56 protein-coding genes (1 of these 56 only partly in view) are annotated in these 55,620 nt (G+C 64.9%); 22 read left to right on the plus strand and 34 right to left on the minus strand.

The window, feature by feature from the left end; all coding sequences use genetic code 11:
* Nucleotides 1-110 precede the first annotated feature (110 nt).
* Nucleotides 111-368, plus strand: a complete 258-nt coding sequence (locus tag I6F28_RS12025; RefSeq protein WP_036012649.1) for a hypothetical protein — start codon at nt 111-113, stop codon at nt 366-368.
* A gap of 179 nt (nt 369-547) precedes the next feature.
* Here the strand turns inward: I6F28_RS12025 and gyrA are convergent, their stop codons facing one another.
* A complete protein-coding gene (gyrA, locus tag I6F28_RS12030; RefSeq protein WP_225112462.1) occupies nt 548-3,280 on the minus strand; it encodes a DNA gyrase subunit A in 2,733 nt (910 codons plus the stop codon).
* A 359-nt stretch (nt 3,281-3,639) separates the two neighbouring features.
* Complete coding sequence (locus tag I6F28_RS12035) at nt 3,640-4,134, minus strand: single-stranded DNA-binding protein (RefSeq protein WP_025036423.1); 495 nt, start codon at nt 4,132-4,134, stop codon at nt 3,640-3,642.
* A 448-nt stretch (nt 4,135-4,582) separates the two neighbouring features.
* Here I6F28_RS12035 and I6F28_RS12040 point away from each other — a divergent pair, with 448 nt between their 5' ends.
* The 5 genes from I6F28_RS12040 to I6F28_RS12060 all read left to right on the plus strand — a co-directional run bounded on the left by I6F28_RS12040 (nt 4,583) and on the right by I6F28_RS12060 (nt 11,194).
* Nucleotides 4,583-5,365 (plus strand): outer membrane protein, encoded by a 783-nt coding sequence (locus tag I6F28_RS12040; protein ID WP_225125298.1) that lies wholly within the window; start codon nt 4,583-4,585, stop codon nt 5,363-5,365.
* Between the two features lie 239 nt (nt 5,366-5,604).
* Complete coding sequence (locus I6F28_RS12045) at nt 5,605-6,303, plus strand: outer membrane protein (RefSeq protein WP_157286061.1); 699 nt, start codon at nt 5,605-5,607, stop codon at nt 6,301-6,303.
* 224 nt (nt 6,304-6,527) lie between these two features.
* Nucleotides 6,528-7,283 (plus strand): outer membrane protein, encoded by a 756-nt coding sequence (locus I6F28_RS12050; RefSeq protein ID WP_036028173.1) that lies wholly within the window; start codon nt 6,528-6,530, stop codon nt 7,281-7,283.
* Between the two features lie 277 nt (nt 7,284-7,560).
* Nucleotides 7,561-10,542, plus strand: coding sequence for an excinuclease ABC subunit UvrA (uvrA, locus tag I6F28_RS12055; RefSeq protein WP_225139974.1), 2,982 nt, complete (start codon nt 7,561-7,563; stop codon nt 10,540-10,542).
* A gap of 82 nt (nt 10,543-10,624) precedes the next feature.
* Entirely contained in the window at nt 10,625-11,194 is a 570-nt protein-coding gene (locus I6F28_RS12060; RefSeq protein WP_225125297.1) for a DinB family protein, read from the plus strand.
* 1 nt (nt 11,195) lies between these two features.
* Here I6F28_RS12060 and I6F28_RS12065 read toward each other — a convergent pair whose 3' ends face one another.
* Nucleotides 11,196-11,732, minus strand: a complete 537-nt coding sequence (locus I6F28_RS12065) for an RNA 2'-phosphotransferase (protein WP_036028168.1) — start codon at nt 11,730-11,732, stop codon at nt 11,196-11,198.
* Between the two features lie 558 nt (nt 11,733-12,290).
* Here I6F28_RS12065 and I6F28_RS12070 point away from each other — a divergent pair.
* Nucleotides 12,291-12,938, plus strand: a complete 648-nt coding sequence (locus I6F28_RS12070; RefSeq protein ID WP_036012680.1) for an HAD-IA family hydrolase — start codon at nt 12,291-12,293, stop codon at nt 12,936-12,938.
* A gap of 53 nt (nt 12,939-12,991) precedes the next feature.
* Here I6F28_RS12070 and I6F28_RS12075 read toward each other — a convergent pair whose 3' ends face one another.
* Nucleotides 12,992-13,636 carry a TetR/AcrR family transcriptional regulator gene (locus tag I6F28_RS12075; protein WP_036028176.1) on the minus strand — a complete coding sequence of 215 codons (645 nt, stop codon included), beginning with the start codon at nt 13,634-13,636 and terminating at the stop codon, nt 12,992-12,994.
* A gap of 105 nt (nt 13,637-13,741) precedes the next feature.
* Here I6F28_RS12075 and I6F28_RS12080 point away from each other — a divergent pair, with 105 nt between their 5' ends.
* Entirely contained in the window at nt 13,742-14,848 is a 1,107-nt protein-coding gene (locus I6F28_RS12080) for an alpha/beta hydrolase family protein (RefSeq protein WP_225139975.1), read from the plus strand.
* Between the two features lie 29 nt (nt 14,849-14,877).
* Nucleotides 14,878-15,693, plus strand: a complete 816-nt coding sequence (locus I6F28_RS12085; RefSeq protein WP_346656739.1) for a DUF3313 domain-containing protein — start codon at nt 14,878-14,880, stop codon at nt 15,691-15,693.
* A 63-nt stretch (nt 15,694-15,756) separates the two neighbouring features.
* Here the strand turns inward: I6F28_RS12085 and I6F28_RS12090 are convergent, their stop codons facing one another.
* From I6F28_RS12090 to I6F28_RS12115, 6 genes are all read right to left on the minus strand, one after another.
* On the minus strand, nt 15,757-16,710 hold the full coding sequence (locus I6F28_RS12090; protein WP_225139977.1) for a YVTN family beta-propeller repeat protein: 954 nt from the start codon (nt 16,708-16,710) through the stop codon (nt 15,757-15,759).
* Between the two features lie 2 nt (nt 16,711-16,712).
* Nucleotides 16,713-17,276, minus strand: a complete 564-nt coding sequence (locus tag I6F28_RS12095; RefSeq protein WP_036044199.1) for an SRPBCC family protein — start codon at nt 17,274-17,276, stop codon at nt 16,713-16,715.
* A 1,026-nt stretch (nt 17,277-18,302) separates the two neighbouring features.
* Complete coding sequence (locus I6F28_RS12100) at nt 18,303-19,070, minus strand: AAA family ATPase (RefSeq protein WP_225139978.1); 768 nt, start codon at nt 19,068-19,070, stop codon at nt 18,303-18,305.
* A 95-nt stretch (nt 19,071-19,165) separates the two neighbouring features.
* Nucleotides 19,166-20,026 carry a PCC domain-containing protein gene (locus I6F28_RS12105; RefSeq protein WP_225139979.1) on the minus strand — a complete coding sequence of 287 codons (861 nt, stop codon included), beginning with the start codon at nt 20,024-20,026 and terminating at the stop codon, nt 19,166-19,168.
* Between the two features lie 9 nt (nt 20,027-20,035).
* A complete protein-coding gene (locus I6F28_RS12110; RefSeq protein WP_225139980.1) occupies nt 20,036-21,637 on the minus strand; it encodes an acyl-CoA synthetase in 1,602 nt (533 codons plus the stop codon).
* Between the two features lie 105 nt (nt 21,638-21,742).
* Entirely contained in the window at nt 21,743-22,237 is a 495-nt protein-coding gene (locus I6F28_RS12115; protein WP_225139981.1) for a hypothetical protein, read from the minus strand.
* Between the two features lie 94 nt (nt 22,238-22,331).
* Here I6F28_RS12115 and I6F28_RS12120 point away from each other — a divergent pair, with 94 nt between their 5' ends.
* Together I6F28_RS12120 and I6F28_RS12125 are read left to right on the plus strand one after the other, a co-directional pair.
* Nucleotides 22,332-22,691, plus strand: coding sequence for a hypothetical protein (locus I6F28_RS12120; RefSeq protein WP_036012720.1), 360 nt, complete (start codon nt 22,332-22,334; stop codon nt 22,689-22,691).
* An 83-nt stretch (nt 22,692-22,774) separates the two neighbouring features.
* Nucleotides 22,775-23,050, plus strand: a complete 276-nt coding sequence (locus I6F28_RS12125) for a GNAT family N-acetyltransferase (protein ID WP_225133681.1) — start codon at nt 22,775-22,777, stop codon at nt 23,048-23,050.
* A gap of 49 nt (nt 23,051-23,099) precedes the next feature.
* On the opposite strand, the gene I6F28_RS12130 is transcribed toward I6F28_RS12125, so the two are convergent.
* On the minus strand, nt 23,100-23,540 hold the full coding sequence (locus I6F28_RS12130) for an SPW repeat protein (RefSeq protein ID WP_346656599.1): 441 nt from the start codon (nt 23,538-23,540) through the stop codon (nt 23,100-23,102).
* Nucleotides 23,541-23,816: 276 nt separating this feature from the next.
* Here I6F28_RS12130 and I6F28_RS12135 point away from each other — a divergent pair, with 276 nt between their 5' ends.
* On the plus strand, nt 23,817-24,092 hold the full coding sequence (locus I6F28_RS12135) for a GNAT family N-acetyltransferase (protein ID WP_225139982.1): 276 nt from the start codon (nt 23,817-23,819) through the stop codon (nt 24,090-24,092).
* Nucleotides 24,093-24,146: 54 nt separating this feature from the next.
* Here I6F28_RS12135 and I6F28_RS12140 read toward each other — a convergent pair whose 3' ends face one another.
* On the minus strand, nt 24,147-24,545 hold the full coding sequence (locus I6F28_RS12140; protein WP_225133683.1) for a DUF3597 domain-containing protein: 399 nt from the start codon (nt 24,543-24,545) through the stop codon (nt 24,147-24,149).
* Between the two features lie 339 nt (nt 24,546-24,884).
* Here I6F28_RS12140 and I6F28_RS12145 point away from each other — a divergent pair, with 339 nt between their 5' ends.
* From I6F28_RS12145 to I6F28_RS12170, 6 genes are all read left to right on the plus strand, one after another.
* Nucleotides 24,885-25,793 (plus strand): DUF2189 domain-containing protein, encoded by a 909-nt coding sequence (locus I6F28_RS12145; protein ID WP_225139983.1) that lies wholly within the window; start codon nt 24,885-24,887, stop codon nt 25,791-25,793.
* 119 nt (nt 25,794-25,912) lie between these two features.
* Nucleotides 25,913-26,737: a lytic murein transglycosylase gene (locus tag I6F28_RS12150; protein ID WP_225139984.1), complete on the plus strand. Its 825-nt coding sequence runs from the start codon at nt 25,913-25,915 to the stop codon at nt 26,735-26,737.
* A 479-nt stretch (nt 26,738-27,216) separates the two neighbouring features.
* Nucleotides 27,217-27,369: a DUF1127 domain-containing protein gene (locus tag I6F28_RS12155; RefSeq protein ID WP_007590701.1), complete on the plus strand. Its 153-nt coding sequence runs from the start codon at nt 27,217-27,219 to the stop codon at nt 27,367-27,369.
* 127 nt (nt 27,370-27,496) lie between these two features.
* Entirely contained in the window at nt 27,497-28,924 is a 1,428-nt protein-coding gene (gene trmFO / locus I6F28_RS12160; protein ID WP_225139985.1) for a methylenetetrahydrofolate--tRNA-(uracil(54)-C(5))-methyltransferase (FADH(2)-oxidizing) TrmFO, read from the plus strand.
* A gap of 7 nt (nt 28,925-28,931) precedes the next feature.
* On the plus strand, nt 28,932-30,026 hold the full coding sequence (locus I6F28_RS12165; protein ID WP_109145786.1) for an AMP-binding enzyme: 1,095 nt from the start codon (nt 28,932-28,934) through the stop codon (nt 30,024-30,026).
* 95 nt (nt 30,027-30,121) lie between these two features.
* Nucleotides 30,122-30,673, plus strand: a complete 552-nt coding sequence (locus I6F28_RS12170) for a CAP domain-containing protein (protein ID WP_036028219.1) — start codon at nt 30,122-30,124, stop codon at nt 30,671-30,673.
* 12 nt (nt 30,674-30,685) lie between these two features.
* Here the strand turns inward: I6F28_RS12170 and I6F28_RS12175 are convergent, their stop codons facing one another.
* Nucleotides 30,686-31,159, minus strand: coding sequence for a VOC family protein (locus I6F28_RS12175; RefSeq protein WP_008547150.1), 474 nt, complete (start codon nt 31,157-31,159; stop codon nt 30,686-30,688).
* A 148-nt stretch (nt 31,160-31,307) separates the two neighbouring features.
* Between I6F28_RS12175 and I6F28_RS12180 the strand changes: the two genes are divergently transcribed.
* On the plus strand, nt 31,308-32,486 hold the full coding sequence (locus tag I6F28_RS12180) for an aminotransferase class V-fold PLP-dependent enzyme (protein WP_036028214.1): 1,179 nt from the start codon (nt 31,308-31,310) through the stop codon (nt 32,484-32,486).
* 7 nt (nt 32,487-32,493) lie between these two features.
* On the opposite strand, the gene I6F28_RS12185 is transcribed toward I6F28_RS12180, so the two are convergent.
* Genes I6F28_RS12185 through yajC form a run of 6 tightly spaced genes read right to left on the minus strand, consistent with a single transcriptional unit; the run spans nt 32,494 to nt 38,135 of the window.
* Nucleotides 32,494-33,735 carry a threonine ammonia-lyase gene (locus I6F28_RS12185; RefSeq protein WP_225139986.1) on the minus strand — a complete coding sequence of 414 codons (1,242 nt, stop codon included), beginning with the start codon at nt 33,733-33,735 and terminating at the stop codon, nt 32,494-32,496.
* Nucleotides 33,736-33,780: 45 nt separating this feature from the next.
* Nucleotides 33,781-34,644 carry a phytoene/squalene synthase family protein gene (locus tag I6F28_RS12190; protein WP_225139987.1) on the minus strand — a complete coding sequence of 288 codons (864 nt, stop codon included), beginning with the start codon at nt 34,642-34,644 and terminating at the stop codon, nt 33,781-33,783.
* Entirely contained in the window at nt 34,641-35,024 is a 384-nt protein-coding gene (locus I6F28_RS12195; protein ID WP_225139988.1) for an Mth938-like domain-containing protein, read from the minus strand. The genes I6F28_RS12190 and I6F28_RS12195 overlap by 4 nt, the downstream gene beginning before the upstream one ends.
* 60 nt (nt 35,025-35,084) lie before the next feature.
* Nucleotides 35,085-36,104: a protein translocase subunit SecF gene (gene secF / locus I6F28_RS12200; protein ID WP_036012746.1), complete on the minus strand. Its 1,020-nt coding sequence runs from the start codon at nt 36,102-36,104 to the stop codon at nt 35,085-35,087.
* 10 nt (nt 36,105-36,114) lie between these two features.
* Complete coding sequence (gene secD, locus I6F28_RS12205; protein WP_036012748.1) at nt 36,115-37,719, minus strand: protein translocase subunit SecD; 1,605 nt, start codon at nt 37,717-37,719, stop codon at nt 36,115-36,117.
* A gap of 47 nt (nt 37,720-37,766) precedes the next feature.
* Nucleotides 37,767-38,135 (minus strand): preprotein translocase subunit YajC, encoded by a 369-nt coding sequence (gene yajC, locus I6F28_RS12210; RefSeq protein WP_036012751.1) that lies wholly within the window; start codon nt 38,133-38,135, stop codon nt 37,767-37,769.
* Nucleotides 38,136-38,317: 182 nt separating this feature from the next.
* Here yajC and I6F28_RS12215 point away from each other — a divergent pair, with 182 nt between their 5' ends.
* Nucleotides 38,318-39,298, plus strand: a complete 981-nt coding sequence (locus I6F28_RS12215) for an ATP-binding protein (protein ID WP_036028226.1) — start codon at nt 38,318-38,320, stop codon at nt 39,296-39,298.
* 176 nt (nt 39,299-39,474) lie between these two features.
* Here the strand turns inward: I6F28_RS12215 and I6F28_RS12220 are convergent, their stop codons facing one another.
* Together I6F28_RS12220 and I6F28_RS12225 are read right to left on the minus strand one after the other, a co-directional pair.
* Nucleotides 39,475-40,863: a LysM peptidoglycan-binding domain-containing M23 family metallopeptidase gene (locus I6F28_RS12220; protein ID WP_225139989.1), complete on the minus strand. Its 1,389-nt coding sequence runs from the start codon at nt 40,861-40,863 to the stop codon at nt 39,475-39,477.
* Nucleotides 40,864-40,972: 109 nt separating this feature from the next.
* Nucleotides 40,973-41,623: a protein-L-isoaspartate(D-aspartate) O-methyltransferase gene (locus I6F28_RS12225; protein ID WP_085969151.1), complete on the minus strand. Its 651-nt coding sequence runs from the start codon at nt 41,621-41,623 to the stop codon at nt 40,973-40,975.
* 229 nt (nt 41,624-41,852) lie between these two features.
* Between I6F28_RS12225 and I6F28_RS12230 the strand changes: the two genes are divergently transcribed.
* Nucleotides 41,853-42,224, plus strand: coding sequence for a response regulator (locus tag I6F28_RS12230; RefSeq protein ID WP_036012769.1), 372 nt, complete (start codon nt 41,853-41,855; stop codon nt 42,222-42,224).
* 3 nt (nt 42,225-42,227) lie between these two features.
* On the opposite strand, the gene surE is transcribed toward I6F28_RS12230, so the two are convergent.
* The 12 genes from surE to I6F28_RS12290 form a co-directional block, all read right to left on the minus strand.
* Nucleotides 42,228-42,995: a 5'/3'-nucleotidase SurE gene (surE, locus tag I6F28_RS12235; protein ID WP_036012754.1), complete on the minus strand. Its 768-nt coding sequence runs from the start codon at nt 42,993-42,995 to the stop codon at nt 42,228-42,230.
* Between the two features lie 108 nt (nt 42,996-43,103).
* Nucleotides 43,104-43,466, minus strand: coding sequence for a hypothetical protein (locus tag I6F28_RS12240; RefSeq protein ID WP_036012756.1), 363 nt, complete (start codon nt 43,464-43,466; stop codon nt 43,104-43,106).
* 119 nt (nt 43,467-43,585) lie between these two features.
* Complete coding sequence (serS, locus tag I6F28_RS12245) at nt 43,586-44,917, minus strand: serine--tRNA ligase (RefSeq protein WP_036028231.1); 1,332 nt, start codon at nt 44,915-44,917, stop codon at nt 43,586-43,588.
* 218 nt (nt 44,918-45,135) lie between these two features.
* On the minus strand, nt 45,136-45,948 hold the full coding sequence (tatC, locus tag I6F28_RS12250; RefSeq protein ID WP_036012758.1) for a twin-arginine translocase subunit TatC: 813 nt from the start codon (nt 45,946-45,948) through the stop codon (nt 45,136-45,138).
* Nucleotides 45,945-46,439 (minus strand): Sec-independent protein translocase protein TatB, encoded by a 495-nt coding sequence (gene tatB / locus I6F28_RS12255; protein ID WP_225125278.1) that lies wholly within the window; start codon nt 46,437-46,439, stop codon nt 45,945-45,947. Before tatB ends, tatC begins: the two co-directional genes overlap by 4 nt.
* A 90-nt stretch (nt 46,440-46,529) precedes the next feature.
* Entirely contained in the window at nt 46,530-46,763 is a 234-nt protein-coding gene (locus I6F28_RS12260; RefSeq protein ID WP_036012762.1) for a twin-arginine translocase TatA/TatE family subunit, read from the minus strand.
* A gap of 165 nt (nt 46,764-46,928) precedes the next feature.
* Complete coding sequence (gene scpB, locus I6F28_RS12265) at nt 46,929-47,684, minus strand: SMC-Scp complex subunit ScpB (protein WP_036012763.1); 756 nt, start codon at nt 47,682-47,684, stop codon at nt 46,929-46,931.
* Nucleotides 47,685-47,705: 21 nt separating this feature from the next.
* Nucleotides 47,706-48,545: a segregation and condensation protein A gene (locus tag I6F28_RS12270; protein WP_036012765.1), complete on the minus strand. Its 840-nt coding sequence runs from the start codon at nt 48,543-48,545 to the stop codon at nt 47,706-47,708.
* Nucleotides 48,542-49,570 (minus strand): beta-N-acetylhexosaminidase, encoded by a 1,029-nt coding sequence (nagZ, locus tag I6F28_RS12275; protein WP_225139990.1) that lies wholly within the window; start codon nt 49,568-49,570, stop codon nt 48,542-48,544. Before nagZ ends, I6F28_RS12270 begins: the two co-directional genes overlap by 4 nt.
* A gap of 46 nt (nt 49,571-49,616) precedes the next feature.
* Nucleotides 49,617-51,161 carry an SPOR domain-containing protein gene (locus I6F28_RS12280; protein ID WP_225139991.1) on the minus strand — a complete coding sequence of 515 codons (1,545 nt, stop codon included), beginning with the start codon at nt 51,159-51,161 and terminating at the stop codon, nt 49,617-49,619.
* A 140-nt stretch (nt 51,162-51,301) separates the two neighbouring features.
* Nucleotides 51,302-53,092, minus strand: a complete 1,791-nt coding sequence (argS, locus tag I6F28_RS12285; protein ID WP_225139992.1) for an arginine--tRNA ligase — start codon at nt 53,090-53,092, stop codon at nt 51,302-51,304.
* Nucleotides 53,093-53,101: 9 nt separating this feature from the next.
* Nucleotides 53,102-54,310 carry a deoxyguanosinetriphosphate triphosphohydrolase gene (locus I6F28_RS12290; RefSeq protein WP_225139993.1) on the minus strand — a complete coding sequence of 403 codons (1,209 nt, stop codon included), beginning with the start codon at nt 54,308-54,310 and terminating at the stop codon, nt 53,102-53,104.
* A gap of 110 nt (nt 54,311-54,420) precedes the next feature.
* Here I6F28_RS12290 and erpA point away from each other — a divergent pair, with 110 nt between their 5' ends.
* Entirely contained in the window at nt 54,421-54,750 is a 330-nt protein-coding gene (gene erpA / locus I6F28_RS12295; RefSeq protein ID WP_024342679.1) for an iron-sulfur cluster insertion protein ErpA, read from the plus strand.
* A gap of 5 nt (nt 54,751-54,755) precedes the next feature.
* Here the strand turns inward: erpA and I6F28_RS12300 are convergent, their stop codons facing one another.
* Nucleotides 54,756-55,620, minus strand: the end of a protein-coding gene (locus I6F28_RS12300) for a hybrid sensor histidine kinase/response regulator (RefSeq protein ID WP_225139994.1). The gene runs 1,445 nt beyond the window's last position; 865 of the gene's 2,310 nt are visible here — the last part of the coding sequence; the start codon falls outside the window, past its right edge; the stop codon is at nt 54,756-54,758.

Here is a 55,620-nt window from a genome sequence, read left to right on the forward strand (position 1 = left end):
CCATTTCCCACATCGGCGAAGACGTCCGGAAACTGGCCATGGTTACTAATCCGGCCAACGAATGACGGGCCGCGTACTGGGCGTAGGCGGCCGCATCACAGGGGACTGTCATGATCAAGACCATTTCAGCGATCGCTCTGTCTGCGTGTGTTGCCGCGGCCCTCACCCTCCTGCCCGGCTTTGCCCCGAAGGTCGAAGCCAGCGTGCCGCAGCCGCTGGCCAAGAGCGACCGGCTCGACATCCGCAGCATCGGCCGTGACTGCTCGCAGCAGGCCTGGCCGAACTTCGAAGCGTCCTGCCTGCGTAGCGCCGGCACCAAGGCCAACGTCCGCGAGGCCCGCCTCGTGACCGCCAACCGCACGCCGTAATCGGATCTGTCAGGTTCGTGTCGGGCGGGTCCCTCAAGACCCCAGGAATTTCTGTGACGTCTCGTCGCAGACTACGCGACGCTCGCGCCCGTCGGAATGGCCCGACGGGCGCGATCTCGTTCAGGGGGCACTATCGGCTGCGAGGAACGGCGGGTGGATGAGTCCCGATTCGCCAGCCTCTATTCCCCGTTCGCTCCATTCCCGTTCTCGGCCTCTTCCGTGATGTGCTCGACTGACACCACGTGCTCGTCCTCGGCGGTGTCGAACACGATCACGCCTTGCGTCGAGCGGCCGGCGATGCGGATGCCTTCGACCGGGCAGCGGATCAGCTGGCCCTTGTCGGTGACCAGCATGATTTGATCCGCCTCCTCCACGGGGAACGAGGCGACGAGATTGCCGTTGCGGTGGTTGACGCTCATAGCGACGATGCCTTTGCCGCCGCGGCCGGTGGTGCGGTACTCGTAGGACGAGGTCCGCTTGCCGTAGCCGTTGACGGAGACGGTCAGCACGACCTGCTCCTGCGCCGACATCTCGACATAGCGCTCCTGCGGGAGCTGGAAGCTGCCCGAGGTCTCCTCGGCCTCGGCATCGGCCGGCGCCTCGTCTGCGGCGGCTTCGCCCGCGACCGCGCGGCGCATCTTCAAATAGGCCGAGCGCTCGTCCGAGGTGGTGTCGACGTGGCGCAGGATCGCCAGCGAAATCACCTTGTCGCCTTCGCCGAGCGCAATGCCGCGCACGCCCATCGAGGTGCGCCCGGTGAATACGCGCACATCGGTGACGGGGAAGCGGATGCACTGGCCGCCCGCAGCGGTCAGCAGCACGTCGTCGCGCTCGGTGCAGATCTGCACGTCGACGATCGCCTCGTTGTCGTCGAGCTTCATGGCGATGATGCCGGAGCGGCGGACGTCAACGAAGTCGGACAGCTTGTTGCGCCGGACGTTGCCGCCCGTGGTCGCGAACATCACGTCGAGCTGGCCCCAGGTCGATTCATCCTCCGGCAGCGGCATGATGGTGGTGATGCGCTCGCCCTGCTCCAGCGGCAGGATGTTGATCATGGCCTTGCCGCGCGCGTTCGGCGCGGCCATCGGCAGCCGCCAGACCTTTTCCTTGTAGACCTGGCCGCGCGAGGAGAAGAACAGCACCGGAGTATGGGTCGAGGCGACAAAGAGCCGGCTGACGAAGTCCTCGTCGCGGGTCTGCATGCCGGAGCGGCCCTTGCCGCCGCGGCGCTGCGCCCGGTAGGCCGACAGCGGCACGCGCTTGACGTAGCCGGCGTGCGAGACCGTGACGACCATGTCCTCGCGCTGGATCAGGTCCTCGTCCTCGACCTCGCCCTCCTGCTCCATGATCACGGTGCGGCGGGGCGTTGCGAACTCGGCCTTCACCTCGGCAAGCTCGGTCTTGATGATGTCCAGGATGCGCGCGCGTGAGCGCAGGATCGCGAGATAGTCGCCGATCTCCCCGGCGAGCTTCGACAGCTCGCCGCCAATCTCGTCGCGGCCGAGCGCGGTGAGACGTGCGAGACGCAATTCGAGGATCGCCCTCGCCTGCTCCAGCGAGAGGCGGATCGTGCCGTCCTCGTTGATCCGGTGACGCGGGTCATCGATCAGCGTGATGATGTCCTCGACGTCGCGCGCAGGCCAATCGCGCGTCATCAGGGTGTCACGGGCCGCCGCCGGTGTCGGCGAGGTGCGGATCACCTTGATGATCTCGTCGATGTTGGCGACCGCGATGGCGAGGCCGACCTGCTCATGGGCGCGCTCACGCGCCTTGCGCAGCTTGTACTTGGTGCGCCGGGTAACGACCTGCTCGCGGAAGCCGACGAAGATCGTCAACATATCCTTCAAGTTCATCGTCTGCGGACGCCCGGAATCGAGCGCAACCGCGTTGACGCCGAAGCTCGTCTGCAGCGGGGTGAACTTGTAGAGCTGGTTCAGTACCACGTCGGGCACGGCGTCGCGCTTGAGCTCGACGACGACGCGATAGCCCTCGCGGTCGGACTCGTCGCGCAGATCGGAGATGCCCTCGATCTTCTTTTCCTTGTAGAGCTCGGCGATGCGCTCGACCATCGTCGCCTTGTTCACCTGATACGGAATCTCGGTGATGACGATCGCCTCTCGATCCTTGCGAATGGTCTCGAACGTGACCTTGCCGCGCATCACGATGGAGCCGCGGCCGAGATGGTAGGCGCTGCGGATGCCCTGGCGTCCGAGGATGATGCCGCCGGTCGGGAAATCCGGGCCGGGAATGATGTTGATGAGCTCGTCGATGGTCAGCGAGGGATTGTCGATCAGCGCAATACAGGCGTCGATCACCTCGCCGAGATTGTGCGGCGGGATGTTGGTCGCCATGCCGACGGCAATGCCGCCCGCGCCGTTGACCAGCAGGTTCGGGAACCGCGCCGGCAGGACCACCGGCTCCTTCTCGGAACCGTCGTAATTGTCCTGGAAGTCGACGGTGTCGCTGTCGATGTCCTCGAGCAGCTTCAGCGCGATCTTGGTCAGGCGGGACTCGGTGTAGCGCATGGCCGCCGCCGGGTCGCCGTCGACCGAGCCGAAATTGCCCTGCCCGTCCACCAGCAACTCGCGCATCGAGAAGTCCTGCGCCATGCGCACCAGCGCGTCGTAGATCGCCTGGTCGCCATGAGGGTGGTATTTACCCATGACGTCACCGACGATACCGGCGGACTTCTTGTGCTTCTTGTCGGGCGTGAAGCCCTGCTCGTTCATCGAGAACAGGATGCGCCGATGCACCGGCTTCAGGCCGTCGCGCGCATCGGGCAGCGCGCGCGACACGATCACGCTCATGGCGTAATCGAGGTAGGACTTCTTCATCTCGTCGAGGATGGAGACGGGGCGAATGTCCGAGGGTTGCGCCGGCTGGTCGCCGGGCTTGTTATCGTCGTCAGCCAAGGGGAAATCCGGTGAGGGTTTGTCTGGGAATCATATAGCGCATCCGGGGTCGGATAACCACCCTGACCGCCCTCGGAAAGTCCTTTTTCCGCTTATTCTTCCAATAACTTACGGCTTCGGAACAGCGCCCTGCACGCCCCCGGAATCGGTCCTTCATGAACGCCCGCAACGCCGGCCTGAACACGCGTCAAGGGGCCTCCGGTCAACCCGTTTTGCCCGGCTTGATACGAACCTCACCCCACACATGAAGCGCGCCCGGAAAATCCGAGCCCGTTCAGTCAATTAGGAATGTCTCCTGACGGGGAGGCGCAAGCGGCGCCGAGGTTGCCGCCGCATCTCCGTCGAGTAATCCCGCCCTCTCAGAACGGGATATCGTCGTCCATGTCGCTGTTGCGGCCGCCGCCGGCGGCAACGGGACGGCGCGGCGCGCTGCTGACGGGTCCGGAGGAGCCGAAGTCGCCGCCCGGCTCGTCGCCGAAGCTGCCACCTCCGCCGCCGCCACCGCGGCCGTCCAGCATCGTCAGCGTTGAGTTGAAGCCCTGCAGCACGACCTCGGTCGAGTATTTCTCGACGCCGCTCTGGTCGGTGTACTTGCGGGTCTGGAGCGCGCCTTCGATGTAAACCTTTGCGCCCTTCTTCAGATACTGTTCGACGATCTTGCAAAGCGGCTCAGAGAAGATCACGACGCGATGCCACTCGGTCTTCTCCTTGCGCTCGCCGGTGTTCTTGTCGCGCCAGGTCTCCGAGGTCGCGATGCTCAAATTCGCGATCGGCCGCCCGTCCTGGGTGCGGCGGATTTCGGGATCCTTGCCGAGATTTCCAACCAGAATGACCTTGTTGACGCTTCCCGCCATCGCCGCTCTCCACTCCGAATGCCACTGAATTTCAAAAGGGCGAATCCGCTGCCCGCGTTCCTCTGCGCCCGCTAGGGCGACCCTATACGCTTGCGGGCACCGATCAGCCTGCCACCCCCAAGGTTATCCCCACATATAGCATCGCGCGCACGTTTGTTCCAGATTTGTTCTTCGGCACGAGCGAGCGGAAATTTCCCGCATGTCCTCTCATGCCACAAAAAAGGACAGCCCTCGAATGGAACCTTTTTGGGTTCCCGAGTATGGCAAAAACCATTTAACATTCATCAAGTTGGAACCCATTCAATCAATCCGCAAGTGTGGCATTCCGGAGACGGACTCTGCCCTTTCCTTAGGCTACCTTTGCCTTGGAATTGATTCATATGGGTGTCGCGTCTGATCAGCCGCTTCGGGGACTTTCATGAAGCGGACGAAACTTGGGGAGACTGCAATGAATAAGATTCTTTTCGGCGTAATCAGTGCAATGGCAATGGGGCTGTCGGCTCCGGCAAGCGCGGCGGATATGGCTGCGCGTCCCTACACCAAGGCTCCGGCCCCGGCGGTCGCCGCGGTTTACGACTGGAGCGGCTTCTACATCGGCGTCAACGGCGGCGGCGGCACGAGCCGCAAGTGCTGGGACTTCGTGACCCCGGTCACGGGCGTTCTGGTGGCTGAAGGCTGTCACGATGCGACCGGCGGCACGGTCGGTGGTCAGATCGGCTACCGCTGGCAGTCGACCAATTGGGTGTTCGGCCTCGAGGGCCAGGGCAACTGGGCTGACTTCTCGGGGGACAACGTCAGCCTCCTCTTCCCTGGAAGCGCTTTGGTCACCGGTGATCGTAACCGCTCTCACATCGATGCTTTTGGCCTGATCACGGGCCAGGTCGGTTATGCCTGGAACAACGTGCTGCTCTATGTGAAGGGCGGCGCCGCCGTAGTCGGGGACAAGTACGACGTCTATGCCGCGCCTGGCACGCCTGGCGCCGGCACGCTGCTGGCGTCGGCTCGCGAGACCCGCTGGGGCGGCACCGTTGGCGCCGGCCTGGAATTCGGATTTGCTCCGAACTGGACGCTCGGCGTCGAGTACAACCACATCTTCCTCGGCGACCGTACGATCGCCTTCACGACGCCTGCGGGCGTTGCCTTCGGGAGCGATCGCATCAGTCAGGACGTCGACATGGGTCTAGTCCGCCTGAATTATCGCTTCGGCGGCCCGTTGGTCGCGAGGTACTGATATCCCTCTCATTTCGCGAGCAAATGGAAGGGCCGGCCCTGCGCCGGCCCTTCTTTTTTTCGGCACATGCCTGGACGTAAATAAGTCAGTAACCATCACCTTTTGGACTGTTGTGGCTTTTCGGAGACACAACTTGCGGCTTTGGTGGTGTAAAGACGGCGTCAGTTGGGCCGTTTGAGTCCGCTGCCCTTCCGCCACGGAAGGCAACAACAGAAACTGGGACTGGGATTAAGTTGAAAATGAAGAAGGTTTTGTTGGCTTCGGCCTGTTTGTTCGCTCTCGCGGCCCCCGCTTCGGCTGCTGATCTGGCAGCCCGCCCCTACACCAAGGCGCCTGCGCCTGTTGCCTCGGTCTACAACTGGACCGGCTTTTACCTGGGTATCGTCGGTGGCGGCGCCTGGGAAAACAGCTCCGATGATCCGCGCATGCAGGGCGGTTTCGTCGGCGGCACCGTTGGCTACAACTGGCAGACCTCCAACGTCGTGTTCGGCATCGAAGCTGATGGCGCGTGGGCTGACGTAAACGCCTCGGCGACCGGTCTTGTTGATTTTGGTGGCGCCCTCGTTCCCACGACGGTCAGTTCGCGTATCGACGCGCTCGGCACCGTGCGTGGTCGCATCGGCTGGCTCGCTTCCCCGAGCGTCCTGCTGTACGCCACGGGTGGTTACGCCTGGATCAACAACAAGATCAGCGTCAGCGCGCCCCCTGTTCTGAGCCTCTCGGAGAGCCAGTTCCATTCGGGCTGGACGGTCGGCGCGGGCGTCGAGGCGATGTTTGCTCCGAACTGGTCGGTCAAGGGCGAGTACCTCTATCGCAGCCTGGGCGGCGAGACCTACTTCTCGGGCGTCTTCCCGGTCAACACCGGCACTCTCGACCTCCACACCGTGCAGGTCGGCGTGAACTACCACTTCGGCGGCCCGGTCGTCGCCAAGTACTGAGCTTCGTCTCTGACGCATCATCGTCACGAAAGGCCGGCCTCGCGCCGGCCTTTTTGTTTGTTGCGGCCGCCCGTTCGCTCGCGCTTTTCGAAGGGGTGTGGCCGCTGGGTGACACAACCTTTGGCTTCAATGGTGTAAAAGCAATGACGTTGCTTGAGTCATAAGGTCCGCTGCTCTTCCGCTCTCCGGAAGACCGGAATGAGAAATGGAAGTGGGGAATGGATATGAAGAAGCTTTTGCTGGCTTCGGCCAGCTTGTTCGCACTCAGCGCGTTGGCACCGGCCTCGGCGGCCGATTTGGCAGCCCGCCCCTACACCAAGGCTCCGGTGGCACCGATCGCGGTGTACAACTGGAGCGGTTTCTACCTCGGCGCCAACGCCGGCGGTGGCTGGAGCCGCAACTGTTGGGATCTCACCAGTGTCGGCCCCTTCGTGGTCGCTCCGGCGGTGGCCGAAGGTTGTCACAATGCGACCGGCGCACTCGTCGGCGGCCAGATCGGTTATCGCTGGCAGTCCGCCAACTGGGTATTCGGTCTCGAAGCCCAGGGGGACTGGGCTGACCTGAAGGGTTCGAACATCAGCTCGCCTGCCGCGCTCGCGCCGCTGGTGAACGAGACCAGGATCGACGCCATTGGCCTCTTCACTGGCCAGGTCGGTTATGCCTGGAACAACGTGCTTTGGTACGTGAAGGGCGGCGCTGCCGTCACTCACAACAAGTACACTGGCAGTTTTGGCGGCGTTACGCTCGACACCGCGAACGAAACGCGCTGGGGCGGTACCGTCGGCACCGGCATAGAATTCGGCTTCGCCCCGAACTGGTCGGTCGCTGTCGAATACAACCACCTGTTCATGGGCAGGCACAACGAGACCTTCACCTTCCTCGGCGTGACCACTCGCACCGACAGCATCAAGCAGGACGTGGACATGGCTACCGTTCGACTCAACTACACCTTCGGTGGCCCGGTGGTCGCGAAGTACTGAACTTCCCTGCCGAGGTCACATCGTCACGAAAGGCCGGCCTCGCGCCGGCCTTTTTGTTTTGGCTGGGTGCTCCGCGAGCGGTTCCGCGCGTTCCTGCTGCCAGATCCCGCCAGCACGCCAACAATCCGTTGACGATTCGCAAGTCCCACTGGAAATCCGCCGCCGTTCTTCCTACGTTCGCTGCCATACCCATCGGCGCCGATCCCGGTTCCGGGCGCAGCGCGCCTTTTTTGTTGGCGCGATCGCGCACCTTTGGGCTTCCTTGAGGGCAACTCGGATGGATGAAGTGATCAAGGCGAAGCGCCAACAACAGAACGCGGGCTCCAGCCTGCGCGCAATTACGATCCGCGGCGCGCGCGAGCACAACCTCAAGAATATCGACGTCGAGATTCCCCGCGACAAGCTGGTGGTGTTCACCGGGCTATCCGGCTCCGGCAAATCCTCGCTCGCCTTCGACACCATCTATGCCGAGGGCCAGCGCCGCTACGTCGAATCGCTGTCGGCCTATGCCCGCCAGTTCCTGGAGATGATGCAGAAGCCCGACGTCGACCAGATCGACGGCCTGTCGCCGGCGATCTCGATCGAGCAGAAGACGACGTCGAAGAACCCGCGCTCCACCGTCGGCACCGTCACCGAGATCTACGACTACATGCGCCTGCTCTGGGCCCGCGTCGGCGTGCCCTATTCGCCGGCCACGGGCCTGCCGATCGAGAGCCAGACCGTCTCGCAGATGGTCGACCGCGTGCTGGCGCTGCCCGAGGGCACCCGCCTCTATCTGCTCGCCCCCGTCGTGCGAGGCCGCAAGGGCGAGTACAGGAAGGAGCTCGCCGAATGGCTCAAGAAGGGCTTTCAGCGCGTCAAGATCGACGGCACCTTCCATGAGCTGGCGGAAGCCCCTAGCCTCGACAAGAAATTCCCGCACGACATCGACGTGGTGGTCGATCGCATCGTGGTGCGTGCCGATATCGGCCAGCGCCTCGCCGAGAGCTTTGAGACCGCGCTGAAGCTCGCCGAAGGCCTTGCCGTCGTCGAGTTCGCCGATGCGCCCGCGGCGGCTGCGCCTGCGGAGGAAAAGAAGAAGACCGCGAAAATCCACGACAAGAGCGGGCCCGAGCGCATCCTGTTCTCGGAAAAGTTCGCCTGCCCGGTCTCCGGCTTCACCATCCCCGAGATCGAGCCGCGCCTGTTCTCCTTCAACAATCCCTACGGCGCCTGCCCCGCCTGCGGCGGCCTCGGCGTCGAGCAGCATGTCGACGAAGACCTCGTCATCCCTGAGAAGGATCTGACGCTGCGCAAGGGCGCGATCGCGCCCTGGGCCAAGTCGTCGTCGCCCTATTACGTGCAGACGCTGACCGCGCTCGGCAAGCACTACAAGTTCACGCTCGACACCAAGTGGAAGGATCTGCCGAAGAAGACGCAAAACGCGATTCTCTACGGCTCGGGCGAGGACGAGATCAAGTTCTCCTACGAGGACGGGGTGCGCTCCTACGACACCAAGAAGCCGTTCGAAGGCGTCATCACCAACATCAACCGCCGCTACCGCGAGACCGAGAGCGAGTGGGCCCGCGAGGAGCTGGCGAAATATTTCCACGACGTCCCCTGCGAGGGCTGCAAGGGCTTTCGGCTCAAGCCCGAGGCGCTCTGCGTCAAGGTCGGCGGCAAGCATATCGGCGAAATCTCGGAGCTGTCCGTGAAGGGCGCCGGCGCATGGTTCGAGACCGTGCCGGAGGCGCTGAACGCGCAGCAGAACGAGATCGCGGGCCGCATCCTGAAGGAGATCCGCGAGCGCCTCACCTTCCTGCTCGACGTCGGCCTCAATTATCTGACGCTGTCCCGCTCCTCCGGCACGCTGTCCGGCGGCGAGAGCCAGCGCATCCGCCTCGCCTCGCAGATCGGCTCGGGGCTCACAGGCGTGCTCTACGTGCTGGACGAGCCTTCGATCGGCCTGCACCAGCGCGACAACGCCCGCCTGCTCGATACGCTGAAGCGGCTGCGCGACCTCGGCAACACCGTGGTCGTGGTCGAGCATGATGAGGACGCCATCCGCCTTGCGGACTACGTGTTCGACATCGGCCCAGGCGCCGGCATGCATGGCGGCAACATCGTCGCCGAAGGCACGCCCGCCGAGATCATGCGCAACCCGAAATCGCTGACCGGCAAATACCTGACCGGCGAGCTCGAGGTCGAGGTGCCGGAGCGGCGTCCGCCGAACCATCGCCGCACCATCAAGGTGGTGAACGCGCGCGGCAATAACCTCAAGAACGTCACGGCGGAAATTCCGCTCGGCCTGTTCACCTGCGTCACCGGCGTCTCCGGCGGCGGCAAGTCGACGCTGCTGATCGATACCCTCTACCGCGCCATCGCCCGCAAGCTGAACAATGCCAGCGAGGGCGCCGCCCCGCACGACCGCATCGAGGGCCTCGAGCACATCGACAAGATCATCGACATCGACCAGTCGCCGATCGGCCGCACGCCGCGCTCGAATCCGGCGACCTATACCGGCGCGTTCACGCCGATCCGCGAATGGTTCGCCGGCCTGCCGGAAGCGAAAGCACGTGGCTACGAGCCCGGCCGCTTCTCCTTCAACGTCAAGGGCGGCCGCTGCGAGGCCTGCCAGGGTGACGGCGTCATCAAGATCGAGATGCACTTCCTGCCCGACGTCTACGTCACCTGCGACGTCTGCAAGGGCAAGCGCTACAACCGCGAGACGCTGGAGGTGCTGTTCAAGGGCAAGAGCATCGCCGACGTGCTCGACATGACTGTCGAGGAAGCTGCCGAGTTCTTCAAGGCGGTGCCGCGCGTGCGCGAGACTTTTCAGACATTGCACCGCGTCGGCCTCGACTACATCCATGTCGGCCAGCAAGCGACGACGCTCTCGGGCGGCGAAGCCCAGCGCGTCAAGCTGGCAAAAGAATTGTCAAAGCGCGCCACCGGCCGCACGCTCTACATCCTGGACGAGCCCACCACCGGCCTGCACTTCCACGACGTCAAGAAGCTGCTGGAGGTGCTGCACGAGCTGGTCGCGCAGGGCAACACGGTCGTCGTCATCGAGCACAATCTCGAAGTCATCAAGACCGCCGACTGGGTCATCGATCTCGGCCCCGAAGGCGGCGACGGCGGCGGCGAGATCGTGGCGTGGGGACCTCCGGAAGACATTGCGAAGGCGCCGCGAAGCTATACGGGCAAATTTTTGGCTCCCGTGCTGGAGAAGGCGCGGAAGCCGAAGCGGAGGCGTGCGGCGAGCGAGGCGGCGGAGTAGATTGCGCTGCATCGAAGCCACAGGGCTGTAGGGCGGATTAGCGGAGCGTAATCAGCCACTATTCGATCGGGAAAGAACCGACATGTCCGCTGGACTCGTACAAACCTACCGCGCCTTCGCCCACAACAACGCTTGGGCGAACCATCGCCTGCTCGCCGCCTGCGCTGCGCTATCCCAATCTGAATTCGAAGCCCCCCGCACCGGCTTCTTTCCAAGCCTGCAGCGTACGCTGAACCACATCTACATCATCGACTTCTTCTACATCGATGCGCTTGAAGGGGGCTGGCTCGGACCGGCAGCCTGGAAGAACGAGGTGCCGTACCCCTCGTTAGCCGAGCTCAAAGCTGCCCAGGCCGCAATGGACAACCGCCTGATTGCGATCTGCGATGCGCTGACAACTGAACGGCTCGACGCCTTCGTCCGGATCAACCGCGATACGAGCGTTCAAACCGAGCGCTGCGACCGGCTGCTCATGCATCTCTTCCAGCATCAAGTTCATCATCGCGGACAGGCGCATGCCATGCTGTGCGAAACGGATGTCGCGCCCCCGCAGCTCGACGAGTTCTTCGCGGAAGGCGAAGCGCCGCTGCGAGCCGCCGAATTCGCCGAACTCGGCTGGACCGAGGAGACCGTTTGGAAATCCAGGACGTAAGCTACGCCAGGAACTCCGGCGGCACATGGTCGGTCAGCCACACACCGTTCTCTGCGCGAAAAAACTTGAATCCCTTGGCATGCATGCTGCCGGCATCGACCTTGAAGATGTGCGGCTTGCCGTGGCGCTGACCGACACGCTGCGCAGTTGCCTCATCGGAGGACAGATGCACCTGCTGGCGCGCCTGCGGCTTCAGGCCCTCGGACAGGATCGCCTCGACAAACCGTGTCGCCGTGCCATGATACAGGATCGACGGCGGCTCCTGCGGCGCCAAGCCAAGTTCAACCGAGACGGAATGTCCTTGCGCGGCGCGAATGCGATCAGTTCCAGGGGATAGCGAGAAACGCTTCTTGTCGCTCTCTGCGACGACGCGCAGCAGATCATCGCGGCCAAACTTTGTGCCGGCGGCATTTGCCTTGGCGATCAGGTCGTCGATGCTGGCCCACCCGTGCGAATCCAGCACCAACCCGATCGTTTCCGGCTGGTGGCGCAGGACCAGGCTCAGAAATTTGCTGAGCTGGGTGTCATTGATCGGCATGGTTACCCTTCCAGTCCCGCATCACTACACTCAAGTGGTTGGCAAGGCCAGATGATCGATCTGGAGGGAGCAATGAGCCAGTCGAACCTATACGCTATTTCGGAACGCGATCCTCGCCGAGCAACAGGTGACTTGCGTCTACGAGGGTCGCCGTCGCGAGCTCTGTCCGCATATCATCGGCACCGACAAGTCCGGTGACGAAGCCGTGCTGGCCTGGCAGTTTGCAGGCGAAAGCAGCAGGCGCTGCCGCAATGGCGCTGCCTGAAGCTGGCCAATGTCAGTGGTGCCCGGGCGCGGGATGGCCGCTGGCATGAAGGCGGCTCGCATAGGAGCACCCAGACCTGCGTGACGAATATCGATCTCGACATCAATGTCGATGTTCGTAAGTTGCGGTGAGGGAGCTACAGGGGTCGAGATCGGAATCGAACCCCGTCGACCACGACGTAACGGCCGATCGCAGGGTTGATTTCGATCCGCTCGTGTCGCATGGCTGTCCTCGAACTCCACGAATATCAGCAGGCGACCTCACGCTTGTCAGCGAGCTCAAAATCCGGCCCCATGCCCTATTCCCTCGCCATATTCGATCTCGACGGTACCCTCGCCGACAGCTTCCCGTGGTTCCTGCGCACCATCAACGACGTCGCGGACCGCTTCGGCTTTCGCCGCGTAAAGGACGAGGATGTCGAGGAGCTGCGCCACGCCTCGTCGCGCGAGATACTCGCCAAGCTCGAAGTGCCCATGTGGAAGCTGCCGGCGATCGCGCGGCATGCGCGGCGGCTGAAGGCGGAGGCGGCTTCCGAGATTTCGCTGTTCGCAGACGTCGAGACGATGCTGCGAACGCTGGCCGAGAACGGCGTGCAGCTGGCGCTGGTGACGTCCGACAGCGAGGCCAATGCGCGCGAGAAGCTCGGGGACGCCGCAGCGCTGTTCTCGCATTTCGACTGCGCAGCGTCGCTGTTCGGCAAGGCCGCGAAATTCCGCCGGGTCATCCGCCGCGCCGGCGTCGCGCCTAGCAGGGTGATCTCGATCGGCGACGAGGTCCGCGACATCGACGCGGCGCGGGCGGTCGGGATCGCCTGCGGCGCGGTGTGCTGGGGCTATGCGGCACCGGCGGCGCTAACGGCGCTTCGGCCCGACCATGTGTTCGAGCACATCCGTGACATCGCGCCGGCGCTGATCGGCGTCACAGCTCCGATGCGGGCTTAACACCACCGCGCGGCCGTATTGCTTTTCCATCGAGAGCCCGGGCCGGCCCTCACTCACTCGCCGGATCGACCGGCAGCCTTGCGCGAGGCTCCCGCTCCGATCTCCCGGTTCAGGCACGCAAAAGCCTCTTTCACGTAGACGGCCAAGGGCCGCTTGCCCTGGTCGCGATTCCAACTGTCCATCGCAAGCCGCAAGGCTCCGACCGACATCATGGCGACCACGCGCAGCGCAGCCTGCCGATGCGGCTGCGGCCACATCTGGGACAGCGCCGCGAACACGGCAGCTTCCTTCTCGACGTATTTCGCCTGCTGCCGGATGCGAAGCGACTCGTTCGCGGACATCAGGCGCTCGATCACTTTTGTTTGCTTGTAATCGACCGGGAAGCGGGCTGTCAGCTCCAGCAGGCCGTTCCTTGCGGCATCGAGCGGCGACTGCTTGGTCGTTTGCTCGAGCACGGCGGCACGCAAGGTCTCGCTGAAACCACCATCCTGCCACGCCAGGAGGATCTCTTCCTTGGACTTGAAGTAGTAGAAGAACGTCCGCCGCGAGATCCCCGCCGCCTCCGCGATCGCGTCGAGCGTGGTGGCATCATAGCCCCTGGTCAGAAACAGTTTAAGGCCCTGCTCGGCGATACGATGCAGCGTTTCGCGCCGCTTCCGCTCGCGCAGGCCTTCCTCCTTCCGGGATGAACTTTTCATGACCTGTTTTGCCATGAAATCGACCAGTTTGCAAAATTACACTAAGTGCAATACGTCGATTACACTCGGTGCGACTTCATACAAGGTGCCTTCATGGTGAACGGGTTGAGCGACACTTCCTCTCGGCATGTGCGATCCGCGCACGCGAATGGCGCGGACGCTGCGAGCGGAGCGACAAGCCTGACCCGACGGCGGTTCGGTGCCGCGCTGCTGGCGATCGCCGTCACGGCCACGCTCGCCGCGCCTCCAGCCCGGGCGCAGTCCGCGCCCCCCGCGGTCGTCGACTTCGACTGGGTCGATCCGGCGCGTTCGCGGCCCGTTCCGGCGCGCCTGCACTGGCCGGCGGATGTTGCGCCGGGATCGCGCGTGCCGCTCATCGTGTTCTCCCATGGGCTCGGCGGCTCTCGCCGGGGCTACAGCTATCTGGGGCGATATTGGTCGGCCCGCGGCGTCGCCAGCCTGCATGTTCAGCATGCCGGCAGCGATTCCTCGCTCTGGGCGGGCAATCCCCTCGCCGTCGTGGACCGCCTGCAGCGTGCCGCTCACGAGAGCGAGGCGCTGGCGCGAGCCCTGGATCTGCGCTTTGCCCTGGATCGCATGCTGTCGAGTCCCCATGGTGCCCACGTAGACCGCCGGCGCATCATGGCGGCGGGGCATTCCTATGGGGCGAACACGGCGCTTGTTGCGGTTGGCGCCCGCGTGATGCGCGACGGCAAGTGGGTCGAGGCGCGCGACCCGCGCTTTGCCGCCGCCATTGTCATTTCGGCCCCTCCATTCTATGGCGAACCCGATCTTGCCTCGGTGTTGAGCAGGATCACCGTTCCAACCCTGCACGTGACGGCGACGAAGGACGTCATCCAGATCCCCGGATATTACTCACCCGCTGCCGACCGGCTGGAGGTCTTCAACGCCATTGCCACACCGCGCAAGCTGCTTGCCGTGTTCGAAGGCGGCTCGCACAGCATCTTCACCGATCGTTCGTTCACCGGTGGTCCGGCGCTCAACCCGAAGGTGAAGCTCGCGACGGCCGAGCTCACCCTGGCCTTTCTCGACCTGGTTTTCGATTGCAACGGTGCCACGCTGGCGCGCTGGAACGTGACCTGGCAGCCCATGCTCGCCTCGGCGCCGGGCGCCGCACCTTCTCCCCTGCCCGTCGCGCAGTCCCGGCGCGTGGCCCAGGGAGTGGCGACCGGTCTCGTTCCCTCGCCATGAGGTGGCTCGCAGTTGCGGTCTTGAGCTCGATGGCCGCCGGTTGCGCGGCGGCTCCGCTGGAACGAGCGGGGTCGCTGGCCTCCTACGACGATCTCACGCCGTCCGATGGTCTCTTGACCAAGTCGCAGCTCCGGATCAGCAAGGCTGATGTTCTCGCCGCGAAGACCGCTCGCATCGAGCCGACCGCGTTCACGGCGACCGCAGCCAGCCAGCCGTTCACGCCGCAGCAGCGCAGGCTGATCAAGAACGCAATCAACAGAGCGATGTGTCTTGCGCTCAGCGAGCGCTTCCGGATCGTAGCTCCCACGGAGGCTGCGGACTTGAATGTTCGCGCCGTCATCACACAGATTGCGCCGACCGATGCGGCGGCAGCCGGCGTCTCCAAGGTCGCGAGCGTCGTGCCGTCCATCGTTGCTCCCGGCGTGCCCATTCCGGTGCCGCGGCTTCCGATCGGACTGGGGAGCCTGTCCGTCGAGGCCGAGGCCCGTGACCGCACCGGCAACCAACAGGCGGCCATGATCTGGGCGCGCGGAGCGAACTCCTTCACCAGCGCTCCGCGTGTATCGAGCGATGGGGATGCCTATGATTTGGCCGAGGCTTTCGGAAGCGATTTCGGGAGGTTTCTCGTTGCCGCGGAGAGTCCGTTCGGGAAGGTCCCCGCGCCGCCGTCCGTCGACAGATTGAGCGCCTCTCTCGGTGGTGCGCCCAAGGAAGCGATCTGCGAAACATTCGGCCGGGCGCCAGGATTGGCAGGCCTGGCCGGAGAAAGAATCGGGCTGCCGCCGGACTGGACCGACCGGGGCGCGCCGGAGAACACGATCTTGGAAGCGCAGAACGTCAATTGAGCTCTGGCGGAATGGCCGCTGGAATTCGGCCGGCCGGAGCAAGCGGCCACGGGTTGTGACGAACTACTCCGTCCTGCGCAGGAACGCCCCGAACGCCCTTGGGCCGTCGCCGGTCTTGATCTCGCCGATCACCTTGAGCTCGGCCGCGTCGATGATACTTAGCGTGTTGCTTTCCCAGCAGGCGACAATGACGCGCTTGCCGTCGGCAGTCGCCGCAATGCCTTCGGGATAGTCGCCGACATGGATGCGCTTGACCGGCTTGTGGCTCGCCAGGTCGAACACGCTGACGGTGCCGCCATATTGGTCGGTGACGAAGCCTCGGCCTAGCGTCAGCGCCACCGCATATGGGCGCATGCCGACCGGCACGCGGCCGATCTCGCGGCCTTCCGCGATATCGATCACGGAGACATCGTCGGAGCCGACATTGGCGGTGTAGGCGCGCTTGCCCTCGGCATCGATGGTGACGCCGAACGGGCGGGTGCCGACCTTGATCACGGCCTTGCGTTGGCGCGTTGCCGTTTCCACCACCGAGACGCTGTCGTCGTCGCGGTCCGCCGAGAGCAGCAGCTTGCCGTCGGGCGTCACCGCAAGACCCGACGGCGAGGCGCCGACCGCGATGCTGGCGACAACGCTGCGCGAGGCCGTATCGATCACCCGCACCGCGGCCGCGTACCAATCGGCGACATAGACCGTCTTGCCATCGGGCGCCACGGCAATGCCGAGCGGCCCGCCGCCGACCTCGACGCGGCCGGCGACCTGCCGCGTGGCAGCGTCGACCACCGTCACCGCCTTGGCATCCGGGCTCGTGACATAGGCAAAGCGCCCGTCGGCGCTGACGGCGACGCCGGCCGGCTTACCGCCGATTGGGATGGTCGCAACGCCTCGCGCGCCAGCGAGATCCACCACCATCAGATCTTCGCTGAGCTGGTTGGTGACGAACGCCTCGTCGGCGCGCGCGCTTCCAAAGCCGGCGTAACAAAGGCTGGCGGCGAGCGCCGCCAGAACCAGCGCTCGCACGATCAGCTGCCGCTCTCGATCTTCTTCTTGAGCGCCTCGAGCCCGGCCTTGTACAGCCCGCTCACGGCCTTGATCGCGGCCTCGTCGCTCAGCTCCGGCGGCGGGTCGTTGTTGGGATAGCCGCGATAGAACGCGCCGGCCCATTCCAGCTTGGCCTTGCCATCAGGCGCGGGCGAGACCGTCAGGGTCGAGGAATAATTGGTCACAGGCAGCACCTTCACGTCGACCTTGGTGATCCGGTACGAATAGCTCTGCATGTCGGGCTCGTATTTGTAGAGCTCCTCCTCGACCGTCCCGCCGCCCGTCAGGGTCAGCTTGCGCGTGGCGCCGATCTCGTTGCCCTTCTCGCCTTCGGTCTTGGTGACCGGCTGAAGCCAGCTCATGTCCTGGAAATTGCCGATCACCGCCCACACCTTGGCGGGGGCCGCGTTGATCTCGATGGATTCCCGCACCTTCTGCCGCGTCGGCCCATGGGCCCAGACCGGCTCGAAGGCGGTCATCAGAGCCATCCCCGCCACCGCCAGCGCCGCCACCCCGGCGATCGCCGGTCCGCTTCTCATCCTCATCTCGTTTCCTCGTTTCTCAATCTGCGCGACTTGGAACGCGCGCTGAGGTCATGCTAGCGCATTTTTGGGCCATGGGGAGACCCGTTCGTGGCACGGCGGTGGCAAAGCCAATGCACACCATTGATTGGGTTAGCGGACGGGTAAAACACCAGACCGGGGTCAATCATGCCAAGTCGAAATAATTCGCTTTACTCGAATTCGGAATTATCGCATGTTGCGCCTACCAAAACCCGGGCCGAGGGGCGCATCGCGATCGTCACGAACGCGGGATGGGAGGTGGTGGACGCAGGCAGCGTCGCGCGCTGGCGGTTTGCAGGGCGGATCACTCCGTGAGCAGGCGAGGCGCGCACACGACGGGCGCAGTCTGCGTACGGCAAAATCGTGTGGTCCTGGCGCCCGGGGTCTGTGCGCCAAGGCTTGCGGTGACGTTGCGGGCCGACCGGGCCCGCACCGTCAGTCATCCGCAAGGCGACGGGGGCAATAGTGCATCGCTCCCCGGGGAGAGCACGACATAAGCCGTCAACCCACTGCGCAGGGAAGGCCGGATGTTTGGCTTCACCTGTATGCCGCTGTGCAGCTTTTTCAAGCACACGCTTCGCACAGTGGACCGCGGGTGCCAGCCGGCACCCGGCCTTCCCTGCGCCCTCGGCATTTTTGAGGGTGACGAATGCAGCAAAGCTCGGGCGGACTCTGCCGCGAGGATGTGAAGCCGCGCGTATGCGGGTAGCAATGCGAGATAAATTCGAGCTCTCGTGCCCCGGACGCAGCGCAGCGCCCCTTCGGCGGTGCGCTGCAGAGCCGGGGCCCATGCATCCGCGATGCTGCGGCTCCTGGGTCCCGGCTCCGCGCCGCAACGTTCACGCGTTGCAGCTTGACCAGGACACGGGAGTTGGCGCACTGCTGCTCCACACTCCGTCATTGCGAGCGCAGCGAAGCAATCCAGACTGCTGCCGCGGAAAGATTCTGGATTGCTTCGCTGCGCTCGCAACGACGACAGAGAGAGCTGGTGTTAGGGGATTCCCTCACTTACTCCCCCAGCGTTGCCTCCACGAACCCGCGCGGATCGACACAAAACTCACGCATCAACCGGTAATGGTCGGTCTGCTCCACCGTGACAGGCTCGAGGCCGTATTTGCCGAGCCGCAGCAGCCGCGCGTTGGGATAGGCCATGAGCATCGGCGAATGCGTTGCCATGATGACCTGGCACATGCGGGAGTCTTCCATGCGCCGCAGTAGCTTGAGGAATTCGATCTGGCGCGCCGGCGACAGCGCCGATTCCGGCTCGTCGAAGATGAAGATGCCCTGGCGCTGGCAACGCTCCTCGAAGAAGCGCAGAAAACCTTCGCCATGGGAGTGCGACAAGAAATCGGGACCGACCTGGCCGGCGTCGCGCGCAGCCTTGTCCAGATATCGCGCGACCGAGAAAAAGCTCTCCGCACGAAAGAACCAGCCGTTGGTGATCTTCGGCAGCCAGCTTGCGCGCAGCGCCTTGGAGAGTTGGCCGCCCATCTCCTCGCGCGCTTCGGAATGATCGACCGGCTTGTAGCCCTTGCCGCCTCCGGCATCGTCATATCCGGCGAGCGCTGCGATGCCTTCGAGGATGGTCGACTTCCCGGTGCCGTTCTCTCCAACGATGATGGTGATGGGGCTATCGAAGCTAAGCTCGAAATCATCAGGAAAGATGGGCAGGCAAAACGGATAGGCCTCGCGGTCGCGAACCTGCGACGGGTCGAGCCATACCCGCTTCAGATACGGGGCTGGCAGGTTGATCGTTCGATTGCCTCTTCGTGCCATGGCTTCCTGCCGCTGCCCCCACCACAACGGAACATAACCGGAACATTCGGATTGCAGAAGCGCTATCTTGCACCCACCCCGTCGCGGCTCACGAGCTAGTCCCCTGCCTCCAGCACCAGCTCCATCGTCATCAGCACCGGATTGTTGCCACGGATCAGACGCCCCTCCGCAACGCCGCCGGTATAGTCGATCAGGGCGACATCGAGCGCAGCTTCCAGCGCGCCGGAGGCGCCGGGCGCGATTGTCCCTGCCGTGATTGCCAGCTCCGTCGCAAACGGCTCGGTCACGCCGCCATGGCTGAAGCGCGCGCCGATGGTCGATCCGACGCCGCCATGGATCTTCGCGCGGGCGATGCCGTTCGTGCGGCAGAACGCTTCGAGTGCGCCGGCAAAATCCTGGTTCGGGCGCAGGCGGAGCGCGAAGGCGCGGCTCGTCGTGCGCACGCCGCTGCTTGCAGCCGCGACCGGTCCGAACAGCTTGAAGTTGGTCTCCGCATCAGGCTCGGCCGTGAACACCGCACCGTTCAGACCGAAGGCCTCGACCTCGAACGGCTCGGCGACGACGGTCTCGTCCGGCATCATGTGGCCGCCGCTCGTCTTGCCGTCAGCCTCCGTCCACAGTCCGTGGCAATGAAAGAAGGGCGCACCGTCGCGCGTGCCGAGCGTCATGCTGCCGAGCCTCAAACGCGTCACGCCGGCGGGCCGGAATGTATCGCTGTAGAACGCCGCATTCTCACCGGTCTTCGACAGCGCCGGCATGACATAGGCGAACGGCCCGAGCGCGCCGCGGCGGAAGTTCAGCACGCCGCCGGCGAAGCCCTCCGACGCAAAGCCGCGCCGCGCGGCCTCCAGCAGCGGCAGACCGGCCTGAAGTGTGAACGAGAAAGCGCGTCCCCTCGCCTCCACCCATTGAATGCGTTCGGGAAGCGGCGCGCCCGGCTGCTTGATGCTCCGCATCTGGTGCGCTCAGCTCGCCTTGTCGAGGTCGAGCAGCCCGCGCGCCTCGAGCTCGTCGCGCACCATGCGCTTCGGCACCTTGCCGTAGCCCGATTTCGGCAGCGCGTCCCAGAAGAAGAAGCGCTTCGGCATCTTGTAGCGCGGCACTTTCGGCGACAAGAACGCCGCCATCTCCGCTTCGGTCACCGCCTTCGCGCCTTCTCGGACGACGCAGACGGCGACGCCGACCTCGCCCCAGGTCGCGTCGGGCACGCCCAGCACGGCGACCTCGCCAATCCCGGGATGGGTCAGGATCTTCTCCTCGATCTCGCGCGGATAGATATTGGAGCCGCCGGAGATGTACATGTCCGACGCACGTCCTGTGATGTACACAAAACCCTCCTCGTCCATGTGGCCGAGGTCGCCGGTGCGGAACCAGCCATTGCGGAACGCCTTCGCATTGGCTTCGGGGTTGTTGTAATAGCCGGCGAATACGGCAGGCCCGATCACGCAGATCTCGCCGCTCTGGTTGGCTTTGAGCTCGCGGCCCTCATCGTCCTGAATCGACACCTGCATGCCGGTGCGCTCGAAGCCGCAGGTGCCGATCCTGGCGTGCGGGCCGTCCTCCGGGTCGTGCAGCGCCGCCGGCAGCACGGTGATGTTGCCGGTGACCTCACCGAGGCCAAAATACTGCACGATCACCTTGCCGAGCTTCTTCAACGCCGCCTTCTGGTCCTCGCGATACATCGGCGCGCCCGCATAGATCACGTAGCGCAGCGAGGAATGGTCGTATTTGCCGGCGGCGGGATGCTCGACCATCATCTTCAGGATGGTCGGCACGGTGAAGAGATTGCTGACGCGATGCGCCTCGATCAGGCGGAACGCCTCGTTGATGTCGAATTTCTCGGTCGGCAGCAGCACGGTGCGCGCGCCGCGCGCGGTCTGCATCAATTGGTGCACGCCGGCGCCGTGCGACAACGGTGCCACCACCAGCGAGGCATCCTGCTCGGTCGTGCCGGGCGTCAGATCGGCGAGATGATTGGTAACGACGAATCCCATCTGGCCGTGGGTGAGCACGGCCGCCTTGGAGCGTCCAGTGGTGCCGGAGGTGAAGAAGAACCAGCAGGGATCGTCATGCTCGACGGCGACATTCTCCACAACGGCGCCCGCGTGCAAGGCGATCGCATCGGCCACCGAGCGCTCGCCGAACGCGGCCTTGCCGTCGACGCTCCAGGTGAACTCCAGCGCACCGTCCTTCACCGCCGCGGCGTGCTCGGGGAAATCGACATGGCACAGGAACGCCTTGGCGCCGGAGGCCTGCGCGAGATAGCTGACCTCATCCGGCATCAGACGGAAATTGGTGGGCACCCAGACCGCGCCGAGCCGAAACGCGGCGAACATCGAGACAAACATCTCATCGCCATTCTTGGAATGGACGAGGATGCGGTCGCCCTTGGCTATGCCCCGCGCGGCGAGCGCCGCGGCCAGGGCGGAGACCTGCGCATCGATCTCGCGCCAGGTCCAGGACTTGTCCCCCCAGACGAAGCCGGGACGCGCGCCATGCCGCCGCGCATTCTGGGTCAGCATATAGGCGAGATTCATGACGCGGCGGGACATGCGCAGGGGCTGCATCGGGCTTCCTCTTCGACGACGGGCGGCACGCAAGCCGTCCGTTCATTGCAGCCCATTTATCGCCATCGCCAGCGGCCCTGCAAGGCCGGCTGCCGCGGACTTGGCCTACTGCTTGAACGCAAAAGGCGTCGCCGTGATGGCCTTGGTCTTCCAGCAGGCTTGCGGACCAAAGCCGCCGCAGAAACTGCCATGCAGATCGAAGCGGATGGTGCGCGCGGCGCCGCGCTTCACCGGCGGGGCCATGATCTTATAGCGGAGCACGTATCCGTCGAACACCTCGCGCACGCCGCCGTCCGGCAGCGTCACCAGGATCTTCATGACGCAACCGCCGGTTCCGCAATAGGTCGTCTCGCGATCGCCGCATTTGGTGTCCTGGAAATCGACGATGTAGTCCTCGCGGCCATCGCCGGTCAGGTCGATCCTGCGCACCGTATCATGCGCGAAGGTCACCTCGCCGCCTTGCTGGCTCTCGCATTCCTCATTGGCAAAGCGCACAGCCTTCTGCACGCCGGGCGGATAATCGGCCGGATTGAACGGCTTTGCGTCGTCGGCACCCGCGCCGGTCACGAGCAAGCTGAGCAGGAGGATCAGATATCGCATTGGCGTTGGTCGCAACCACAAACGATATCGTTCAGGGAATCTTAAACATGATCGACGCAACCTCGCTCAGTTCTCGCGTACAGAGTGCCGTATCATGGTCAAAGCGCCTGCCCTCCTTCTGTTGTCACTGGCGCTCGCCGGATGTGCCGCGACTCCGCAAGCGCATCTGGCATCCGATCTCGCCGTCAAGCCTGCGCGTTATGCCTGGGATGGCGCCGGCGAGGATCCCAACCGGCCCCGCGCCGCCTCGCAGCCGACACGAACCTCCAGCCGCTCCGAGCGCAACAGGTTGCAAGCCGACGCTCAGCCCCATTCGAAGGAACGGTGGCAGGCGCAGGATGGCATCGAGGCCGAACAGGACGCCAGAGTCAACCGCTCCCTGGTCATCTGCCAGGGCTGCCTCCGCCCGCAGCCGCAGGCCGAAGATTCCAGGCTCGCCAAAGCGACCGATTGAACGGAACAGCTTCGGATTGGAAACCCCGGCCGGACCGTGCGTTACGATCTCGTGCGCGAGGCCGGCAGCTGCAAGGCAATGATATGAGCGACGTCATCAACAACAAGGCCCATCACCGCTATGAGCTCGACGTGGAGGGTCATCTTGCGACCGAGCACTACCGGCTCGACGGCGGTGTCATCACCTTCGAGCACACCGACGTGCCGAAGGAGCTTGGCGGCAAGGGCATTGGCTCGAAGCTGGTGCAAGGCGCGCTCGACCAGGTCCGCGCCGAGGGATTGAAGCTGATCCCGCAATGCCCGTTCGTGAAGGCGTGGATCGACAAGCACCCGGACTATGCGGATCTCGTGACACGGTGAGTGCACAGGCCCGCCGTTCGTGGCCGGCGGGCCTGCCGTAACTTACGGTCTATTGTCCGTGCTTGAGCAAGTCCTGGTCATTCATATCCCAGTCCTGCCACAGCTGGAGAATGCCGAGCAGCACTACCACCGCACCGAGGGTCGTGTGATAGATGCGGAGAAATCCCTCACCGGAATAGCCGATCACGTATGGCGAGGCGATGAGCCACAGTCCGGCCAGGATCGTCATCACCTCCTGCCAGCGCTGCAAGGCGACATATTCGAGCTGGCTGATGCCAAATACGACGAGACCGATCGCGACCGTGTTCAGGATGGCCGTCTGGTGACCGGAGATCGCCTGATCCTGGATCGGGAACCACGGCGAGGCCACGATCACCGCACCCAGCAGCATCCCACACCAGTCTTCCCATGTTCGATGAGTATTCAAGAAACCAGAGTCCGACATCGTACCCTCCTGCAAAAGAGGCATACGTCTGCGGCTGGCGATCATGACACTCCGAATATCTGGCGACCCTGCCGGCCGCATTCGGGCGTATGTCCTTTCTAGGACGTGGGAACCGAACTCCGGCTTGCAAGAGCGGTATCGGGAATTATTTGCGGAGCCGCGGGACCATGCTCGCCGGGCGCCATGGCCATACCGCAGTGCGGTCAGGGCGGCACGCATTTGCAGATATCTCATCTGCGCCAATCTCCCCTGGTCCCACCTTGGCAAGGGCCGTGTCAGCCTCCTAGATCAGGAGGCACCTGCAGTTCGGAGGGACCCCGCATGGCGGCTTCGGTACGCGACAACAAGGACAGGTGCCGCTTCGAGCTCGATGTCGGCGACGACATCGCCTTCGCCAATTACCGGCTGACGCCGTCGGCCGTAATCATCACCCACACCGAGACGCCGCGCGCGTTGCGCGGGCGCGGCATCGGCTCCGAGCTGGTCAAGGGCGCGCTCGACCTGATCCGGCGCGACGGCAAGAAGGTGATCGCCGGCTGCGGCTTCGTCGTCGACTATCTCGATCGGCATCCGGAGGATGCGGATCTGGTCGCCTGAATGCAAAAGGGCCCGCGGCGATCGCGGGCCCCTGCGGCACTACCCCAGGTCCGGTCAGTGCTTGATCTCCGGCGGCAGCTTGCCGCCATTAGCGGCGAGCTTGGACATCACCTGCTTGTGCAGCCAGACGTTCATGCTCGCCGAGTCGTTCATGTCGCCGCTGTAGCCCAGCTCCTTGGCGAGATCCTTGCGCGCAGCGAGGCTGGAATCGATGTCGAGCGCCTTCATGAGGTCGACGATGGAGGTACGCCATTCCAGCTTCTCGCCCTTGTGCGCGGCGGCCGCCTTGTCGACGATCGCCGCCACGTCGACCGCAGCCATGGGTGCGGCGGCCGGCGCCGAAGGACTTGCCGACCCTGCGGGGGCGCCCGGCGAAGCGGCGCCACCGGCCGGCTCAGCGGAGGCCGGCTGGCCGCCGAAGATCGCGCTGATGATTTTCCCGAAAATGCTCATGTCTGCTCCCCGAAAAGGAATCCGTTGGAAGGGCCTTGCGTGGCACTTATAGACGAAGTTGGTGCGCCGCGCCCGCGAAGTTGCGCGAACGGACAGCAGCATCAGCTTATCTGCGGCGAAATGACGACAGAATGACGCCGCATTGATTGCGTCGCGGCATCGAAATTTCACCCAAGCGTGAGGGACAGGACTCGGACTTGGGAGTATGCTTGCCGTTCAGCTCGCGATGCCATCCGGAATTCGCGTCTGGTCGGGATCGTGGGATTTCAAGAGAATGGGCGGCCGCTTGCGCCGTTTGCCGGCGCCGGATGCAGCCGCTTGGCAAGGGAGCTAGCGACCATGGCCACACTCTACCAGGGCAATGTCCCCACGATGGCCCAGCCCACGGATGAGGCTGGACCGGTGATCCGAACCATACAATTGTCCGATCTGCACGACGCGCTCAGGCGGGGCTGGAAGGATTTCAAGGCCGTTCCGAGCCACGCCATCATCCTCTGCGTGATCTACCCGGTGCTCGGCCTCGTGCTCGCCCGTGTGGTGATGGGCTATTCGGTGCTGCCGCTGCTGTTTCCGCTCGCCGCGGGCTTCGCGCTGATCGGGCCCTTCGCTGCGCTCGGGCTCTACGAGCTTTCCAGCCGGCGCGAGCGCTATGAACCGGCCAGCGCCTGGGATGCCATGGAGGTGCTGCGATCGCCGTCGTTCGGCGCGATGCTCGGCCTCGGTACGTTGCTGCTCGCCCTGTTCGTCACCTGGGTGGCGACCGCGCAGGCGATCTATATCGCGGCGTTCGGCTACGAGGGCGTCACCGGATTCTCGGACTTCATGATGCGCGTGCTGACGACGCAGCAAGGCTGGTGGCTGATCGTGGTTGGCTGCGGCACCGGATTCCTGTTCGCGCTCGCCGCGCTCTGTCTCAGTGCCGTGTCGTTCCCCTTGATGCTGGACCGCCATGCCGGTGCATTCGAGGCGATGAGCACCTCGCTGCGCGTGGTCGCGAAAAACCCGGTGCCGATGGCGGCCTGGGGCCTGATCGTGGCGGTGCTGCTCGCGCTTGGCACGATCCCGGCCTTCCTCGGCCTCGCCGTTGTGGTCCCGCTGCTCGGGCACGCCACGTGGCACCTTTACCGCAAGGTGATCGCGTCCGATCCGGGCGCACGTCCGGTCCCCCCTCCGCCGCATCGGGCGCGCAAGCCGGCCGCCGACTTCCCGGCCAACCTTTTCCCGTGGCGCAATCGGACTGACGTCTGACAATCTCGTGACGTGCGGCCCTGGCCGGTTCAGACAGGGCCGCACGCCTTGCTTTGGCCGCGGTTACAGCCGAGATTATGCTGCCGGTCAGGTCAATTCACGGAAATCCATTTCATCTGATGACTCCGACGATTTCTCGTCTTGCTCTCGCAGCCTTGGCCGTCTCCGCGTCCCTTCTCTCAGTCCAGCCAGCGCCCGCCGCGGTTGCCTGCGACTCGGGCAATTTCGACGCTTGGCTGGCTGATTTCAAAACCGACGCTGCGGCGAAGGGCATCTCGCAGCAGACCATCACTGCCGGGCTTGCCGGCGTCACGTTCGACCAGAGCGTGCTCAACCGCGACCGCTCGCAAAAGGTCTTTACCCAGAGTTTCGAGGAGTTCTCCGGCCGCATGGTGCCGCCACGCTTGGAGCGCGGCTCCAACAGGATGAAGCAATACGGCTCGGTGCTGTCGCGCATCGAGCAGGCCTATGGCGTGCCGGGCGAAGTCCTGGTCGCGATCTGGGGCCTGGAGACCGATTTCGGCGTCAACACCGGAAAGTTTGCAACGATCCGCTCGCTTGCAACGCTCGCTTACGATTGCCGTCGCTCCGAGCAGTTTCGCGCCGAGCTGTTGGATGCGTTGCGCATCGTCCAGCGCGGCGATCTTGCGCCTGGCGACATGAAAGGCGCCTGGGCCGGCGAGCTCGGCCAGACCCAGTTCATGCCGTCATCCTGGATGCAATATGCCATCGACTTCGACGGCAACGGCAAGCGCGATCTTCTGCATAACGTGCCCGACGTGCTCGCCTCCACGGCCAATTATCTGGTCGGCTATGGCTGGCAGAAGGGCAAGGACTGGCAGCCGGGCAGCCCGAACTTTGAGGTGCTCAAGCAGTGGAACAAGAGCGAGGTCTACTCCAAGACCGTGGCCTATTTTGCCGCACAGCTCGCACGCGCCCCTTAGATCTCAGCCCAGCCGAAGCGCGCCGAATCGCCGCTGCCGAACCCCGGCAAGCGGGCCTAGCCTGTAGCGGCGCCAGCGCATCGCTCATGGGCGCATTTTCGGTATTCAATGGATCTTAAAGTGAATCCATATTCATATAATAGCGTCGCGTCCTATGCGAATCAGGCAGGCATGACTTGAGTCTATAAGCTGCTGGGTTGAACTTGCTGGCCGCTTATAGGCAACCTATTGCCGCGATGACCCAGATCAATCTTTGACATAAACCCGTTATTTCACGGGCACTTATCGCCGACACCGGACGACCTTGGCCAAGCTCTGGGCGGGAGCGCCTTCCGGTTAATCATCCGTTACGTACGCCATGCGCATAGCGCTTAGCTGCATCGCAACATCGGAACTTTCGCACTGCACCACTCTCACCTATATTCATTTCAACGATGAGGCCTCAAGCAAAGGCTGAATCGAACTACAGGAGACTACCAATGCTGCTCTCGCTCATCCGCATGATCCAGGCCTTCCGGGACTATCAGCGCAATGTTGCCGAGCTGTCCCAGCTCAGCGATCGCGAATTGGCCGATATCGGCCTCGATCGCTCGGACATCCCGCGCGTTGCCGCCGGTCAGTATCAGGGCTGATATCCTTCAGCCCTTCACTAGAACGGACCGATAGCGCCCGCCTCGTGCGGGCGTTGTCGCATCTGATGGCAGAAAACTCGATCTCGGCGATTCCACTCTCCGCCGAAAAGCGCTACCTGTCCGCCCCATGACAGGACCCCAATCCAACCTCGTCCACGTGATCGGTGCCGGCCTCGCCGGTTCGGAAGCTGCCTGGCAGATTGCGAAGTCCGGCGTGCCCGTGGTGCTGCACGAGATGCGGCCGACCCGCATGACCGAGGCGCACCGCACCGACGGACTTGCCGAGCTCGTCTGCTCCAACTCGTTCCGCTCGGATGACGCCGCCAACAACGCCGTCGGCCTGCTGCATGCGGAGATGCGCCGCCTCGGCTCGCTGATCATGCGCGCGGCCGACGCAAACCAGGTGCCCGCCGGCGGCGCACTCGCGGTCGATCGCGACGGCTTCTCGGCAGCCGTCACCAAGGCGCTGAACGATCATCCCCTGATCGAGATCGCGCGCGGCGAGATCGCGGGCCTGCCGCCGGCCGCGTGGAGCAACGTCATCGTCGCCTCCGGCCCCCTCACCTCCGCGCCGCTGGCCGACGCCATCCGCGAGCTGACCGACGAGAACGCCCTCGCCTTCTTCGACGCCATCGCGCCGATCGTGCACCGCGAATCCATCGACATGTCGGTGGCCTGGTTCCAATCGCGCTACGACAAGGTCGGCCCCGGCGGCAACGGTGCCGACTACATCAACTGCCCCATGACCAAGGAGCAGTATGAGGGCTTCGTCGCCGCGCTGATCGCCGGCGAGAAGACCGAGTTCAAGGAATGGGAGACCAACACGCCCTATTTCGACGGCTGCCTGCCGATCGAGGTGATGGCTGAACGTGGCCCCGAGACGCTGCGCCATGGTCCCATGAAGCCGGTCGGCCTCACCAACCCGCACGATCCCACCACGAAACCGTACGCGATCGTGCAACTGCGCCAGGACAACAAGCTCGGCACGCTCTACAACATCGTCGGCTTCCAGACCAAGCTGAAGTATGGCGAGCAGCAGCGCATCTTCCGCACCATTCCGGGGTTGGAGAACGCCGAATTCGCCCGCCTCGGCGGCCTGCATCGCAACACCTTCCTGAACTCGCCGAAGCTGCTCGACGGCCAGCTGCGGCTGCGCGCACAGACGCGGCTGCGCTTCGCCGGCCAGATGACGGGCTGCGAAGGCTATGTGGAATCCGCCAGCGTCGGCTTGATCGCGGGTCTCTATGCAGCCGCGGAAGCGCGCGGCGAGACGCTTGTCAGCCCGCCGGCTACGACCGCACTGGGATCGCTGCTCGGTCACATCACCGGCGGCCATATCGAGACCATCGAGCCGGGCACGCGCTCGTTCCAGCCGATGAACATCAATTTCGGCCTGTTTCCACCGCTCACGAGCGTGCCAACGAAGAAGCCCGACGGCACGCGGCTGCGCGGCAACGAGAAGACGGTGGCCAAGAAGCAGGCGCTGAGCGCACGGGCGCTCGCCGATCTCGATCGCTGGATCGCCGATCACCTGCGCATTGCCGCCGCCGCGTGAGTTTGCAATGAGCTTGCCCAAAGACGACGCGGCAGAGCTGTCGGCGCGCTGGACCGAAGGCGTGATGCTCAAGCGCGACGTGTTCTCGACCGTCGAGCGCGGCCGTTTCCGCAGCGAAAGCGGCGAGATCGACGCGGTGCTGCGCCGGCTCGACGAGGTGCCATGGTGGTCGTTTCTGCTGGCACGCCACCTGTTCGCCCGCGAGAAGCAGGCCCTGGTGCGGGCCAAAGGCCTCGACGTCGGCCCCGAGCTGCTCTGGGCCGGGCGCCGCGCTCTGGTGCGCGGCTTCGTCGACGGCGTCGCGCTGCACCTGGCAAAGCCCCATGGCGATGTCGCCTATTTCCGCTCCGCCAAGGCCGCACTGCGTCGGCTGCGCCGCGCCGGCATCTGCCACAACGATCTCGCCAAGGAGCAGAACTGGCTTGTCGGCCGCGACGGCCGCGCCTATGTCACCGACTTCCAGCTCGCCGCGTGCTTCAAGCGCCGCGGCCGGCTCTATCGCATCCTCGCCTATGAGGACCTCCGGCATCTGCTCAAGCACAAGCGCTCCTACGCGCCCGAGGCGCTGACGCCGCGAGAGCGAAAGATCCTGGCGAGGAAGTCGTTCGCCGCGAGCCTGTGGCTCGCCACCGGCAAGAAGGTCTATCGCGCCATCACCCGCGGCCTGTTCAACTTCACCGATCGCGAGGGCGGCGGCCGCCGGCTCGTCAACGACGCGCCGGTGCTGGCCGAGCTGATCCGCCGGAATCCCGCCGTGCGCGACGCCGCCATCGTCGCCTTTGCCGACCGTCGCTCCGGTGTCGGGCTTTACGCCTTCGTCGAAGCCGATCAGGCCGCGCTCGAGGGCCAGCTCCGCAGCGAGCTTGCCGCCTCCAAGGGACCGAAGCCGCCCGAGCACATCCAGGTCGTGCACGCCCTGCCACGCAACGCCAGCGGCAAGCCACGCATCGAGGTCCTGCAACTGGTCGCCATGAACCAGCTCGACCTGATCGAGCCGATGATGAAGAACGAGCAGGATCGCGCCTTCCTCAAGGATATCCTGGAGCAGCGCAAGAACCTGCGCGACCGCTTCAATTTCGAGGCGAAGCTCCCGACGAGCTAGCGCGGAATCTGCGCCTTGAAGCCTCCACAATGGCGATCGAGAAGCGCTTGGATCAGGAAGGGTTGGCAGAGATCATGGGCGCTCGGGGGACGATGATGCATCGTATGGTTGGCGGAACGATCGCCGGCCTTGTGCTGCTGGCAGGGGCGCCTGCGCTGGCCGACTCACCGGCGGAGCTGATCTCCAGCTTCCGTCTCAAGCATGGTGAGGCCCGCGTCGTGCGCGACGCCACCCTCGATCGCATCGCCATGGATCAGGCCCGCGCGATGGCGGCGAAGGACGACCTCAGCCACGACACACTCGGCCCATTCAATCGCCGCGTCGCACCGGCCGGCGCGGGCCGCGCCGCAGAGAACATCGCCTACGGCTACGACAGTTTCGACAAGACGCTGGGCCAGTGGATCGACTCCTCCGGGCACCGCAAGAACCTGTTGCTGCACAATGCCTCCCGCGTCGGCATTGCCAGCGCCAAGAATGCGAGTGGCAAGCGCACCTATTGGGCCATGGTCATCGCCGGCGACTACGAGAAGGGCAAAGGCAAGAAAAAGGACAAGGAGCCCGTCGTCGCGGTGAAGCGCGAGGTACCGCCCGCGAGCAAGCCGAAGTCCGGCAACTGTCACGTCAAGCTGCTCGGCCTCTGCATCTGAGGCGCGACCGTCTCAGCCGCGGCGCGCGGCTTCGATCGCGGCGACGTCGATCTTCGTCATCCCCATCATCGCATCGAAGGCGCGCTTGGCCTCCGTGCCACCGGCGGCCAGCGCCTCGGTCAGCACCCGCGGCGTGATCTGCCAGGAGACTCCCCATCTGTCCTTGCACCAGCCGCACGCACTCTCCTGCCCGCCATTGCCGACGATGGCGTTCCAGTAGCGATCGGTCTCCGCCTGATCGTCGGTGGCGATCTGGAACGAGAAGGCCTCGTTGTGCTTGAAGACGGGTCCGCCATTGAGACCGAGACAGGCAACGCCGGCTACCGTGAACTCGACGGTCAGGACATCGCCTGCCTTGCCGGACGGATAGTCGCTGGGCGCGCGATGGACCGCACTCACCGCGCTGTCGGGAAACGTCTCGGCATAGAAGCGGGCCGCGGCTTCAGCATCCTTGTCGTACCAGAGGCAGATCGTGTTCTTTGCCATTGGGTATTCCCTGTGATTCCGTGCCAGATTGCGCTTCCGATCAGCATAGGCATCCCGATCTGCATGCTCCAGCTGGAACAGTCGTTTGCCCGAGCTTGCTCGCGTGCGTCATTGTGTCTACGAGGAACCTGAAGATGGAGGCTCTGACGTGATCGACATCAACCAGATTCGTGCCGACACGCCTGCTGCCTCCCGGCTCGCGTATCTCCACAATGCCGGTGCGGCTCTCATGCCCGCGCCCGTCGTCGCGGCGATGAAGGGACATATCGATCTCGAGAGCGAGATCGGCGGCTATGCCGCAGCCGATCGCGCGTCAGATCGGCTCGAAGCCGTTTACGGCTCAGTGGCCCGGCTCCTGAACGCATCGCCGGATGAAATCGCCCTGGTGGAGAACGCGACGGTTGCCTGGCAGATGGCGTTCTATTCGCTTTCATTTCGAGAGGGCGACCGGATCCTGACGGCCGAAGCGGAGTACGCCGCCAACTATGTTGCGTTTCTTCAGGCCGCCAAACGCACAGGCGCGGTCATCGATGTGGTGCCGAGCGATGCGACGGGCGAGTTCGATGTCGGCGCACTCGAACGTATGATCGACGAACGCGTGAAGCTGATCGCCATCACCTGGGTTCCGACCAATGGCGGGCTGACCAATCCCGCAGCGGCCATCGGCAGAATTGCGCGAGCACACGGCATCCCCTATCTGCTCGATGCCTGCCAGGCGGTCGGCCAGATGGAGGTCGACGTCGAGGCCATCGGCTGCGACATGCTGTCGGCCACGGGACGCAAATTCCTGCGGGGACCGCGTGGTACCGGCTTTCTCTATGTGCGCGGGGCGCTCCTGCAGCAGCTCGAGCCACCGATGATCGACCATTTTGCAGCGCCCTGGGTCTCGCGCGATGAATATCGGCTCCGCGACGATGCCCGCCGCTTCGAGACATGGGAGAATAATTACGCCGCCCGGCTTGGGCTCGGCGCTGCCGTCGATTATGCGCTCGACATCGGCATGGATGCCATCGAGGAGCGCTGCCGGCTGCTCGCGGGCCGCCTTCGCAGCGGCCTCGCTTCCATTCGCGGCATCACTATTCACGACCTTGGCCGCAAGCCTGGCGCCATCGTCAGCTTCACTTTGGATGGATATGAAGCGGAGGCCATTGTCAGCAGCGCCGCGGCGGCGGGCATCACAATCGGCGCTTCAGACCCGTCGAGTACCCGCATCGATGCCGAGAACCGCGAGCTGCCGCCGCTCGTCCGAGCTTCCCCCCACTACTACAACACCCAAGCCGAGATCGACCGGCTGATCGACCACGTCGCGGATTTGGCGTCACGTTAGCGCGTGCTCAGGTGCAGCGCGCGCTCAGTCCGGATGCGCTGAGCCTGGCCATCACCTCGTTGAGATGGGCGGCATCGCGGGTCTCGATGACAAGCTGCAGCAGCGTCGCCTTGGCCGGCAGGTCGGAGAAGGTCCGCTGGTGTGAGACCTCGATGATATTCGCACCCGCTTCGGCCAGCAGTGCCGCTACCGCGGCGAGCTGCCCCGGCCTGTCGGGGATATCGAGCGACAATTGCGTCAGCCGCCCCTCGCGCGCGAGCTCGCGGGTGAGCACGGAGGCGATCAGCCGCGTGTCGATATTGCCTCCGCTCAGCACGAGGCCGACCTTCTCGCCGGCAAAGCGGGACGGATCGGACATCAGCGCGGCGAGGCCGGCGGCGCCGGCGCCCTCGACGACGGTCTTCTCGATCGAGATCAGGGTCGCGACTGCACGCTCGAGCTCGGCTTCGTTGACGAGCGCAATATCGTCGACGAGGCGCCGAACGATTTCGGTGGTGATCTTGCCCGGTGATTTCACCGCGATGCCCTCGGCGAGCGTATCGCCGCGCGCCGGCAGATTGCCGTCGTGAATGGCGTTGTACATCGAGGGATAGAGCCAGGCCTCGACGCCCAGTATCCTGAGCGACGGCTTGATCGACTTCGCGGCAATGGCAATCCCGCTGATCAAACCGCCGCCGCCGATCGGGACGACCAGCGTGTCGAGCTTCGGGACCGCCTTCAGCATTTCCAGCCCGATCGTGCCCTGCCCGGCGATGACGAGCGGATCGTCGTAAGGATGGACGAAGACCATGCCGTGCGCTTCACCGTGGCTGCGCGCAAAGGCGGCCGCCTCCTCCAGCGTCGCGCCCGTGACCACCACCTCGGCGCCGTGATGCCGGGTGTTCTCGATCTTCACCATGGGCGTGCCGATCGGCATCACGATGGTGGCGGGAATGCCGAGCCGCTTGGCATGGTAGGCAACGCCTTGCGCGTGGTTGCCCGCGGACATCGCGATCACGCCCCGCGCGCGCTCCTCCGCCGTCAGCGCGGTAAGCCGGTTGAGCGCGCCGCGCTCCTTGAACGAGGAGGTGAACTGCAGGTTCTCGAATTTGAGCCAGATGTCGCAGCCGCAGATGCTGCTCAGCGTCCGGCTGTGGCTACAGGGCGTCTCGACAACGGCGCCTTGGATGGTCGTGGCGGCGGCGCGAATGTCTTCAGGGGCGACCGGAAGGCCGCTGAGATCGAACGAGCTTTGGGACATGTCAGCCATAGGACAGCATAGAGCATTTGGGCGGGCCAGGCGATAAGCCGGCGTCTATTTGGTAAATTCACGCGATCGCGAGGCGCGCCACAGCGTCCAGAGCGTGCGCAACCGCGAGGTCGGCTGCAACCTAAACGGATTGCGTCCCGGGCGCGACAGGCGCTCGAGATCGGCCTGCGCCTGGCGCAGCGGCAGAAACGCCGGCCGCAACGGCGGCGCCAGCTGCGCCAGCAGCGATGAAGCCGCGGTCATATGCTGCCGGGCTTCACCCGCCAGTTGCTCAAGCACCGCATGGAGATTGGGTGTTTCCTTGCCGGCGAAGACGTCCTCCATGCTGCAATCGTGCTGCTCCAGCACCTGCTGCGGCACGAACAATTGCCGGTGCGCGGCATCGCGCGGCAGATTGGCTATGACCTGCACGATACCCTGCGCCAGCCCGGCATGGCGGGCGACATGCTCGGCCGCCTCCGAAGGCGGTCCCAACACCTGCGCTGCCAGGGCGAACAGCGCCGATGAGGTCGCCGCGAGGTAACCTTCCAGTGCGGCCATCGTCGGCATCGGGTCGTTGTAGAGATCGAACTGATGCTCCTCGGCAAGCAGCGACAGCGACTCGACCGGCAGGTCGAAATCGCGAATCGCGCGAAGCAGCTCGGCCGCCACCGGATTGCCCTCGGCGCTGCCATGGACGTGGCCCGACAGCATGTCGGTCCACCATTGCAGGCGGATCTCGCCGGGCAAGGGCTGGCTCACCTGGTCGCGGACACGAACGATCTCGACGTTGAAGGCATAGATCGCCAGTAACGCGCGGCGCTCGGCGGCCGGTGCAAACAGGGTCGCGGCGTAGCGCGGAAAGTCATGACTGCGCACGAGATCGGCGCAAAAAGCAAAGGAGTCGGGAGGCGGCGCCGGGTTGCTCATGGCACGGCGATCAGCGCGGCGGCAACCCGCCGCCGTTCGCCGATCATGATGTTGTAGGTGCGCACGGCCGGGCCGGTCTGCATCGTGTCCAGTACAACCCTCACCGCCTTGAGCGCCTGACGCAGCTCCGGCGGCGGCAGCCACAGCCCCGTTCCAGTGCCGACCAGGAGCGTGTCGATGCTGTTGGCCGCCGTGAACACCCGATCCAGCGAGTAGCGGTCGATCTTCGCGGGGTCGGTCACGTCCCAAGCCCAGATCGCGTCGGGCAGACAGAGCAGCGAGCCCCGATGCGACATGCTGGCAAAGGCGAAGCCGCCCTTGCCATAGGCATCGATCGGCGCCGAGCGCGGAAAATGCGGAGCGTTGGGATCGCCGGCCATGAGCTTCGTCCGAATGGGCTTACTGCCCTCGCAAACGCCTGCAAGGGCATGAGGTTCGGATCATGCCTTGCTTTTCTTCGCCGGCGTCGCCGTATCGGGCGCGTCTTCGCGGTGCTCGCCGACGCCGAGATAGATCAGGATCGGTGCTGCAATGAAGATCGAGGTGTAGGTGCCGACCAGCACCACGCCGAACATCATCACCGCGGTGAAGCTGTGGATGGCATGGCCGCCGAACAAGAGCAGCGCGAGCAGCGCGAGCGTCACCGTGACGTGGGTGATGATCGAGCGCGACAGCGTCGAGTTGATGGATTCATTGAGCAGCTGGGGCATCGGCATCTTCTTGTAGCGACGCAGCATTTCCCGGATGCGGTCGTAGATGACGACGGTATCGTTGAGCGAATAGCCGAGAATGGTCAGCAACGCCGCGATGCTGGTCAGGTCGAAATCGACCTGGCTGATCGACATGAAGCCGATCGTCAGCACGATGTCGTGCACGTTGGCGATCATGGCGCCCAGCGCGAACTGCCATTCGAACCGGAACCAGAGATAAATCAGGATCCCAACGATCGCGAGCATCAGGCCGAGCATGCCGTAGGCCAGGAGCTCGCCCGCGACGCGCGGACCCAGCACCTCGGTGCGCTGAATGTCGACACTGTCGCCAAGCGCGCCACGAAGCTTCTGCAGGGCTGCCTGCTGGGCCGCGTCGCCACCCGGCTGCTCCGCAACGCGGATCAGGACGTTCTCCGGACCGCCGAACTGCTGCAGCTGGACCTCGCCGAGGCCCAGGCCGTCGAGCGAGGTACGCATTGCCGCGATGTCGGCGGTGCCGGACTTCGCCTTCACCTCCAGCAGCGTGCCGCCCTTGAAGTCGATACCGAGGTTCAGGCCATGGGTGAAGAACAGCACGATCGCGACGATCGACAGCGCCGCCGAGATCGGAAAGCTGATGCGACGGAAGCGCGTGAAGTCGAAATGCGTATCGTCGGGGACGATGCGCAGCGACGGCAGCAGGCCGAGGGCCGAGACCACGGTGAGGATGGCAATGAGGACGCCGAGCCCGATGAGAACGGTGTGAGTCACGATCAGGCTCCTAGATCGGCACGCTCTGCGGCCGCTTCCACCGCACCCACCAGGCGACGATCAGCCGGGTCAGGGTGAAGGCGGTGAACACCGTGGTGATGATGCCGATGCCGAGCGTCACGGCAAAGCCGCGCACCGGACCGGTGCCGATGTAGAACAGCACCGCTGCAGCAATGAAGGTGGTGATGTTGGAATCGAGGATGGTGGCGAGCGCCCGCTTGAATCCGGCGTCGATCGCCGAGATCGCATTGCGGCCGCCGCGCAATTCCTCGCGGATGCGTTCGTAGATCAGCACGTTGGAGTCGACCGCGATGCCGACGGTGAGCACGATGCCGGCGATGCCGGGCAGCGTCAGCGTGGCGTTGAGCAGCGACAATAAGCCGAAGATCATGGCGACGTTGATGGCCACCGCGATGTTGGCGAACACGCCGAACAGCCGGTAGGTCAGCAGCATGAAGATGATGACGAGGATCGAGCCGACATAGGCCGCGAGCTGGCCCTTCTCGATCGAGTCCTGGCCGAGTCCTGGACCCACGGTGCGCTCCTCGACCACCGTGAGCGGTGCCGGCAATGCGCCGGCGCGCAGGAGAATCGCGAGATCGTTGGCCGATTGCACCGTGAAATTGCCGGAGATCTGGCCCTGGCCGCCGGTGATGGGCTCACGGATGACGGGCGCCGAGATCACCTTGTTGTCCAGCACGATCGCGAACGGCAGTCCCACGTTCTCCTGCGTGGCCTGCGAGAATTTGCGCGCGCCCGAGGTGTTGAACTTGAAGCTGACGACCGGCTCGCCCGTGCGCTGGTCGAAGGTCGCCTGCGCATCGGTCAGGTCGCCGCCGGCGACCAGCACCTGCTTCTTGACCACATAGGGCGTCGGCGGAGGCGAGGCGCTCATCAGCAGTTCGGATTCCGGCGGCACCCTGCCCGCTTGCGCCTGATCCGGCGGCACGGAGGTGTCGACCATGCGGAATTCCATCTTCGCGGTCCTGCCCAGCAGTTCCTTCAGGCGGGTCGGGTCCTGAAGACCGGGGACCTGCACCAGGATGCGGTCGTTGCCCTGGCGCTGGATGACGGGCTCGACGGTGCCGAGCTCGTTGACGCGGCGTTCGACGATCTGGATCGACTGCTCGATGGTCTTGCGCAGGCGATCGAGCACCGCAGCCTGCGGGACGCTCAGGCGGATCACCCCGCCGCCGGCATCAGTCACCTCGAGGTCGCGCTGACCGCTGGATCCCATCAGGCCGCCCAGCGGCTGGGACAGCTCGCGCAACTTGGCAAGCGCCGGCTGCGCATCGGTCTCCTTGGTGATGCGAACCTCGACGGCATCGTTGCGCACGGTGACGCCGCCGGTGAATCCGATCTTGGCGTCGCGCAGGGTCCGGCGAACGTCGTCGCGGACCTGGTCGAGCCGCTCCTTCTTCACATAGGCAGCGTCGACCTCGAGCAGCAGATAGGAGCCGCCCTGGAGGTCGAGGCCGAGCACGATGCGGCGCTGCGCCCAGGCGGGCCAGCTCTTGACTTGCGCCTCGGGGAAGAAGTTGGGGACCGCGCAGAGGCACACGATCAGCGCCGTCAGGATAATCCCCAGCGCCTTCCACCGCGTGAAATACAACATCGACTGGACCTGTCAGATCAGGAGACTTGAGACTCGCGGTGAAGCTCTCACTTCGCCGCGGTGTCGTCCTTGGCGCTCTCTTTTGCGCTTTCCTTGGCCGGCTCGCCCTTGGCGCGCACGCCCGAGATCATCTGGCGCATCTGCCGCACGCGCACGCCGTCGGAAATCTCGAACTCGATCTGGTCGTCGTCGACCACCTTGGTGACCTTGCCGACGAGACCTCCCGAGGTCACGATGGTGTCGCCGCGGCGGATATTCTTCACGAGCTCGGCGTGGTCGCGGACCTTCTTCTGCTGCGGGCGCAGAATCAGGAAGTACATGATCACGAAGATCAGGGCGAACGGCAGCAGCGACATCAACATGCTGTTGGTGTCGCCAGCGGCCGCGGCCTGGGCATACGCAGGGGTAATCAGCATTCGGACGATCCTCGCGAGAACGGGGGAAAGCCGGTCAGGCCCTCAAAGGCGACCGGTTCGGTCAAATTCGCGCGGACTATAGCGGCCATTGCCCCAATTGCAACGCTGCCAGACTGCCCTTTTGGGCCACCTTGCGGCGGCCCGTCAGGCCCGATAAGGCTGCGTTCTCAGGAACTTCGGACATGCCCAAAAACCATAGCAAAAGCCCGGCCGGCAAAGGCCCCCGCACCCCTGCCAACAAGCCCACCCGCCTCGCGGCAAAACGCCCCACGGCGGCGGTCACCAAGGCAGGCCCGGACCTCCCGCAGGAGCGCATCGTCCGCGCCCTGGAGACCATTGCGGCGCACCTCTCCGCGCAGGGCAAGCCGGCGGTCGAGGCCGAGTCGTTCAAGCGGGCGGACGCCTATGTCTGGCATCCCGACGGACGCCTCTCGGCGGTGCCGCGCGTGAGCCGCGTCGAGCTGTTCCTGCTCAAGGGCGTCGACCGGATGCGCGACATCCTGATGGAGAACACCGAGCGTTTCGCCAACGGCCTGCCCGCCAACAACGCCCTGCTCTGGGGCGCACGCGGCATGGGCAAGTCGTCGCTGGTGAAGGCGGCGCATGCCAGCATCAACGCGGAGCGCAAACCGGCCGACAAGCTCAAGCTGATCGAGATCCACCGTGAGGACATCGAGAGCCTGCCGGCCCTGATGGAGCAGCTGCGGGCCTCCTCCTTCCGTTTCATCGTGTTCTGCGACGACCTCTCCTTCGACGGCAATGATGCCTCCTACAAGTCGCTCAAGGCGGTCCTCGAAGGCGGCATCGAGGGCCGGCCCGAGAACGTCATCCTCTACGCCACCTCCAACCGGCGCCATCTGCTGGCGCGCGAGATGATCGAGAACGAGCGCTCGACCGCGATCAATCCGGGCGAAGCGGTGGAGGAGAAGGTCTCGCTGTCGGATCGCTTCGGCCTCTGGCTCGGCTTCCACCGCTGCAGCCAGGACGAATATCTCGCCATGGTGCGCGGCTATTGCAGCCATTTCGGGATCAGGGTCGACGACGAGACGCTCGAGCGCGAGGCGCTGGAATGGTCGACGACGCGCGGCTCGCGCTCGGGCCGCGTCGCCTGGCAGTTCGTGCAGGAGCTGGCGGGACGGCTGGGTGTGAAGCTGACGGCGTAGTAGCGCGAGCTGTTACCCCGAATTCAACTGTCATCGCCCGCCTTGTGCGCACTTGCGCACTGGAGCGGGCGATGCAGTATTCCAGAGACGGTTGTTGTCAATCGAGAGGCCGCGGCGTACTGGGTCACCCGGTCGAGCCGGGCGACGACACCGTTCGTGCGGAGGCTACGTAAGTCTCACGCGCCGTTGAGGAATTGAAGCGGGTCAACCGGGCTCGATCCCTTGCGGATCTCGAAGTGGAGCTGCGGCGACGCCACTTCCCCGGATTGACCCGACTTGGCAATGACCTGGCCGCGCTTGATGGTATCGCCGCGCTTCACCAACAGCTCACTCGCATGGGCATATGCGGTGACGTAGCCGTTGGAGTGCCGAACCAGAACCAGATTGCCGTAACCCTTCAGCTCGTTGCCGGAATAGGCGACGACGCCATCTTCGGCCGCCTTGACCGGCGTCCCCTCGGGCACCGCCAGATTGATGCCGTCATTGGACTTGCCATTGGTCTTGGCACCGTAGCTCGTGACCACCTTGCCGCGGACGGGCCAGCGGAAGGTCGGCAGCGCGCCGGTGGCCTCCGCAGCCTTCGCCGGCGTCTCGGCAGCCTTCTCTTCCACATTGCTCGTGGCCTGGGCGAGCCGCGCGCTCTGCACGGGCGCGGCGGCAGTGGCCATCTTGGTCGCGGGTGCCGGAGCTGCCGCAACAGGCTGGAGCGTTCCGGCCACCGGTGCAGCCGCGACCGGAGCCGCAGCAACCGGCGCCGCGACGGCGGCGGTCTTGGCGCCGGGCACGGTCAGCTTGGTGCCGAGCTTCAGCTTTGCCGACGGATCGATGCCGTTGGCACGGGCGAGCTCTGCCGCCGAGATGCGGTTCTTGCGCGCGATGCTGGCGAGCGTGTCGCCACGGTTGACGAAGTGCGTGCTCGGCGGTGCCGCGACGGCAGCAACCGGCTTCGCCGCAGGCGCTGCCGCGACCGGAGCCATCGCGGGCGCCGGTGCAGCTGCGGTCGCAGGAGACGGAATGATCAACTGCTGGCCGGGCGAGAGCGCCCGCGGACCCTTGTAGCCGTTGGCGGCAAGGATCGCCTGCGGCGTGACGCGATAGCGCTTGGCGAGCACGTCGAGCGTGTCGCTGGTCCCGACGATGATCTTGGTTCCGCCGGCCGGCTGGGCGGCCGCGACCGACCGCGGCGGGACAGTGGCCGTGGTCTCCAGATGCGGTTGCGCCGGAGGCGCATATGAGCTGACGCCGCGTCCGCCGCCGGACACCCCGCCCCCGGAGGCAACGGGATAGGACTGCGGGGCAGATACCGCGGGCGGAGGCAAAGCCTGCGACTGGTAATAACCGGGCTGCGTCTGCGGCCGCGCATATTGCGGCAACTCACGCTGCGGCGGCGGCGGCGGCTGCTGCACCGAACCGGTCTGCTCGGAGGCGAAAGGATTGGAGAAGTTGGTCTGGGACAGCCGCGACGACATGTCGGCGCTGCACCCTGCAAAGCTGAAGGAGATCAGCGCCAGCACCGCGACCTGCGGCACGCGGCGCGAGTAAAGCAACTCGGCGACAGCGGACATGGTTACTCACTCGTACGCAACAGAACTGGTGTTTTAAGTAAACACGCGGCGAGTAAATAACGGCTTAACCCTCACAATAAGATGTTGGCGGCACTGCCGATCCGGGATTCTACAGCTCCCGCGCCACCCCGGGCAGTGCCGGCACGAAGCGGACCTCGACGAGTTCCTTGCGCTCGATTCCGGTTTCGCTGCGGGCCAGCCGGGTCAGCGTCTGCACGCCCTGATGCGGGCCGACCGGGGCAATCAGGATGCCCCCGACCTCAAGCCGCTCGACCAGGTTCTCCGGTATCTGCTCCATCGCCGCGGTGACGATGATGCGATCGAACGGGCCGATGTTGGGAGGCAGATTGAGACCGTCACCGAGCATCACCTCGACATTGTGACAATCGAGCTTCTCAAGCCGGGCGCGTGCCGTGTCGGCGAGCTTGCGGTAGCGCTCGACGGTCAGCACCTGGCCGGCGAGCCGCGACAGCACGGCGGCCTGGTAGCCGGAGCCGGTGCCGATTTCGAGCACCCGGTGCTGCTTCTGGAGCTGGAGCTGCTCGGTCATGTAGGCGACGACGAAGGGCTGGCTGATGGTCTGCCCGCAGGCGATCGGCAGCGCGCTGTCACGATAGGCGCCCTCGCGATCGGCCTCGTCGACGAAAAGCTCGCGCGGCACCTCTTCCATGGTCCGCAGCACGGCCTGATCGCTGATGCCCCGACGCCTCAGCGTGAGCTGAAACATCATCTTTTCCGGCGGGTGCTGGTGGGACGTCATTGCTGCTATCGCTCGTCTCGTCTGACGGATCGCCGTACTGCACCGCAAGAACCCGAGACGAGAATCTTGTTCCGGCTCAGGAACTCATGATATCCTTTCGGCACAGCATTTGACCACAACAAGGCCTTCAAAGCGCTAAGCCATTTGCGAGGTTTGCGTTCGCCGAAACGCGCATTGCGTCGCCTATCGTTATCTGCGAACGTTTACGAGAATGGGCAAGGACTCAACCATGACTGCGACAGGGCTTTCGGGCCGCTCTGTTTTCCTCGTCGAGGACGAGGTCATGATCAGAATGATGGTCGCAGACATGCTGGAGGAGCTTGGCTACAAGGTTGCCGCCGAAGCGGGCGACATCAATGAGGCCATGCGGCTTGCGCAATCCACCGAGTTCGATCTCGCCATTCTCGACGTCAACGTCAACGGCAAGGTCATCTCGCCGGTCGCCGATGTCATCATGGCCAAGGGCTGCCCGTTCATCTTCGCCACCGGCTACGGCTCCTCCGGCCTGCCCGAGCAATATCGCGACCGGCCGGCGCTCCAGAAGCCGTTTCAGCTCGACGCGCTCGGCAAGACCATTGAGGCTGCGCTTCGCGGCGGCTAACCTTTATTTCAGGGTGAGGCCAAGCTGCTCCGAAAACGCCTCGTCGGTGCGGTCGAGCCTGAGCGGGGTGACCGAGACGTAGCGCTCGCGCAGCGCCGCGAGATCGGTGCCGTCGGCGGGCGTGTCGAGCATCGCGGTCCGCTCGAAGCCGATCCAGAAATAAGGATTACCGCGGCCGTCCCGGCGCTCGTCGATCCTGAGGAAGCCGAGATTGCGCTTGCCTTGCCGCGTGACGCGGATGCCAAGCACATCCTCCGGCGCGCAGGATGGGAAGTTGATGTTGATGACGGTGTCCTTCGGAACGCCGGCGGCGATCACCTTGCGCAGGATATCGGGCCCGAATTTGCGGGCCGTGTCCCACGGCGGCCGTTCGCGGGTCTCGACGCTGAACTCCTGCGACAATGCGAATGACGGCAACCCCAGGATGGTGCCTTCCAATGCGCCGGCAATGGTGCCGGAATAGACCACGTCCTCGGCGACGTTGCGGCCCTTATTGACGCCGGACAGCACGAGATCGGGCAGCTTGGCTCCCAGGATATGGCGCGCTCCCATGATGACGCAGTCGGTCGGCGTGCCGCGCACGGCGAAGTGCCGTGGGCCGACCTCGCGCAGACGCAAGGGATCGTTCAGCGACAGCGAGTGCGACACGCCGGACTGGTCGAGCTCGGGCGCCACCACCCAGACATCATCGGTCAAAGCGCGCGCAATCTCCTCCACGACCTTGAGGCCGGGAGCGTGGATGCCGTCGTCATTGGTGCAGAGAATGCGCATGCGGAAGGTTCGATTCCTGAAAGCGGGTCTGAGCCGTCTTATCCGGCCAGCGCCGATCAGGCAAACCGGACGATTGCGGTCCGGCGGCTGGTTCCCTGGCTGGTCCCGCTAGCGGCGAACGCGCCATTGCGGCAGGAAGCGCGCAAGCCGGCCTTCTGCACGCAGTTGCATCGCCGGCACGACCGGGTTCACGACGGAAGCCTCGATGACGCCGAGCGCCTTCAGCTGCGCGACGAACGGATCGGACGTCGGCTCCTGCGGAAAGCGTTCGCGTGCCACGCTCAGCGCCTTGTCGAAATCCGCAGCATTGACCCCGGGCTTGGCCCGCCGGCTCTGCACGAGATCATCGTCCCAGAGCCGCGCGATCCCGATGTCGAGAACGCCTCGGAGGCGCTGGTCGATGGCCTGGATCCCGGCCCCCGTCACCGCCCATTGTCTTCCGACCCAGAAGATGTCGCGGTGCAAGGCCATGAACGGAGGGTTCGCGTGGACGGGCCGGCAGGATAGCCGGCCGCCCGATCTTCGCAACGCGATTCTCGTCATGCCGCGTTTTCGGACGCGAACCGCTGCCCACTTCGCGGGAAAACCCTTTAGTCGCGCGCGATCACCTTCAGCCCGCCCATATAGGGCTGGAGCACGTCCGGGACCGCGATCGAGCCGTCCTCCTGCTGATAGGTTTCCATCACGGCGATCAGCGCGCGGCCGACTGCGGTGCCGGAGCCGTTCAGCGTGTGCACGAAGCGCGGCTTGCCGTCGGGCCCGCGCGAGCGCGCATCCATGCGCCGTGCCTGGAAGTCGCCGCAGACCGAGCAGCTCGAGATCTCGCGGAACGCCCCGCCCTCGCCCTGCCCGGGCATCCAGACCTCGATGTCATAGGTTTTTTGCGCCGAGAAGCCCATATCTCCTGCGCAGAGCGTCATCACACGGTAATGCAGGTCGAGCTTCTGCAGCACCTGCTCGGCGCAGGACAGCATCCGCTCCAGCTCGTCCTTGCTCACTTCCGGCGTCGTGATCGAGACCAGTTCGACCTTGGTGAACTGGTGCTGGCGGATCATGCCGCGAGTGTCGCGCCCCGCCGCACCCGCCTCGGCGCGGAAGCATGGCGTCAGCGCGGTCAGCCGCATCGGCAATTGCTTCTCATCGAGGATGGATTCGCGGGCGAGATTGGTGAGCGACACTTCGGCGGTGGGGATCAGACCGAGGCGCTCGGTCTTCAGCCGCTCATGGTCCGGCGAGGCGAGCAGCTCGCCCTTGATCGCCCAGAACTGATCGTCCTCGAATTTCGGCAATTGCCCGGTGCCGAACATCACCTCGTTGCGCACCAGGAGCGGCGGATTGATCTCGGTGTAGCCGTGCTCGGTGGTGTGCAGATCGAGCATGAACTGGCCGATGGCACGCTCGAGCCGCGCCAGCCCCTTCTTCAGCACGACGAAACGCGCGCCGGAGAGTTTTGCCGCCGCTTCGAAATCCATGTAGCCGAGCGCGGTGCCGAGATCGTCATGCAGCTTCGGCGCAAAGCCATAGTTGCGCTTGTTGCCGAACACGTGATGCTGCACGTTGCCGTGCTCGTCGAGACCGTCGGGCACGTCCTCGAACGGAATGTTCGGGATCGCGGCCAGCTCTTTGGTCAGCTCATCGTCAGCGGCTTTTGCCGCCGCTTCGAGTTCGGGCATCGTGGTCTTGAGCTCGGCGACCTCGGCCATCAGCTTCGACGCACGCGGCTCGTCCTTGGCCTTCTTGGCATCGCCGATTTCCTTCGAAGCTGCATTGCGCCGCGCCTGCGCCTGCTCGGAGGCGAGGATCGCCGCACGCCGCTTCTCGTCGATCGCGAGCAGCGAGACCGACATCGGCTTCAAACCGCGCCGTGCGAGGCCGGCGTCGAAGGCTTGCGGATTGTCGCGGATCGCTTTGATGTCGTGCATGGCTGTGGTCCTGGATCAGCGCGTAAATAGTCAACGTTTATGCCGACAACTTACATTGGCGCGCTTTCCCCTAGCATTCTGTCATCGCCCGTGAAAGCGGGCGATCCAGTATTCCAGAGACGTCAGTGTTTCCCCGAGGGGCCGCGGCGTACTGGATTCCCCGCTCCAGTGCGCAATTGCGCACAAGGCGGGGAATGACACCGGTGGGCTTGGTCGCCCTACTCCGCCGGATTGGCCGGCGTCGACACGTCAGTGCCGGTGGCAGCCTGTGCGGCGGCCGCTTTCCTCTCCACCATCGCCACCGCGAGGATCGAGCCCTCGTAGAGCGCCATCAGCGGAAACGCGAGGGAGCACTGGCTGAGCACGTCGGGCGGCGTCAGCACGGCTGCGATCACGAAGGCCATGACGATGAAGTAGCGGCGCTTCTCGCGCAACATCGTCGAGCTGACGATGCCGATCCGCCCGAGCAGCGTCAGGATCACCGGCAGCTGGAAGGCGATGCCGAAGGCGAAGATCAGCGACATCATCAGCGACAGATATTCGCCGACCTTGGGCAGCAGCTGGATCTGCGCGGTCTCGTCGCCGCCGGTCTGCTGCATGCCGAGCGAGAAGCGCACCAGCATCGGCAGCACGACGAAATAGACCAGCGCCGCGCCCAGGACGAAGAAGAACGGCGTCGCGACCAGATACGGCAGGAACGCCTGCTTCTCGTGCTTGTAGAGCCCGGGCGCGACGAACTTGTAGATCTGCGTCGCCACGATCGGGAACGAGATGAAGCCGGCGCCGAACAGCGCGAGCTTGAGCTGGGTGATGAAATATTCGAGCAGCGCCGTGTAGATGAATTTCGAGTTCTCCGGCCCCGCAATCCACACGAACGGCCAGACAAGCACGTTGTAGATCTGCTTGGCGAAGAAGAAGCAGAAGATGAAGGCCAGGCCAAAGCCGAGCAGCGCCTTGATCAGCCGCGAGCGCAGCTCGATCAAATGGTCCATCAGCGGGGCTTTGCTGGCCTCGATATCGGCGTCGGTCATGACGCTTTGGCGTCCTTGATCGCTTCGGATGGCGCGGTGTCCTGCGCAACCTTTGCCTGTTCGACCTCACGGGTAATCGCGAGCGGCTCGTTCGCGGCCGCATGCGCTTCGGCTTCCATGAAGGTCGACGGCGTCGGGGTCTCCGGTGTCGTGGGCGTGACGGGCGGATCGACGGCAGTAGCGGCCGGCGTCTCGGCCGGCTTGTCCAGCGCATCGATGCGAAGCGCGTCGCTCACGTCCTTCTGGAGCGAGCTCATCGGATTGAAACCCGTGGCGGCTTCCTTGACCTCGTCGAAGCTTTTCTTGAGGTCGGCCATCTCGGCCTCACGCATCGCCTCCTGGAACTGGCCCTGGAATTCGGCCGCCATCTTGCGCGCCTTGCCCATCCACTGCCCGACCATGCGCAGCACGCCCGGCAGCTCTTTCGGGCCGATGGCGATCAGGGCCACGACCCCGATGAGGACCAGTTCACTCCACCCGATGTCGAACATGAGGTCTTCCGTTCACGCGAAGCCGGAGCCGGCCCAATCCCTTGCGCGCAGGATCGGGCCGCTACCCGCGTCTCGCGTGCTTCTTCCGGCTCAGACGGCCTTGCTGCCGACGTCGGACCGTGTCGCGGTCGGCGCAGCATTGTGCTCGATCGACTTCGCCGGCTCGGGCTTCTCGGCAGCCTTGTCGTCGTCCTGCATGCCCTTCTTGAACGCCTTGATGCCCTGAGCCACGTCGCCCATCAGATCCGAAATCTTGCCGCGGCCGAACAGCAGCAGGACCACTGCGATCACCAAGATCCAGTGCCAAATGCTGAGTGAACCCATCCTGCAACCCTCCAAACGCGCATGGCCGGGGACCCGGCCGATCTCACCGAAACCTAGGCTTGGCAGACCTCAAAAACAAGGACCAAGGCAGCGCCAATTCGCTGTCGGCGCTACGCAATCCTGCTAGTGTTAACTGGTCGCAGGGGCCCGTATTTCGCCGGTACGTCAGTCCTCGGCGCCGCCTTCGCTGCCACCCTCATTGCCGCCTTCTGGCGGGCTCTCAGGCTCGACCGCAGGCGCAAGGGCGAGATCGAGGTCATCGCCCGGTTCCAGCGGATCCTCGTCCTCCCGCAGGGCCGGATCATCCGACGGCGTCGGCACGCTGAACCCGGTGGGCAGACGCGAATCCAACAGTCCCGTCCCCTTCAGCTCTTCCAGGCCCGGCAGGTCGCCGAGCTGTTCCAGGGTGAACTGCGACAGGAACTCCTCGGTCGTTCCGAAGGTCAAGGGCCGGCCCGGCGTCTTGCGCCGGCCGCGCGGCTTGATCCAGCCGGTCTCCAGCAGCACGTCGAGCGTGCCCTTCGACGTGACGACGCCGCGGATCTCCTCGATCTCGGCCCGCGTCACCGGCTGGTGATAGGCGATGATCGCGAGCACCTCGATTGCGGCCCGCGACAGGCGGCGGGTCTCGGTGCTCTCCCGCGTCATCAGCCAGGCCAGATCGCCCGCGGTGCGGAACGTCCATTTGTTGGCGACGCGAACGAGATTGACGCCGCGCGAGGCATAATCGGCCTGCAACTGCTCGAGCGCAGCCTTGACGTCGACGCCCTCGGGCATGCGCTTGGCCAGCGTCGCGGTGTCCAGCGGTTCATTCGAGGCGAACAGCAGCGCCTCCAGCAGCCGCAACTCCTCGGGACGCGCCTGGGATTCGTTCTCCATCGGCTCGGCCTCTTCTACCCGCACTTCAGCCAGGCTTGCCATGGCAGATTCTCCTTCTTGCACTTAAGCGACCGGCGCATCAGGCGCAGGAGCTGCGTCCGGGACCGGTTTTGGGCGCCCCTTCCGGAAATAGATCGGCGCAAACGCTTCCTTCTGATTCAGCTCGAGCTGACCTTCGCGCACCAGTTCGAGCGCGGCGGCAAAGCTCGAGGCGAACACCGTCGCGCGCTGCGTCGGGTCGGCGACATGCCGGATCAGGAAGTCGTCGAGAACACCCCAATCGTCCTGCTCGGTGATGCTGCCGACCAGCCGCTCCAGCGTGGCGCGCGCTTCGGCGAGCGACCACACCGTGCGCTTGGCCAGATGCACGCTCGCCAGCACGCGCGACTGGCGTTGCGCGGCATAGGCGGTGAGCAAATCATAGAGCGTGGCCGTGTATTTCGGGTGCTTGATCTCGGCGATGTGCTCGGGCTCGCCACGCGCGAAGATGTCGCGCTGCAATTGCGGCCTGTTCATCAGCCGGTTGGCGGCTTCGCGAATGGCTTCCAGGCGGCGCAGCCGGTTGGCGAGCGCCGTCGCCATCTGCTCGGCGCTCGGGCCTTCCGCGCTCGGCGGCTCCGGCAGCAGCAGGCGCGACTTCAGGAAGGCAAGCCATGCGGCCATCACCAGATAGTCCGCGGCGAGCTCCAGCCGGATCTTTCGCGCGGCTTCGATGAAATGGAGGTACTGGTCGGCGAGCGCGAGAATCGAAATCTTGGCGAGATCGACCTTCTGCTGCCGCGCCAGCGCAAGCAACAAATCGAGCGGGCCCTCATAGCCCTCGACGTCCACCACCAACGCCGGCTCACCCTCGGCGAGCTCTGCGGGCCGCCCGGTTTCGAACGATAGGATTTCTGCAGTCATGCCGATGCCGTGTTTGCCCGTGCGATCAATGCATCCAGTTCGGCGCGTGCGGCCACGCGGTCGAACGGCTGCGGCGGCTTGCGTGCGGCGAGCGCGGCGTTCGCCCGCTCCAGCGCCCCACCGGCCAGTTCAGGTGTCTCGCCGGCGACGTCGCGCATCTCCTCGATGTTGCCGTTGCAATGCAGGGCCACGTCGCAGCCGGCCGCGAAGATCGCGCGAGTCCGCTCGGCGATATTTCCCGACAGCGCGTTCATCGACACGTCATCACTCATTAACAAACCCTGGAACCCGATTGCGCCGCGAATCACGTCAGCAATCATTGTCGCAGATGTCGTCGCCGGATGGGCGGGGTCGAAGGCGCTAAACACAACATGTGCAGTCATCGCCATCGGCAGATCAGCCAGCGGTTTGAATGCGGCGAAATCGGTCCGCTCCAGCTCGTCCCGGGGCGTGTCGACGGTCGGCAGCTTGAAATGGGTGTCGGCGGTGGCGCGGCCATGCCCGGGAATATGCTTGAGCACCGGCAGCACGCCGCCCTGCTCCAGGCCCTCGGTGACGGCGCGGGCAATCGCCGCGACCTTGCCGGGCTCGGTGCCGTAGGCCCGGTTGCCGATGACCGCATCGGCGCCCGGCACCGGCACATCCGCCAAGGGCAGGCAATCCACGGTAACGCCGAGATCGGCGAGATCGGCTGCGATCAGGCGGGCACTGAGGCGCGCCGCGGTGAGCCCGAGGGCCGAATCAGTGTCGTACAAATTCGCGAATACGGCCCCCGGCGGATAGACCGGCCAGTGTGGCGGCCCCAGCCGCTGCACCCGTCCCCCCTCCTGGTCGATCAGGACCGGCGCGTCGGGGGCCTTCGCGACCGAACGCAATTCTGCAACCAACGCAGCAACTCGTGCTGGTGTTGCGACATTACGCTTGAACAGGATGAAGCCCCATGGGCGTTCGGCACGGATAAACTCCCGCTCGGCGGCGGTCAGTTCCGTTCCGGATACGCCGGTAATGAAGGCCCGCGTGCTCATAACGGCCGATTAACTCTGCCCCGCAAGGGGGTCAAGGAAACGACCGTTAATTCCTCTGGACGAAGCAGGCAGACAGGCCTGCGGACTTCAGATTGTTGCAGGCTTGCGTCGCTTCCTCGGCCGAGCCATAGGGGCCGGCGAAGGCGCGGTAGACGACTCCCTTGCCCTTGTCGGTGAGGTCGACACGCTTGATGACGGGCGAACGGGAACCGAGCACGCTGCCGTACTTGCCCTGGAGCACCCGGTAGGATGCGGCGGCGCTATCCTCGCTCTGCTGCGAGGAGACTTGCACGATGTAGCCGCCACCGCTGTTTGTGGGCGCGATCTGCGTCGGGTTGGTCGCAGCCATCCGCTGCGGCGGCTCGGCCGCCGGGGACGATTGCGGCGCCAGCGACATCGGCTGGTTGGCGCTGGCATTGGCCGAGGTCGGCGGATTGCGCGGCGCGGCGGGCGCAACCGGCGCGGCAACGGGCTTCGGCGCCGCGGGCGCCGGCTTGGCGGCGGCCGATTGCGGCACGGCGCTATCGGTCTGATCGCCCTTCACCGCAACGGTCCTGATCGCGCGCGGCGAATTGTTCGGCAGCGTGCCGTTGCTCGGGCTCGGACCCGCGCTCGGCGGCGGCACGGTGGATGGTGACACGCTCGCCACCGAGGGCGGGTTCGCATTCTGGTTCAGCGGCGGGAACACCACGCGCGGCCCGCCCGCCTTGGCGTTGACGTCGACGGGCGCCTCCTCGCGCGGCACGATCTTTTCGGTGCCGTCACCGCTGACCATGCGGTCCGGTACCTTGACCGCGGAGTCCGTCGGCGCCGGCACGATCTTGGTCGGGGTGTTGTCGGCCTTGATGATCGGCGGCTCGCCGCTACGAGGCGAGCCGATATAGGTCTTGTAGGCGAATGCAGCACCGGTGCCGAGCACGGCAAGCGCCAGGATCGCCGCGACCGTCATCATGCCGCCGCGCTGCTTCTTCGGCTCCTCGACCTCGTCCTCCGGATAGTCGCTCTGGTCGGCGTAAGGGTCGTCGGGATAGGCCGGCTCGCGCTGATAGTCCTGCTCGCCTGTCTCCAGCCGACCATAGAGCGCATCGTCGTAGCGCGACGGATCGGGCTGCGCATACGGCTCCTGATAGGACTGCTCCTGGTAGGCCTGACCATGCTGCTGATAGGCCTGCTCCTGATGAGCTTGATCTTGATAGGTGTCCTGATAGGCCTGGGGCTGATGAACGACAGGCTCGGGCGCGGCAGGCTTGGCCGCGTAGCGATGCAGCGGGTGGACCGGGCTTACGGTGACCGGATAATCAGGCTCCGGCGCGGGTGTCGGCTGCGGTTGCACGTTGGCACGCCGCATCCATGAGGGCGGCGACGGTGCCTGCTCCGCGTAGTCCTGCTGATCATCGAGCTGGCGGTAATCGTGGTCCTGATAGCTCTGGGCGGGCGCCGCCGGCGGACGCGACTGCGCTGCAAACGGATCGGTCTGCCCGATCAGACGGGCGAGCTCGGCCAAGGGATCGCTATCCGCCTTCCCATGCTGGTCGCCGCCGCGACCATAGTCATCGGAAGGAAACGGTCTGTCCTGATATCGTTCGGCCATCGTGATGATGCGTCCCTTCGGGAAAGCCGCGCGCCCCTCGACCAAGGCACGGCTTTCGACCCACAAGGCTTTCAACCAAGTCTAAGCGATCCGGCTTCTGCCGGTTACCCCCGAATTCCCCTTAAGTAGTTCGCCCCAAACTACCGCATCTCGTCCGGGGCATGGACGCCGAGGATGGCGAGGCCCGATGCCAGGACCGAGACGACGCCCTGGACCATTGCCAATCGCGCCTTTGTAAGATCTGCATCATTATTGATAATGAAGCGTAAATAGGGCAAATCGCGCCCTTTCGTCCAAAGTGCATGAAATTCGCTGGCTAAATCATAGAGATAAAAGGCAATTCGGTGCGGCTCATGGGCCGCGGCGGCAGCTTCCAGCATGCGCGGATAAATTGCGAGGCGCTTAAGAAGATCGAGCTCTACGGGGTCCGACAACCGTTCCACCGCCGACTCAGCGAGCCATGCGATCCGCGCGCCGGCATCCTCTGGGAGTTCCGGGAACACCTCGGCGCGAGCATTGCGGAAGATCGAGTGACCGCGGGCATGGCCGTACTGGACGTAGAACACCGGGTTGTCCCGCGACTGTTCCATGACCTTGGCGAGGTCGAAATCGAGCACCGCGTCGTTCTTCCGGTACAGCATCATGAAGCGGACGGCGTCCTGGCCGACTTCATCCACCACGTCACGCAAGGTGACGAAGTCCCCGCTCCGCTTGGACATCTTCACCGGCTCGCCGCTGCGCAGGAGCTTCACGAGCTGGACGATCTTGACGTCCAGCGATCCCTTAGCCGACGTCGTCGCCTTCACCGCCGCCTGCATGCGCTTGATGTAGCCGCCGTGATCGGCGCCCCAGACGTCGATCATCTCGGCAAAGCCGCGGTCGAACTTGTCCTTGTGATAGGCGATGTCGGAGGCGAAGTAGGTGTAGGAATTGTCCGACTTGATCAGCGGACGATCGACGTCGTCGCCGTAGGCGGTCGCCCTGAACAGCAGCTGCTCGCGGTCTTCCCAATCCTCGACCGGCGCGCCCTTCGGCGGCGGCAGGCGGCCCTCGTAGATGTCGCCCTTGGCCTTCAGGAAATCGATGGTCTCGGCGACCTTGTTGTTGCCGGTCTCGATCAGGGAGCGCTCGGAGAAGAACACGTCGTGGCGGATGTTGAGGGCGGCGAGATCGTCCTTGATCTCGTCCATCATCATCGCGATGGCCTTGGCGCGCACGGTCGGCAGCCACTGGGCCTCGCTCATCGCGAGCAGCTTGTCGCCATGCTCCGTCGCCAGCGCCTGCCCGACCGGCTTGAGGTAGTCGCCGGGATAGAGCCCTTCCGGGATCGCGCCAATGTCCTCGCCGAGCGCTTCGCGATACCTCAGGAAGGCTGAGCGCGCGAGCACGTCGACCTGGGCGCCGGCGTCATTGATGTAATATTCGCGCGTGACATCGTGGCCGGCGAACTGGAGCAGGCTCGCCAGCGCGTCGCCGAACACGGCGCCGCGGCAATGGCCGACATGCATCGGCCCGGTCGGATTGGCGGAGACGTATTCGACATTGACCTTGGAGCCGCCCCGGATGCGGCCGTATTCGGCACCCTCGCGCAGCACGGTGCGCAGCGCCTCGGCCCAGGCAGCCGGCTTCAGCGTCAGATTGATGAAGCCGGGACCGGCGACATCGACTTTGGCGATCAGCGCATCCGTGCGCAGCCGTTCGGCGATCTGCTCGGCGAGATCGCGCGGCTTTGCCTTTGCCTCTTTCGCAAGCACCATGGCGGCGTTGGTCGCCATGTCGCCATGGGAGGCATCGCGCGGCGGCTCGACGACGACGCGGGAGAAATCGATGCCCTCGGGCCAGCTGGAATCCGCCGCAAGCGCGCGGCAGGCGCCGTGCACGCGTGCGAGCACGTCGGCGAACAGATGCAGCGATGAGGATGTCTGGGGCATGGCCGCCGCCTAACGCAAATCCGGGGTCGAGTCAAAGAGCCGCTGGTGCTCGGTCAGGGCGAAGCGGTCGGTCATTCCGGCAATGAAATTGCCGATCCGGCGGGCCCGGTCGCCCTCGTCGTCGGCCTCAGCCCCCAGCAGCCATTCCGGCGGCAGCTCGCTGGGGGATTTCAGGTATTTTGCGAACAGATCGAACAGGATCTGCTCGGCCTCGCTCATCACCCGCATCACCCGCGCGTGGCGGTACATGTGCTGGTACAGGAAGCGTTTGATGGCGGCCTCTTCCTCGGCCACTTCGGCGGGGAATGCGACCAGCGCCCGGCTCTGCCGGCGGACATCCTGGGCCGATTGCGGCTTCACGGCCGCGAGGTTCTTCCCTGTCTCCGCAAACACCGCTCCGATCAGGTGCGAGATCAGCTCGCGCACCAGCTCAGCACCGCGCCGGACGTCTTCAAGATCGGGATAATGCGCCGCAGTCTCGGCGATGATCTCCGCCGTCAGCGGCATCACCTTGAGATCGTCGAGCTGGAACAGGCCGGCGCGCAGACCGTCATCGATGTCGTGGGCATCATAGGCGATGTCGTCGGCGATCGCGGCGACCTGCGCCTCCAGCGAGGCGAAGCTCCACAATTCGAGATCGTAGGTCTTGACGTAGTCGGCGATCCCGACGGGAACGCCATGCTCGCGGTAGCCCCCGACCGGGGCGCCGCTGCGGTCGGTCAGCGGACCGTTATGCTTGACGATGCCTTCCAGCGATTCCCAAGTCAGGTTGAGCCCGTCGAACTCGGGATAGCGGTGCTCGAGCGAAGCCACGACGCGCAGCGTCTGGGCATTGTGGTCGAAGCCCCCGAACGCCTTCAGACAGGCGTCCAGGGCCCGCTCGCCGGCATGCCCGAACGGCGGATGACCGAGATCGTGCGCGAGCGCCAGAGTTTCGGTGAGGTCCTCGTCGAGCCCGAGCTGGCGGGCCAGCGCGCGGGCGATCTGGGCCACCTCCAGCGAATGGGTCAGCCGGGTGCGGTAGTGGTCGCCCTCGTGGAACACGAACACCTGGGTCTTGTACTTGAGGCGGCGGAACGCGGTGGAATGGATCACCCGATCGCAATCGCGCCGGAACGGGCTGCGGGTCCGGCTCGGAGGCTCGGCGACCAGCCGGCCGCGGCTGCGATCGGGGTCGCAGGCATAGGGCGCGCGGGGGGCTGCCATTCCGACGGACACGGCGAATTTAGTCCCTATCCATTTGATTCTGCGTATGGTGGCACTTAACTATGTCGGGCGCGGGATACCAAATGAATTGGGTATGACGCCGGGACTATCGGAGACCAACAATGACGACTGCCGTGACCATCAGCGACCGGGCCGCACGCCGGATTGGGGAGATCCTCAAGGGCGAAGGCTCGGGCGCGATGCTGCGCATTTCGGTCGAGGGCGGCGGCTGCTCCGGCTTCCAGTACAAGTTCGACATCGACCGCGCCCGCACCGACGACGATCTCGTGATCGAGCAGGACAATGCGGTGGTGCTGGTCGATTCCGCCTCCCAGCCGTTCCTGGCGGGGTCGCAGGTCGATTTCGTCGACGACCTGATCGGCGCCTCGTTCCGCGTCAACAATCCCAACGCCACCGCGTCCTGCGGCTGCGGGACGAGCTTCTCGGTCTAGCGCGCCTACGCGCCCGTTATCTCCCTTTCCTCGTCCGTCCAGGCCACCTCGACCGGCATCAACGTCGGCTGGAGCGGTGCGTCCTCCGACATGACGTGACCGTCCAGCGCCCGCAGGAGCGCTCCGACCAGTGCCGGCTTGCGCAGCGGCTTGGCCAGGAAGTCCGACATGCCGGCTTCGCGGCAGATCTTGATGTCCTCGGGGAAGGCATTGGCGGTCAGCGCGATGATCGGCATGGCTTCGAAGCGCTCGCCTTGCGCGCGGATCGCGCGGGTGGCGGCGAGCCCGTCCATGTCGGGCATGCGCACGTCCATCAGCACGACGTCGTAATTGCCTTCGGAGGCTGCCGCGACGGCTTCGGTCCCGTCGGTGACGACACGCAGCTCGATGTCGAATGCCCCCAGCATCTTGCTCACGACCATGCGGTTGACCGCATCGTCCTCCGCGACCAGCACCTTCAGCGGCCGGTCGAGACCGGAGATCCGGGCCTGGAGCTCGTCGGCTTCGTCGCGGCCGCCAGCCTGATCGGACGCCTGCGCCTGGCTCCAGGGCAGGACCAGCGTGAAGCGGAAGGTCGAGCCCTCTCCCGGCGTCGAGATGACGCCGATCGTGCCGCCCATCTGCTCGATGATCCGCCTGCTGATGGCAAGGCCGAGGCCAGTGCCGCCGAAGCGGCGGCTGATCGAGGCATCAGCCTGGGCGAAGTCGCTGAACAGCAGGTCGAGCTTGTCGGGCGCGATACCGATGCCGCTGTCGGTCACCGTCCATTCGACGGTCGCCAGCAGGTCGCGCCGCGCCTGGCAGGTCGCCGATATCGTCACCTCGCCTTCGTCGGTGAACTTCACAGCGTTGGAGGCGAGATTGAGCAGC

It is taken from the genome of Bradyrhizobium sp. NBAIM14 (genome assembly GCF_020193895.1).
GTDB lineage: Bacteria > Pseudomonadota > Alphaproteobacteria > Rhizobiales > Xanthobacteraceae > Bradyrhizobium > Bradyrhizobium yuanmingense.

Coding starts and splice junctions, on each gene's coding strand:
- I6F28_RS12070 (WP_036012680.1), top strand. CDS start 12,291: ATGCCCTATTCCCTCGCCATATTCGATCTCGACGGTACCCTCGCCGAC.
- surE (WP_036012754.1), bottom strand. CDS start 42,995: ATGCGCATTCTCTGCACCAATGACGACGGCATCCACGCTCCCGGCCTC.
- I6F28_RS12085 (WP_346656739.1), top strand. CDS start 14,878: ATGGCCGCCGGTTGCGCGGCGGCTCCGCTGGAACGAGCGGGGTCGCTG.
- uvrA (WP_225139974.1), top strand. CDS start 7,561: ATGGATGAAGTGATCAAGGCGAAGCGCCAACAACAGAACGCGGGCTCC.
- I6F28_RS12100 (WP_225139978.1), bottom strand. CDS start 19,070: ATGGCACGAAGAGGCAATCGAACGATCAACCTGCCAGCCCCGTATCTG.
- I6F28_RS12125 (WP_225133681.1), top strand. CDS start 22,775: ATGAGCGACGTCATCAACAACAAGGCCCATCACCGCTATGAGCTCGAC.
- serS (WP_036028231.1), bottom strand. CDS start 44,917: ATGCACGACATCAAAGCGATCCGCGACAATCCGCAAGCCTTCGACGCC.
- I6F28_RS12065 (WP_036028168.1), bottom strand. CDS start 11,732: ATGCCGATCAATGACACCCAGCTCAGCAAATTTCTGAGCCTGGTCCTG.
- I6F28_RS12185 (WP_225139986.1), bottom strand. CDS start 33,735: ATGGCTGACATGTCCCAAAGCTCGTTCGATCTCAGCGGCCTTCCGGTC.
- I6F28_RS12095 (WP_036044199.1), bottom strand. CDS start 17,276: ATGAGGATGAGAAGCGGACCGGCGATCGCCGGGGTGGCGGCGCTGGCG.
- tatB (WP_225125278.1), bottom strand. CDS start 46,439: ATGTTCGACATCGGGTGGAGTGAACTGGTCCTCATCGGGGTCGTGGCC.
- I6F28_RS12155 (WP_007590701.1), top strand. CDS start 27,217: ATGCTGCTCTCGCTCATCCGCATGATCCAGGCCTTCCGGGACTATCAG.
- I6F28_RS12240 (WP_036012756.1), bottom strand. CDS start 43,466: ATGGCCTTGCACCGCGACATCTTCTGGGTCGGAAGACAATGGGCGGTG.
- I6F28_RS12025 (WP_036012649.1), top strand. CDS start 111: ATGATCAAGACCATTTCAGCGATCGCTCTGTCTGCGTGTGTTGCCGCG.
- I6F28_RS12060 (WP_225125297.1), top strand. CDS start 10,625: ATGTCCGCTGGACTCGTACAAACCTACCGCGCCTTCGCCCACAACAAC.
- I6F28_RS12140 (WP_225133683.1), bottom strand. CDS start 24,545: ATGAGCATTTTCGGGAAAATCATCAGCGCGATCTTCGGCGGCCAGCCG.
- I6F28_RS12040 (WP_225125298.1), top strand. CDS start 4,583: ATGAATAAGATTCTTTTCGGCGTAATCAGTGCAATGGCAATGGGGCTG.
- I6F28_RS12170 (WP_036028219.1), top strand. CDS start 30,122: ATGCATCGTATGGTTGGCGGAACGATCGCCGGCCTTGTGCTGCTGGCA.
- I6F28_RS12135 (WP_225139982.1), top strand. CDS start 23,817: ATGGCGGCTTCGGTACGCGACAACAAGGACAGGTGCCGCTTCGAGCTC.
- argS (WP_225139992.1), bottom strand. CDS start 53,092: ATGCCCCAGACATCCTCATCGCTGCATCTGTTCGCCGACGTGCTCGCA.
- I6F28_RS12150 (WP_225139984.1), top strand. CDS start 25,913: ATGACTCCGACGATTTCTCGTCTTGCTCTCGCAGCCTTGGCCGTCTCC.
- I6F28_RS12195 (WP_225139988.1), bottom strand. CDS start 35,024: ATGGCCGGCGATCCCAACGCTCCGCATTTTCCGCGCTCGGCGCCGATC.
- I6F28_RS12105 (WP_225139979.1), bottom strand. CDS start 20,026: ATGCGGAGCATCAAGCAGCCGGGCGCGCCGCTTCCCGAACGCATTCAA.
- scpB (WP_036012763.1), bottom strand. CDS start 47,684: ATGGCAAGCCTGGCTGAAGTGCGGGTAGAAGAGGCCGAGCCGATGGAG.
- I6F28_RS12175 (WP_008547150.1), bottom strand. CDS start 31,159: ATGGCAAAGAACACGATCTGCCTCTGGTACGACAAGGATGCTGAAGCC.
- I6F28_RS12120 (WP_036012720.1), top strand. CDS start 22,332: ATGGTCAAAGCGCCTGCCCTCCTTCTGTTGTCACTGGCGCTCGCCGGA.
- erpA (WP_024342679.1), top strand. CDS start 54,421: ATGACGACTGCCGTGACCATCAGCGACCGGGCCGCACGCCGGATTGGG.
- I6F28_RS12035 (WP_025036423.1), bottom strand. CDS start 4,134: ATGGCGGGAAGCGTCAACAAGGTCATTCTGGTTGGAAATCTCGGCAAG.
- I6F28_RS12270 (WP_036012765.1), bottom strand. CDS start 48,545: ATGACTGCAGAAATCCTATCGTTCGAAACCGGGCGGCCCGCAGAGCTC.
- I6F28_RS12115 (WP_225139981.1), bottom strand. CDS start 22,237: ATGCGATATCTGATCCTCCTGCTCAGCTTGCTCGTGACCGGCGCGGGT.
- tatC (WP_036012758.1), bottom strand. CDS start 45,948: ATGACCGACGCCGATATCGAGGCCAGCAAAGCCCCGCTGATGGACCAT.
- I6F28_RS12045 (WP_157286061.1), top strand. CDS start 5,605: ATGAAGAAGGTTTTGTTGGCTTCGGCCTGTTTGTTCGCTCTCGCGGCC.
- I6F28_RS12225 (WP_085969151.1), bottom strand. CDS start 41,623: ATGACGTCCCACCAGCACCCGCCGGAAAAGATGATGTTTCAGCTCACG.
- I6F28_RS12075 (WP_036028176.1), bottom strand. CDS start 13,636: ATGAAAAGTTCATCCCGGAAGGAGGAAGGCCTGCGCGAGCGGAAGCGG.
- I6F28_RS12230 (WP_036012769.1), top strand. CDS start 41,853: ATGACTGCGACAGGGCTTTCGGGCCGCTCTGTTTTCCTCGTCGAGGAC.
- I6F28_RS12220 (WP_225139989.1), bottom strand. CDS start 40,863: ATGTCCGCTGTCGCCGAGTTGCTTTACTCGCGCCGCGTGCCGCAGGTC.
- nagZ (WP_225139990.1), bottom strand. CDS start 49,570: ATGAGCACGCGGGCCTTCATTACCGGCGTATCCGGAACGGAACTGACC.
- trmFO (WP_225139985.1), top strand. CDS start 27,497: ATGACAGGACCCCAATCCAACCTCGTCCACGTGATCGGTGCCGGCCTC.
- I6F28_RS12280 (WP_225139991.1), bottom strand. CDS start 51,161: ATGGCCGAACGATATCAGGACAGACCGTTTCCTTCCGATGACTATGGT.
- I6F28_RS12110 (WP_225139980.1), bottom strand. CDS start 21,637: ATGCAGCCCCTGCGCATGTCCCGCCGCGTCATGAATCTCGCCTATATG.
- I6F28_RS12145 (WP_225139983.1), top strand. CDS start 24,885: ATGGCCACACTCTACCAGGGCAATGTCCCCACGATGGCCCAGCCCACG.
- I6F28_RS12130 (WP_346656599.1), bottom strand. CDS start 23,540: ATGATCGCCAGCCGCAGACGTATGCCTCTTTTGCAGGAGGGTACGATG.
- I6F28_RS12190 (WP_225139987.1), bottom strand. CDS start 34,644: ATGAGCAACCCGGCGCCGCCTCCCGACTCCTTTGCTTTTTGCGCCGAT.
- I6F28_RS12050 (WP_036028173.1), top strand. CDS start 6,528: ATGAAGAAGCTTTTGCTGGCTTCGGCCAGCTTGTTCGCACTCAGCGCG.
- yajC (WP_036012751.1), bottom strand. CDS start 38,135: ATGCTGATTACCCCTGCGTATGCCCAGGCCGCGGCCGCTGGCGACACC.
- I6F28_RS12165 (WP_109145786.1), top strand. CDS start 28,932: ATGAGCTTGCCCAAAGACGACGCGGCAGAGCTGTCGGCGCGCTGGACC.
- secD (WP_036012748.1), bottom strand. CDS start 37,719: ATGTTGTATTTCACGCGGTGGAAGGCGCTGGGGATTATCCTGACGGCG.
- I6F28_RS12215 (WP_036028226.1), top strand. CDS start 38,318: ATGCCCAAAAACCATAGCAAAAGCCCGGCCGGCAAAGGCCCCCGCACC.
- I6F28_RS12260 (WP_036012762.1), bottom strand. CDS start 46,763: ATGGGTTCACTCAGCATTTGGCACTGGATCTTGGTGATCGCAGTGGTC.